At 66.4% G+C, this 56,845-nt stretch carries 48 protein-coding genes and 3 pseudogenes (1 of these 51 cut by a window edge); 31 read left to right on the top strand and 20 right to left on the bottom strand.

Annotated features, from left to right (window positions below):
* Window positions 1-313 precede the first annotated feature (313 nt).
* Window positions 314-811 carry a hypothetical protein gene (locus tag ACTXPP_RS03610; RefSeq protein ID WP_301526017.1) on the top strand — a complete coding sequence of 166 codons (498 nt, stop codon included), beginning with the start codon at window positions 314-316 and terminating at the stop codon, window positions 809-811.
* A gap of 283 nt (window positions 812-1,094) precedes the next feature.
* On the opposite strand, the gene ACTXPP_RS03615 is transcribed toward ACTXPP_RS03610, so the two are convergent.
* Window positions 1,095-1,604, bottom strand: a complete 510-nt coding sequence (locus ACTXPP_RS03615; protein ID WP_301520789.1) for a hypothetical protein — start codon at window positions 1,602-1,604, stop codon at window positions 1,095-1,097.
* Window positions 1,605-1,814: 210 nt separating this feature from the next.
* On the opposite strand from ACTXPP_RS03615, the pseudogene ACTXPP_RS03620 reads away from it, so the two are divergent.
* Window positions 1,815-2,880, top strand: a pseudogene (locus tag ACTXPP_RS03620) (ISL3 family transposase); the annotation flags it as partial.
* Here the strand turns inward: ACTXPP_RS03620 and ACTXPP_RS03625 are convergent.
* Both ACTXPP_RS03625 and ACTXPP_RS03635 read right to left on the bottom strand, forming a co-directional pair.
* Entirely contained in the window at window positions 2,808-3,638 is an 831-nt protein-coding gene (locus ACTXPP_RS03625) for a helix-turn-helix transcriptional regulator (RefSeq protein WP_301520787.1), read from the bottom strand. The pseudogene ACTXPP_RS03620 and the gene ACTXPP_RS03625 overlap by 73 nt on opposite strands.
* A gap of 97 nt (window positions 3,639-3,735) precedes the next feature.
* Window positions 3,736-4,263 carry a hypothetical protein gene (locus ACTXPP_RS03635; protein ID WP_301520786.1) on the bottom strand — a complete coding sequence of 176 codons (528 nt, stop codon included), beginning with the start codon at window positions 4,261-4,263 and terminating at the stop codon, window positions 3,736-3,738.
* Between the two features lie 69 nt (window positions 4,264-4,332).
* On the opposite strand from ACTXPP_RS03635, the gene ACTXPP_RS03640 reads away from it, so the two are divergent.
* The 3 genes from ACTXPP_RS03640 to ACTXPP_RS03650 all read left to right on the top strand — a co-directional run bounded on the left by ACTXPP_RS03640 (window position 4,333) and on the right by ACTXPP_RS03650 (window position 7,341).
* Window positions 4,333-4,923, top strand: coding sequence for a TetR family transcriptional regulator C-terminal domain-containing protein (locus tag ACTXPP_RS03640; protein WP_443340931.1), 591 nt, complete (start codon window positions 4,333-4,335; stop codon window positions 4,921-4,923).
* Window positions 4,924-5,218: 295 nt separating this feature from the next.
* A complete protein-coding gene (locus ACTXPP_RS03645) occupies window positions 5,219-5,953 on the top strand; it encodes an IS6 family transposase (protein WP_443340932.1) in 735 nt (244 codons plus the stop codon).
* A gap of 65 nt (window positions 5,954-6,018) precedes the next feature.
* Entirely contained in the window at window positions 6,019-7,341 is a 1,323-nt protein-coding gene (locus ACTXPP_RS03650) for a hypothetical protein (protein WP_443340934.1), read from the top strand.
* A gap of 54 nt (window positions 7,342-7,395) precedes the next feature.
* Here the strand turns inward: ACTXPP_RS03650 and ACTXPP_RS03655 are convergent, their stop codons facing one another.
* The 4 genes from ACTXPP_RS03655 to ACTXPP_RS03670 all read right to left on the bottom strand — a co-directional run bounded on the left by ACTXPP_RS03655 (window position 7,396) and on the right by ACTXPP_RS03670 (window position 9,707).
* Window positions 7,396-7,695, bottom strand: a complete 300-nt coding sequence (locus tag ACTXPP_RS03655; RefSeq protein WP_141331798.1) for a hypothetical protein — start codon at window positions 7,693-7,695, stop codon at window positions 7,396-7,398.
* 99 nt (window positions 7,696-7,794) lie between these two features.
* Window positions 7,795-8,613 (bottom strand): hypothetical protein, encoded by an 819-nt coding sequence (locus ACTXPP_RS03660; RefSeq protein ID WP_443340936.1) that lies wholly within the window; start codon window positions 8,611-8,613, stop codon window positions 7,795-7,797.
* A 117-nt stretch (window positions 8,614-8,730) separates the two neighbouring features.
* Window positions 8,731-9,297 carry a hypothetical protein gene (locus ACTXPP_RS03665; protein WP_443340938.1) on the bottom strand — a complete coding sequence of 189 codons (567 nt, stop codon included), beginning with the start codon at window positions 9,295-9,297 and terminating at the stop codon, window positions 8,731-8,733.
* Complete coding sequence (locus ACTXPP_RS03670) at window positions 9,297-9,707, bottom strand: hypothetical protein (protein ID WP_443340939.1); 411 nt, start codon at window positions 9,705-9,707, stop codon at window positions 9,297-9,299. Before ACTXPP_RS03670 ends, ACTXPP_RS03665 begins: the two co-directional genes overlap by 1 nt.
* A 173-nt stretch (window positions 9,708-9,880) precedes the next feature.
* Between ACTXPP_RS03670 and ACTXPP_RS03675 the strand changes: the two genes are divergently transcribed.
* The 3 genes from ACTXPP_RS03675 (at window position 9,881) to ACTXPP_RS03685 (ending at window position 12,437) form a co-directional block, all read left to right on the top strand.
* Window positions 9,881-10,615, top strand: coding sequence for an IS6 family transposase (locus ACTXPP_RS03675; protein ID WP_443340932.1), 735 nt, complete (start codon window positions 9,881-9,883; stop codon window positions 10,613-10,615).
* Window positions 10,616-10,897: 282 nt separating this feature from the next.
* Window positions 10,898-11,458 carry an NADPH-dependent FMN reductase gene (locus ACTXPP_RS03680; protein WP_301499089.1) on the top strand — a complete coding sequence of 187 codons (561 nt, stop codon included), beginning with the start codon at window positions 10,898-10,900 and terminating at the stop codon, window positions 11,456-11,458.
* A 61-nt stretch (window positions 11,459-11,519) separates the two neighbouring features.
* Complete coding sequence (locus tag ACTXPP_RS03685) at window positions 11,520-12,437, top strand: WKL family lipoprotein (protein WP_301525361.1); 918 nt, start codon at window positions 11,520-11,522, stop codon at window positions 12,435-12,437.
* 137 nt (window positions 12,438-12,574) lie between these two features.
* Here the strand turns inward: ACTXPP_RS03685 and ACTXPP_RS03690 are convergent.
* A pseudogene (locus tag ACTXPP_RS03690) lies at window positions 12,575-13,785 on the bottom strand (NupC/NupG family nucleoside CNT transporter).
* Window positions 13,785-14,300 carry a cytidine deaminase gene (locus ACTXPP_RS03695; protein ID WP_443340941.1) on the bottom strand — a complete coding sequence of 172 codons (516 nt, stop codon included), beginning with the start codon at window positions 14,298-14,300 and terminating at the stop codon, window positions 13,785-13,787. Before ACTXPP_RS03695 ends, ACTXPP_RS03690 begins: the two are co-directional and overlap by 1 nt.
* A gap of 173 nt (window positions 14,301-14,473) precedes the next feature.
* Between ACTXPP_RS03695 and ACTXPP_RS03700 the strand changes: the two genes are divergently transcribed.
* Both ACTXPP_RS03700 and deoC read left to right on the top strand, forming a co-directional pair.
* Complete coding sequence (locus ACTXPP_RS03700; protein ID WP_443340943.1) at window positions 14,474-15,790, top strand: thymidine phosphorylase; 1,317 nt, start codon at window positions 14,474-14,476, stop codon at window positions 15,788-15,790.
* A gap of 3 nt (window positions 15,791-15,793) precedes the next feature.
* Window positions 15,794-16,531, top strand: a complete 738-nt coding sequence (gene deoC, locus ACTXPP_RS03705) for a deoxyribose-phosphate aldolase (RefSeq protein WP_443340946.1) — start codon at window positions 15,794-15,796, stop codon at window positions 16,529-16,531.
* A 140-nt stretch (window positions 16,532-16,671) separates the two neighbouring features.
* Here the strand turns inward: deoC and ACTXPP_RS03710 are convergent, their stop codons facing one another.
* Window positions 16,672-17,574 carry a cutinase family protein gene (locus ACTXPP_RS03710; RefSeq protein ID WP_443340948.1) on the bottom strand — a complete coding sequence of 301 codons (903 nt, stop codon included), beginning with the start codon at window positions 17,572-17,574 and terminating at the stop codon, window positions 16,672-16,674.
* Window positions 17,575-17,848: 274 nt separating this feature from the next.
* Here ACTXPP_RS03710 and ACTXPP_RS03715 point away from each other — a divergent pair, with 274 nt between their 5' ends.
* The 4 genes from ACTXPP_RS03715 to ACTXPP_RS03730 are packed head-to-tail and all read left to right on the top strand — an operon-like array spanning window position 17,849 to window position 23,197.
* Window positions 17,849-19,654, top strand: coding sequence for an ABC transporter ATP-binding protein (locus ACTXPP_RS03715; RefSeq protein WP_443340950.1), 1,806 nt, complete (start codon window positions 17,849-17,851; stop codon window positions 19,652-19,654).
* Window positions 19,651-21,630, top strand: coding sequence for an ABC transporter ATP-binding protein (locus ACTXPP_RS03720; RefSeq protein ID WP_443340952.1), 1,980 nt, complete (start codon window positions 19,651-19,653; stop codon window positions 21,628-21,630). Before ACTXPP_RS03715 ends, ACTXPP_RS03720 begins: the two co-directional genes overlap by 4 nt.
* Before the next feature lie 40 nt (window positions 21,631-21,670).
* Window positions 21,671-22,687 carry an MsnO8 family LLM class oxidoreductase gene (locus ACTXPP_RS03725; RefSeq protein WP_443340953.1) on the top strand — a complete coding sequence of 339 codons (1,017 nt, stop codon included), beginning with the start codon at window positions 21,671-21,673 and terminating at the stop codon, window positions 22,685-22,687.
* A gap of 24 nt (window positions 22,688-22,711) precedes the next feature.
* Window positions 22,712-23,197 (top strand): SRPBCC family protein, encoded by a 486-nt coding sequence (locus tag ACTXPP_RS03730; RefSeq protein WP_301498261.1) that lies wholly within the window; start codon window positions 22,712-22,714, stop codon window positions 23,195-23,197.
* Between the two features lie 135 nt (window positions 23,198-23,332).
* Here ACTXPP_RS03730 and ACTXPP_RS03735 read toward each other — a convergent pair whose 3' ends face one another.
* The gene (locus ACTXPP_RS03735) at window positions 23,333-24,253 is read right to left on the bottom strand and encodes a condensation domain-containing protein (protein ID WP_443340955.1); all 921 of its coding nucleotides are present in this window, start codon (window positions 24,251-24,253) and stop codon (window positions 23,333-23,335) included.
* On the opposite strand from ACTXPP_RS03735, the gene ACTXPP_RS03740 reads away from it, so the two are divergent.
* The 3 genes from ACTXPP_RS03740 (at window position 24,252) to ACTXPP_RS03750 (ending at window position 30,304) form a co-directional block, all read left to right on the top strand.
* Window positions 24,252-24,869, top strand: coding sequence for an ATP-binding cassette domain-containing protein (locus ACTXPP_RS03740; RefSeq protein ID WP_443340956.1), 618 nt, complete (start codon window positions 24,252-24,254; stop codon window positions 24,867-24,869). The two genes, ACTXPP_RS03735 and ACTXPP_RS03740, sit on opposite strands and share 2 nt — an antisense overlap.
* Window positions 24,870-25,005: 136 nt before the next feature.
* Window positions 25,006-28,917, top strand: coding sequence for a Pls/PosA family non-ribosomal peptide synthetase (locus ACTXPP_RS03745; RefSeq protein WP_443340957.1), 3,912 nt, complete (start codon window positions 25,006-25,008; stop codon window positions 28,915-28,917).
* 10 nt (window positions 28,918-28,927) lie between these two features.
* Window positions 28,928-30,304, top strand: a complete 1,377-nt coding sequence (locus ACTXPP_RS03750) for a M1 family metallopeptidase (protein ID WP_301496528.1) — start codon at window positions 28,928-28,930, stop codon at window positions 30,302-30,304.
* A 36-nt stretch (window positions 30,305-30,340) separates the two neighbouring features.
* Here the strand turns inward: ACTXPP_RS03750 and ACTXPP_RS03755 are convergent, their stop codons facing one another.
* Window positions 30,341-31,630: an NAD(P)/FAD-dependent oxidoreductase gene (locus tag ACTXPP_RS03755; RefSeq protein ID WP_443340960.1), complete on the bottom strand. Its 1,290-nt coding sequence runs from the start codon at window positions 31,628-31,630 to the stop codon at window positions 30,341-30,343.
* 102 nt (window positions 31,631-31,732) lie between these two features.
* Complete coding sequence (locus tag ACTXPP_RS03760) at window positions 31,733-32,107, bottom strand: nuclear transport factor 2 family protein (protein ID WP_301496524.1); 375 nt, start codon at window positions 32,105-32,107, stop codon at window positions 31,733-31,735.
* Between the two features lie 711 nt (window positions 32,108-32,818).
* On the opposite strand from ACTXPP_RS03760, the gene ACTXPP_RS03765 reads away from it, so the two are divergent.
* The 8 genes and pseudogenes from ACTXPP_RS03765 to ACTXPP_RS03800 all read left to right on the top strand — a co-directional run bounded on the left by ACTXPP_RS03765 (window position 32,819) and on the right by ACTXPP_RS03800 (window position 40,081).
* Window positions 32,819-33,235: a hypothetical protein gene (locus tag ACTXPP_RS03765; protein WP_301496521.1), complete on the top strand. Its 417-nt coding sequence runs from the start codon at window positions 32,819-32,821 to the stop codon at window positions 33,233-33,235.
* Window positions 33,236-33,277: 42 nt separating this feature from the next.
* Window positions 33,278-33,853 (top strand): isochorismatase family protein, encoded by a 576-nt coding sequence (locus ACTXPP_RS03770; RefSeq protein ID WP_301496519.1) that lies wholly within the window; start codon window positions 33,278-33,280, stop codon window positions 33,851-33,853.
* Window positions 33,850-34,101, top strand: a complete 252-nt coding sequence (locus ACTXPP_RS03775; RefSeq protein WP_301496517.1) for a Smr/MutS family protein — start codon at window positions 33,850-33,852, stop codon at window positions 34,099-34,101. Before ACTXPP_RS03770 ends, ACTXPP_RS03775 begins: the two co-directional genes overlap by 4 nt.
* A gap of 48 nt (window positions 34,102-34,149) precedes the next feature.
* A complete protein-coding gene (locus ACTXPP_RS03780) occupies window positions 34,150-34,908 on the top strand; it encodes a class I SAM-dependent methyltransferase (protein WP_301496515.1) in 759 nt (252 codons plus the stop codon).
* A gap of 94 nt (window positions 34,909-35,002) precedes the next feature.
* A complete protein-coding gene (locus ACTXPP_RS03785) occupies window positions 35,003-35,470 on the top strand; it encodes a DoxX family protein (protein ID WP_441583504.1) in 468 nt (155 codons plus the stop codon).
* A 133-nt stretch (window positions 35,471-35,603) separates the two neighbouring features.
* Complete coding sequence (gene exaC, locus ACTXPP_RS03790; RefSeq protein ID WP_301520966.1) at window positions 35,604-37,145, top strand: acetaldehyde dehydrogenase ExaC; 1,542 nt, start codon at window positions 35,604-35,606, stop codon at window positions 37,143-37,145.
* Window positions 37,146-37,638: 493 nt separating this feature from the next.
* Window positions 37,639-39,410: pseudogene (locus ACTXPP_RS03795) on the top strand (gamma-glutamyltransferase family protein).
* A 104-nt stretch (window positions 39,411-39,514) separates the two neighbouring features.
* Window positions 39,515-40,081 carry a type 1 glutamine amidotransferase domain-containing protein gene (locus tag ACTXPP_RS03800; protein WP_301495287.1) on the top strand — a complete coding sequence of 189 codons (567 nt, stop codon included), beginning with the start codon at window positions 39,515-39,517 and terminating at the stop codon, window positions 40,079-40,081.
* 26 nt (window positions 40,082-40,107) lie between these two features.
* Here ACTXPP_RS03800 and ACTXPP_RS03805 read toward each other — a convergent pair whose 3' ends face one another.
* Window positions 40,108-41,193: an aldo/keto reductase gene (locus tag ACTXPP_RS03805; RefSeq protein ID WP_443340963.1), complete on the bottom strand. Its 1,086-nt coding sequence runs from the start codon at window positions 41,191-41,193 to the stop codon at window positions 40,108-40,110.
* Window positions 41,194-41,434: 241 nt separating this feature from the next.
* On the opposite strand from ACTXPP_RS03805, the gene ACTXPP_RS03810 reads away from it, so the two are divergent.
* Both ACTXPP_RS03810 and ACTXPP_RS03815 read left to right on the top strand, forming a co-directional pair.
* Window positions 41,435-42,814: a hemolysin family protein gene (locus ACTXPP_RS03810; protein ID WP_441583506.1), complete on the top strand. Its 1,380-nt coding sequence runs from the start codon at window positions 41,435-41,437 to the stop codon at window positions 42,812-42,814.
* A complete protein-coding gene (locus tag ACTXPP_RS03815) occupies window positions 42,807-43,850 on the top strand; it encodes a CNNM domain-containing protein (RefSeq protein ID WP_443340966.1) in 1,044 nt (347 codons plus the stop codon). Before ACTXPP_RS03810 ends, ACTXPP_RS03815 begins: the two co-directional genes overlap by 8 nt.
* A gap of 18 nt (window positions 43,851-43,868) precedes the next feature.
* Here ACTXPP_RS03815 and ACTXPP_RS03820 read toward each other — a convergent pair whose 3' ends face one another.
* Window positions 43,869-44,666 (bottom strand): PaaI family thioesterase, encoded by a 798-nt coding sequence (locus tag ACTXPP_RS03820; protein ID WP_443340968.1) that lies wholly within the window; start codon window positions 44,664-44,666, stop codon window positions 43,869-43,871.
* Between the two features lie 161 nt (window positions 44,667-44,827).
* On the opposite strand from ACTXPP_RS03820, the gene ACTXPP_RS03825 reads away from it, so the two are divergent.
* Window positions 44,828-45,331, top strand: coding sequence for a Dps family protein (locus tag ACTXPP_RS03825; RefSeq protein ID WP_301495279.1), 504 nt, complete (start codon window positions 44,828-44,830; stop codon window positions 45,329-45,331).
* Window positions 45,332-45,441: 110 nt separating this feature from the next.
* Here the strand turns inward: ACTXPP_RS03825 and ACTXPP_RS03830 are convergent, their stop codons facing one another.
* Together ACTXPP_RS03830 and ACTXPP_RS03835 are read right to left on the bottom strand one after the other, a co-directional pair.
* A complete protein-coding gene (locus tag ACTXPP_RS03830; RefSeq protein WP_443340971.1) occupies window positions 45,442-47,778 on the bottom strand; it encodes an acyltransferase family protein in 2,337 nt (778 codons plus the stop codon).
* Window positions 47,779-47,790: 12 nt separating this feature from the next.
* The gene (locus ACTXPP_RS03835; protein WP_443340973.1) at window positions 47,791-49,122 is read right to left on the bottom strand and encodes a glycosyltransferase family 87 protein; all 1,332 of its coding nucleotides are present in this window, start codon (window positions 49,120-49,122) and stop codon (window positions 47,791-47,793) included.
* Window positions 49,123-49,283: 161 nt separating this feature from the next.
* On the opposite strand from ACTXPP_RS03835, the gene ACTXPP_RS03840 reads away from it, so the two are divergent.
* The gene (locus ACTXPP_RS03840) at window positions 49,284-50,372 is read left to right on the top strand and encodes a GmrSD restriction endonuclease domain-containing protein (RefSeq protein ID WP_443340976.1); all 1,089 of its coding nucleotides are present in this window, start codon (window positions 49,284-49,286) and stop codon (window positions 50,370-50,372) included.
* 99 nt (window positions 50,373-50,471) lie between these two features.
* Here ACTXPP_RS03840 and ACTXPP_RS03845 read toward each other — a convergent pair whose 3' ends face one another.
* Both ACTXPP_RS03845 and ACTXPP_RS03850 read right to left on the bottom strand, forming a co-directional pair.
* Entirely contained in the window at window positions 50,472-51,236 is a 765-nt protein-coding gene (locus ACTXPP_RS03845) for a CPBP family intramembrane glutamic endopeptidase (RefSeq protein ID WP_443340978.1), read from the bottom strand.
* 104 nt (window positions 51,237-51,340) lie between these two features.
* Entirely contained in the window at window positions 51,341-52,759 is a 1,419-nt protein-coding gene (locus tag ACTXPP_RS03850) for an MFS transporter (protein WP_301495270.1), read from the bottom strand.
* Between the two features lie 139 nt (window positions 52,760-52,898).
* Here ACTXPP_RS03850 and ACTXPP_RS03855 point away from each other — a divergent pair, with 139 nt between their 5' ends.
* The gene (locus ACTXPP_RS03855) at window positions 52,899-54,308 is read left to right on the top strand and encodes a dicarboxylate/amino acid:cation symporter (protein WP_443340980.1); all 1,410 of its coding nucleotides are present in this window, start codon (window positions 52,899-52,901) and stop codon (window positions 54,306-54,308) included.
* Window positions 54,309-54,393: 85 nt separating this feature from the next.
* Here ACTXPP_RS03855 and ACTXPP_RS03860 read toward each other — a convergent pair whose 3' ends face one another.
* The gene (locus tag ACTXPP_RS03860) at window positions 54,394-55,959 is read right to left on the bottom strand and encodes a carboxylesterase family protein (protein WP_443340983.1); all 1,566 of its coding nucleotides are present in this window, start codon (window positions 55,957-55,959) and stop codon (window positions 54,394-54,396) included.
* Window positions 55,960-56,107: 148 nt separating this feature from the next.
* Here ACTXPP_RS03860 and ACTXPP_RS03865 point away from each other — a divergent pair, with 148 nt between their 5' ends.
* Window positions 56,108-56,845, top strand: partial view of a hypothetical protein gene (locus ACTXPP_RS03865; RefSeq protein ID WP_443340985.1) — the 5' portion only. 267 nt of this gene lie beyond the right edge of the window; 738 of the gene's 1,005 nt are visible here — the first part of the coding sequence; it begins with the start codon at window positions 56,108-56,110; the stop codon falls past the right edge of the window.

Here is a 56,845-nt window from a genome sequence, read left to right on the forward strand (position 1 = left end):
CTTTTACCTGCTGATTCGCTCATGCTGACAGCCTACGGCGGTGTCCCGTAGACAAGAGGAAACCACAAGCCCGCGTGGTGCGGGGTTGTGTCAGACCTAGTCCTCAGGGAACGGGGTGGTGGCACTTGCCACTCGTCGCCGCCCCCGAGGAGGCCGCGCAGTTGCTGCGATCCTGGCCGAGGGGGGGACGGGCTGCCGCCGAGACTGCGCAGTCAGTGACTGTGCCCCCTGTTAGGGGTGACCATTGACAGAGGAAAGACGTGCCAAGACACTTAGGGGTGAAACTTCAACCTCACTCAGGCAGGACTCTCCAGTGTCGAAAAAGTCAATGTGCAGATTTGCCGCCCTGGCGCTAACCCTGGCTCTGCCCCTCGCAGCTGCCCCTGTGGCAGCTGCAGAAACCCCGGCGTCCACGTCCGCTGCTGCCGAAGTCTTTGATGAAGCAGCCGCAGCGCGCTACTTCGAGGCCGTGGACAATGCCACTAGCGACGACGAAGCACGCGCTGCTCTCAACGACTTCCTGGGCGCTGACGTAGCAGCCCAGGCTATCCAGGAAAACTCCGCGCGGCCCGGCCAGATCACTCCACGTGGGGCGGGGACCTTCCTGAGCTGCATTAAGGGTAAGGCCTCTGATGACGTGAAGTCGGTTTTTGACATCAATGTCGTCGCCGCAGCAATTGGCCAGAAGAACTACGCCAAGGCGGCTAAGGAAGCCGTTAAGTACCTGGCAAAACAGGGCATCAAAAGAAACGCCGCGGTGCTAGCTGCTATGTTCGCTTACTGGGGCTTCCAATGCCGAGGCAGCTGGTAGAAAGACCATAAATGACAGAACACTCGTTCGGTAGATGGGGCCAAATATTTAAGAGATTCGTCCTCCGGTGGGTGGTTATGGTCCTTATTCTGGGGGCGTACTCATTCCTCCGGGTTGCGTTTGGATGGGACGCCGAATTTGATCGGTCTAGGTTCGCCGACTTCGTCGCTCTTGGGACGCTCGGGCTGGCGCTGCTGGCGATTTACACGGAAAAGCCGTCATAGCTCATTCCCGGCGCCGACAACGATCCCCGCACCGTGGGTGCGGGGATCGTTTCGTTGTATCAGTGCAGCCTGAACGGCCTGACCGGCTCACCGGTCAGGTTGTACCCAGGCCGGGGATAGGCCCAGCCGCTCTTCTTCTCCCCCGGCAGCGGGTCGCTGAACACGATCACCGAAATCAGCTCAGGGACGCTGGATTCGCTCCATTTATCGTGCGAGATGTCCACTCTGAACTGGTAAAACTCGCCGTCGGCGGCCTGTAGCCACGTCGCCCAGCTACCCGGTGATCGGTCCGCTTCGGCGTCGCCCGGGCGGATCAGCTGATCATCGCCGCCGACCGCGGTGTAGGCGTCCAGGCAGAGCCGGGAGAGCGCCACACCGTCGATGGGCAGCTCCGCACCGAGCATCTCCCAGGCGGCGGCGAGGAGGCCGTCCAGGTCCTCGGTGCGGTCCACGGAGCAGGACTTGATGAACGCCGCGGTCCGCTTCGATGGGGAGCTGCTGAACAGGGCGACGACGTGGTCCGGCCCGCCCTCGTGATGGTTCAGGCGGGCGTAGGGGTAGAGCTTCATTGAGCTGGCCTTTCATTCGTTGCGGGCGTAGTGCCCAGTGTCCCAGAGGGACGGGGAAACAGTCAGGGTGAGAGGATAAGTGGCTCTTCGCGATACGGAGTGTGTAGCTGACGGTGGGGCAGCTGCGGTGTGTCACAACATGAAGAGGCCCTGGCCGGTACAAGATGAGAGTTGCGAAGCCATCATCTGAACCGAACCAGGACCCTAGAAGTGCACACTACTGGCAACCTCGTCGCTGACACCATCTGCCGCACCGCTGAAATCGGATTGACCATCACCGACGCCGCCGATGCCGGCCTGTTCACCGCCATCGACGCCGCCCCGGTGGCCGTCGACGATCAGTGCCCTGGCTGTAAACATCCGGGTGTGCTGCGAGATCACGTCACCCGGCAGCTGGTGGACCTGCCTGTAGTCGGCTTCCCGACGAGGCTTCACGTCCGTGTCCCGCGGTTCACCTGCGCCAACGATGCCTGCGGTCGGAAGATCTTCCAGGCCTCGCTGGCGTGTGCTGACGACGGGGCGAAACTGACCCGGCGGGTGACTCGCTGGATTCTGCTACGCCTGGCCGTCGATCGCATGAGTGTCTCGGCGACAGCGAAAGCCCTAGGTGTCGGGTGGCAGCTGGTCAACAAGATCGCGGTTCAGGCATGCCGCAACCTTGTCTACGACTCCGGCGATCACCTCGCTGACGTGTGGATACTAGGGGTCGACGAGCACGTGTGGAAACACACCCGCCGTCCCGGCGATCCCTCCTCGATGGTCACGGTGCTGGTGGATCTGACCCCACTGGTCGATGGGCGCGGGCCAGCGCGGTTGATCGACATGCGGCCTTCGGCGCAGCGCCGAGGTTCTACGAAGCTGGTTGCAGCAACGCAGCGAAGCGTTCCGCGAGTCGGTTCAGGTGGTGACGATGGACGGCTTCGCCGGCTACGCCACCGCCGTGGCCCACGCCCTGCCCGCGGCGACGAAGGTGATGGACCCATTTCATGTGGTGCACCTGGCCGCCGAGAAGCTCACCGGGTGTCGGCAACGCCTGCAACGAGAAACGACCGGGCGGCGTGGACGCAAGGATGACCCGCTGTACAAGCACCGTCGTAGCCTGATTACCAGGACGAACTTCCTCACCGACCGGCAGAAACAACGGCTGAATCTGCTGTGGGCCACTGACGACGATCACGTCGCTTTGCAGGTCACCTGGGCGTTCTACCAGGACGTCATCGCCGCGTACGGCCACCCGGACAAGTCACGGGGCAAGAAGTTGATGTCCAGGGTGATCGACATTCGTGTCGCGTAACTGGGATCAGGCCAGCCCACTGCTTCCGCGCACCGTTGCACGCTCCAGTCGGTCATCTGGAGCAGTTCAGCGAACCTCTCTGCCCGGAGCCGCGCGAGCACTCTCATCGGCGAGACGGCGAAAGCGGAGTTGAACAACCGGGTGAGTTGAGAAGTTGAGAGATTAACCTGACGCGCGAGATCAGTGGCCGTCCACCGCCGCGCGAGATCTCTACGGAATGCGGTGATGATCGCACGCACCTCCTGTCTCGGAATCGTGACCGGGTACGGGTCCACTGGCTGGTCGAGCGTGGCCAAGAAGCGCAGCGACGCGCCCAGCAGCCCAAAACTGACGGGTTCGGTGGGAACATCACACTCCGCCAACCGGCGTGCCCGCTGGACGAACGTCGTGCGTTCGCCCGCGGAAGGTCGGAGTGTGAGAATCTGGCCGTACCCTTGGGCCGCAGCATAGAGCGTAGTAGCGATCGGCATCGACATGCTCGCCCACGAAAGCTGTTGTGTCAGGAACTCAGGGTCGAGGTAGAGCGTGACGGTCTCCACTGCCGAGAGTGGGCGGCCACCGACTCGTGCTCGTGCAGGCAGAACCGCAACATCACCTTCTCCGAGCGAGACAACACGGTCATGATGATGCAGGTTCGTCCACCCCGCCGTGGCGACCACGATATTCGCCTCCGGATACGCAACCGGATCGACCTCTCGGTCATGAAGAACCCGGCGCACACGCAGCGGACGACCGCGCATCACCGCTCCTTCACGATCACGAACGTCCCAGCTTCTACATGATGGTCATCGCACGATCACCAAATCAGGGTGGATCGAAGTTCACGATTCTCGTCACTCACGGCGACCGTTTCGTGCGCCTCGCACGGTAGTGGTCGCGGATCGGTCCGATGAAGCCCCACATGAGTGCGGTGAACGCGGCCACGATGATCCAGTAGATCAGCCAGAACGAGTGGGACAGCCCCGCGATCGCGATGCCGATCACCAGCAGCAGGATCGTGATCGTTGAGGCGGTCAGGCAGCGCAGCCGGTACTGCATGCTCGTGCGCTCCGGTACTGTCGGGAGCTGATTATCGGGTAGGTCGGTGTATTTTCGGGCGAAACGTCGGTCGAGCCGGCGGATGATCTCCGGCCCAAAGACCACGGAGAAGCCGACGTAGAACGCAGCAAGGCCATGGGTGAAGTCGGAGGACGCTCCGTTAGCCAGATCGACGAACGTCAGTGCAATGATCGCAAGGTCCACGACCGGAGTGAGGATCAGTAGCACATTGGAAACGGCGCGCCACTTGAGCAGATAACGTACCGCGAGCCCTCCCAGTAGTAAGCACCAGAAGAGAACTTCTCCTGCGACGATATAGGGCAGCATCCGTGTTCTTCTCCTGGCAACGACTCAGCGGTTTATTTTCGCTCAACTGTACCATGATAGTCTGGTTGCATGCCGAAGATCGTTGATCACGGCGCTCGGCGGGATGAGATCAGATGGGCTGTGGCGCAGCTGATCGCAGAGCAGGGCGTGCACGCAGTCACTGTTCGAGCCGTCGCTGCTGTCGCCGGTTACCAGCCGTCGACACTGCGTCACTACTTCCCGAACAGTGACCAGATGCTCGCCCACGCGCTCATCGTTGTACGCGAACGACAGAAACAGCGGCTTGCCACGATCGTCTGGCCGAGCGACATGCGGACAGCATTCCGAGAAGGCTGGCTACAGGCGCTTCCGGTCGATGCCGACCGGCTCACCGAAACGCACGTCTGGCTCGCAGTGAGCCTGACCGCCCGATCCGACGTAGCACGCCGCATCCTCGCCGAGATCAACGAGGGACTCGACCAACTCTGCAACGCGACGGTCGAGGCGCTGACTTCCCCCGACAAGCAAGCGGCCACGGCTCTCGCCCTACGCGCGTTCACCGACGGACTCGCCCTCGGAGCAATCGCACAGCCGGAACGATTCACCCCACAACGAATCACAGAGAGCCTGGACTTCTACCTCACCTCCATCCACAACAACGGGACCCGGCTCGGGACGTAGTCACGGCTTCCCCTAGTGGTATCAAACACGACATGTGGTATTGCCGGTACCTGCCGGACCCACCCCCACCGCCAGTGCCGCCGACGAGCACAGCAGGTGGTTGACGAACTCGCGCTTATCAGGCTCTTCGCGATACGGAGTGTGTAGCTGACGGTGGGGCAGCTGCGGTGTGTCACAACATGAAGAGGCCCTGGCCGGTACAAGATGAGAGTTGCGAAGCCATCATCTGAACCGAACCAGGACCCTAGAAGGGTGCTGTTGCAAAGCTGGTATCAGTCGGTCAGGATCGGTGCTCATGGGCATCTTCTCCGGTAGGCACTACCCCAAAGACGTGATTCTCTGGGCTGTGCGTTGGTACTGCCGATACGGAGTGTCCTACCGCGATCTCGAGGAGATGCTCACCGAGCGCGGTGTGCCGGTGGATCACACCACCATCTACCGTTGGGTTCAAAAGTACGGCCCCGAACTGGATAAACGCACCCGGTGGTACCGTCAAACCTCCCCTTGGTTCTCCGATTCCTGGCGGGTTGATGAGACCTACATACGGGTCGGTGGGAGATGGTGCTACCTCTACCGGGCAGTCACCGCAGACGGTCGAACCTTGGATTTCTACATGTCCACTAAGCGCAACACGACAGCAGCGACACGGTTCCTGGGTAAAGCACTGCGTTGTGCTGGTCACCGCAGCCGAAACGGTGAGTGCCCCGGTGGGCCTAGGGTGATCTGCACCGACAAAGCACCCACCTACGCAGCGGCGATCGCAGCGCTGATCGACGAGCATAAGCTGTCGACGACAGTGGAGCATCGGCAGGTGAAGTACCTCAACAACGTGATCGAGGGGGATCACGGCCGGCTCAAACGGATCCTGGGGCCCAAGGGTGGCGGGTTCAAGACCCCGGTGTCTGCCTACCGGACGCTACAAGGAATGGAGGCGATGCACGCGCTGCGCAAAGGCCAGGGCAGGATGTTCGCCTTCGGGTGTGCGAACCCGGATGTGGTGATCGTGGCGAAAGCCTTCGCAGACGCCTGAGAGACCAGGGCTACGGGGGGGTGGACCGCCTTCTCGATCGGCGACCGGGCACCGCCAGCTCAACTTTGCAACAGCACCAGGGTGACTCCGGTACACGGGTGCTCAACGGTCAACTTCTCACCGTCCGGCAGATCACCTCCGACGGGGCGTTGCACTGCTTCGACCCCCAGTCGCAGAGCCAGGTCACACTGCCTGCGGACTACGTAGCCTCCCACACCCAGCTCGGCTACGCCTCCACCGTCCACCGGGCCCAGGGCGCGACCGTGGACACGACCCACAGTCTCGTCGACGCGAAACTCGACCGCAACGGCCTCTACGTCGCTGTGACCCGAGGCAAGACAGAGAACCGACTCTACGTTGATGTGTCCGCCCCCCTGGACACCGACGCTGAGGACGGTCACGTCCACCACTCCGGTGACGAGGACGCCCCCAGTGCCGAACACATCCTGCACGGCATTGTCCACCACGATCACACCCAGTTGTCGGCGATCGACGAACTGCGCGCACAGCAGAACGCGGCGACTGACCCTGAGCGGATCACCGCCCTGTACCGGGAGGGAGTCGCCCGGGCCACCGCCGTGTACACCGACACGGTGACACCGTCCCTGATCGACTCTTTGCCCGTGGCCGTTGCAGCGGGGATCGAGGCTGACCCCGACGGTCGGGAAGCGATCGAACACGCGGTCAGTTACGCCGCGTCCCACGGAATAGACGCGAGGGAACTGTGGGCACAGGCCAGTGAGGACCTGGACGGGGCGGACAGTGCCGGCCGACTGATTGCCTGGCGACTGCGCAGTGCCGTCGACAGAGCCACCACCACCGACGTCGCCGCCGTCGAGGTTGCCGATGACGGCCCGGTCCTGTCCTGTCCCCCTCCCCGGATACCGGGAACGGACATGGAACTGGCCGGGTGGCTGGACACCACCTACAAGACCCTGACCGCACCCACAGACAGTGAGACGGTGCAGGAGGAGACCACCTACCGGCCGCAGGCTGTCGAGTGGGTTGACCGAGTCCGTGCCCAGTCATCGGGGTTCGACGGGCTCAGTGCCACGGAACTGGACGAAGTCGTCGACCAGGTCGCCGCAGCGATGCAACAGGGCGTGGACCTGGACGGCCAGGTACCGGCAGCGGCAATCAGGGTCGACGGGCTCGTCGACCCTGAGGGCACACCGGTCAGCAGACTCACCGAGTTCATCGACGAAGAGCTCTCCGCGGCCGAGGCTGACGACACTGATTACACCGGCGGTGGCAGCTCTGCGACCGACTATGGCCACGCGATGACCGACAACGGCTACGACTACGGGGCCGGGGGTCTTGGCTTCGGTGGTGATCAGCAGTGGGGCACGAACGTCGACTACCCCGACACGGGCCTTGACCTCGACTAGACCGTCAGACTTTCACTGTCGGACGGACGCGCTGCTTCTGTCCGCTCTGTCAACTCAGTGTTCCTGAAACCCGAGTTTTTTGTTCATTGATGACTGCATACTAAAAGCTCCGAAAACTAATCCTGTCATAATTGCAGACAGTGCCGGAGTTATATCGCCAAGGATAAGGTAAGCAATACCCACAATTGCCCCAAATGAAAAGAACACGGTCGGAAGAAAACGTGAGGGCTTTTTCTGGTTATTTCTTGTAGACCAGAACCCTAGAATGGCAATGAAAACAAACATTGTCATTCCTGCGAAGAATCTCCAACCGCTCACGCCTGCCACAAGAGGGACTACGACGATCGCCGCCACTAGGCATGTTGCTCCTGATATTATCAGATTCCAACGCCTGTAATCTCGTTGCTTGTCGACCATCCTCGTAGTACTCCTTTCTCGACCTCGACAAAACTTCTATCTGCAGTATCCGCCAGTGTAGTGCTCTGGGGAAACGCCGATACGCGGGGGGATAAGACCGCCCGTGGCTCCCAGCTTGAGTTGGAGGCATTTGTTCTGCGCTACTGCCGCTGTGGCCCAGATGCCGATGTTGATAACATTGGCTCCAATAACGGCGCTGAACGGCGGTGGAACGAGAGCGAGCCAGGGGAGAGCTGCCAGTCCGCCACCCGCTGCCGCAGCGGCGGCTTTCCTTGTCTCTTCCTTGTTAAGATACACATGTCCGGAAACGATACCCCAGTTGAACTTTGGATCGGCCACTACTGGGAAGGCTGTGTTGGAGTCGAAGTCAACTACCTGAACGAGTCTGCTGCCCTGAATCTCAAAATGGGTTGGAACATCAGCGCCGTTGGCATCTTTAGCCCATGGTTTCTCGAATGCTCCCTGAGGGAACCTGTCAGAGTTGAGTGATACTGTACCGTCCTCCATCAATTCCAGACGGTCATCGGGGCCGAGTTCAACAGGAAACGCATACTGACGTGGTGCGTTCTCATTGTTGATGTGAATCAAAGTCTGGGCTCCGTCATCGAGCTCTTTTGATTCAAAACTGTAGGATTCAGGTCCTACACTATCGGGGGTGTTCAGAGCTCTAGCTCGGATTTGGGTGTCGGCGAGCTCGCTGGATGGAGTTGACCAGGTAACCGTCGTGTCGTTGTACGGCGACGCGGTGGAAACGTCATCATTGCCTGCTACGACTGCTTGGGCTGGGCTTGCAGCGATGGCGCAGCACGCCGCGAGGGCTGCCGCTGCTATGCTCTGCGAGATTTTACGATACATAGGAGAGTTCCTCTTAGAACGTATGGATAACCCGATAAGTAAGGGTTGACTGAACCATACGTGATATGGGCTATCTCTGCAATAGGTAAACCTATGTCCACGTCGCAGCTATCTTCTCTACCCCACCCGGGCGGCGTCGACCCTCCGAGGCGCGGCGTAGGCGGTGATCCCGATGCACACGATCGTCGCCACAGTCGACACCTGCGACCAGTCCCCCGACAGCAATCCCCCACCCAGAACGCACACGGCCACCCCGGCGACGGTCAGAGCGATCACCGCGATACCGAACAGGGCGTCATTGCCGGTGTCCACCACCAGCATGTACGACAGGCCCACACCCACCCCGACGATGCCGGTGGCCACCCCTGTCACCACATAGGCCGGCACCGTTGCCGGCGGGAAGACAGTCAGCGTGGCAACCACCCGGTCGACAATGAGCACCACCGCGAACGTCACCACCGCAGCCAAGATCCCGAGCACTGTCAGGTTCACCGTCAGTCGTTGCGGGTCGAACTTCCCGGCAAGCAGTTTCCTGCCCTCGTCCCGGTGGACCGGAGGCGGATAGGCGGTCTCCTGATAGTGCTGATCCGGTGGTGTCACCGGCTGGCCGATCGGCAGGATACGGGTCTGACGGCCGGCGGGATCATCCCAGGGATCACCCGGGTAGGAACCTCCGGTGCCCATCACAGCTCCGCCCCGGCCGACTGGTCGGCCTGTGTGGTCTGCGCCTGTTCATCGGTGGCGCTGACTGACAGGTCAGCAAACCCTGGGGTCGACTCATCGGCCAGGGCCTGACCCAGATCCCCGGTGAACGCCGCTGCCCCGAACCCGGCAGCCGCGACAGCGCCCACCTCAGCTCCGACGTCGGCCAGATCATCCTGCGAGGTGTCCGGACTGTCGGCGATCTCCGGTGCCGGTTGGGCAAGTCCGAGCTGTTCGGTCCGGGCATTCACGGCATCTTCGAGGGCGTCGGCCGCGGCGACCGTCCCGGCGACAACCAGAGCACTCGACGCGGCGGCCACCCCCGGGGACATGACGTGGTGGGAACTGGTCTGCCCAGTGGTCTGCTCGGTGGTCTGCACCGTTGTCGCCACGCTCGTCTGGCCGGGTCTGACGACCTGCTCCCCAGCGGCCGCGGCAACCGGTTCGCGGGGGATGCGGGTCCTGTCGGGCCGGCCGGGACGCTGGTCGGCCAGACTGTCCCACTGCTGCCTGGTCTCGGGGGTGCTGTTGCAAAGCTGGTATCAGTCGGTCAGGATCGGTGCTCATGGGCATCTTCTCCGGTAGGCACTACCCCAAAGACGTGATTCTCTGGGCTGTGCGTTGGTACTGCCGATACGGAGTGTCCTACCGCGATCTCGAGGAGATGCTCACCGAGCGCGGTGTGCCGGTGGATCACACCACCATCTACCGTTGGGTTCAAAAGTACGGCCCCGAACTGGATAAACGCACCCGGTGGTACCGTCAAACCTCCCCTTGGTTCTCCGATTCCTGGCGGGTTGATGAGACCTACATACGGGTCGGTGGGAGATGGTGCTACCTCTACCGGGCAGTCACCGCAGACGGTCGAACCTTGGATTTCTACATGTCCACTAAGCGCAACACGACAGCAGCGACACGGTTCCTGGGTAAAGCACTGCGTTGTGCTGGTCACCGCAGCCGAAACGGTGAGTGCCCCGGTGGGCCTAGGGTGATCTGCACCGACAAAGCACCCACCTACGCAGCGGCGATCGCAGCGCTGATCGACGAGCATAAGCTGTCGACGACAGTGGAGCATCGGCAGGTGAAGTACCTCAACAACGTGATCGAGGGGGATCACGGCCGGCTCAAACGGATCCTGGGGCCCAAGGGTGGCGGGTTCAAGACCCCGGTGTCTGCCTACCGGACGCTACAAGGAATGGAGGCGATGCACGCGCTGCGCAAAGGCCAGGGCAGGATGTTCGCCTTCGGGTGTGCGAACCCGGATGTGGTGATCGTGGCGAAAGCCTTCGCAGACGCCTGAGAGACCAGGGCTACGGGGGGGGTGGACCGCCTTCTCGATCGGCGACCGGGCACCGCCAGCTCAACTTTGCAACAGCACCTCCCCCGTTGCCTTGATCGTGTCCCCGATGTTACGGGGACACGATCAAGGAAACGGGTAGGTCAAGCCTGAATGCGCGAATGAGATCGGCGCCCAACCTGAAGTCGGTGACGTGTCACCTATGGTAGGATAGTGCACGTCCGCGGACGTCGCAGAACCACGGGTCCGCAGAGCCACCAACACTCACCAAGGAGTCCCCTCACCATGACCAGCATCGGAATCATCGCCGGATCCACCCGCCCCGGAGCGCTGAACCCCCAGGTCGTCACCTGGGTCAAGGCCCAGCTGGACGAGGCCGGCGTGGAGAACACCGTCGTCAACTTCGGCGACTACGACCTGCCCGTCCTCGACGAGCCTATCCCCGGCGGCGCTCACCAGTACGCCAACGAGCACACCAAGGCCTGGGGCGCGGCCCTGGAGCCCTTCGACGGTTACATCGTGGTCACCCCGGAGTACAACCACTCCGTGCCCGGCCCGCTGAAGAATGCCGTCGACTTCGTCGGCTCTGAGTTCCGCAACAAGCCCATCGCCTTCGCCAGTTACGGCGCGGACAAGGGAGTGCGCGCCGTGGAGAACTGGCGTGTGGCCTTCGCCAATTTCGGGGCTGCGACGGTGCGTGACACGGTGGCGTTCTCCATCTTCACGGACTTCACCGACGGGAAGTTCACCCCGCAGGACGTCTCCACCGGTCCTTTCCCCTCCCTGCTGCGTACCCTGCTCGCCTGGGCTGACGCCTTCCAGGAGGTCCGCAAGAAGCTGGGGTAGATGGTCTAGACTCGTCGGGAACGTTTTCGACCACCGAACCCGATGACTAAGGATTGTCCCTGTGAGCCACACCCGGCCCGCCCTGTACCGCTCCCGAGCCCTCGCTGTCGCCGTGGCGGTGTCCACCGGGCTGGCGCTGGCGTCCTGCTCCTCCGATGAGGGGGACGCCGCGGCCACCTCGTCCGCCACCACCACAGCGGAGGAGACCACCGAGGCGCAGGACGTCCTGCCGGACTCCGCGGCCCTCGCCGAGATCCTCGACCGCGCGGTCGATCCCGAGGTGCCGACCGAGCAGAAGGCTGACACCGTCGAGGACGGCCACGAGGCCGCCGAGCTGTTCGAGGTGATGACCCGGGCGAAGCAGGAGTCCGGTGCCGAGATCGAGGTCATCGACCCGGTACTGCCCGGCGAGACCCCCGAGATCGCGACGGCCTCGGTACGGATGACACTGCCGGATCAGGAACAGGACTTTCAGGATTCCGTCGAGTTCGTCAAGCAGGACGAGCAGTGGAAGCTGTCCCGTGCAGCGGCCTGTGGTCTGGTGGAGAAGGTCGCCGCCGACCAGGTGCCGCCGGTGTGCGGTGGAGACGCCGAGGGGCAGGACCCGAACGCCGACGACCCGAACGCTGAGCAGGACCCGAACAACCCGAACGATCCGAACGCAGAGGGTCAGGAACAGCAGGATCCGGCACCGGAGCCCGAGCCGCAGCCGGAACCCCAGCCCGAGCCGGATCCCGCCCCGGCCCCGGCCGGTGACCCGGCGATCCGTGACGCACTGCTGGGCGCCGGTGTGGACCCCGCGACAGCCGACCAGCTCGCCGCCAACCCGGACGCCACCATCGCCGCAGCCGAGAGTATGGGTATCGACCGTGGCACCGCCGAGCAGTTCCGCACCAACCCCCAGGGTGCCGTCGACGCCCTGAGGGCCGCCGGCATCGACCCGGTGACCGCCGCCCCGATGCTCGCCGCGCAGCTGTAGAAATAACTGACCCGACCTGCTGATTGTTAGATTAGGTACCCCCTTAATCTAACAAGGATTCGCCGATCCGTGGATTCTTGACAGATTAGCGCCGCCCCGATGCTCACCGCGCAGCTGTAGGGGCCTGGCGCGGCGTTCTAGAACGCGACGATGCCGACGATCGCCGCGTTGAGCATATTGGTGAAGAAGCCACCGAGCAGGGCGAACGGCCCCATCTTGGCCACGTCCGCCCGACGCTCCGGTGCGAGACCACCGATTGCGCCGATCTGGATGGCGATGGAACTCAGGTTCGCGAAGCCGGCCAGCGCGAACGTCGCCAGCATCACGGACTTCGGATCCAGGTCGTCCACCACCTCGCTGAAGGAGGTGAAACCGACGGACTCGTTGATGATCGTCTTCTCCGCGATGAAGCTGCCGACCTGCATGGCGTCCTGCCACGGCACGCCGATCGCCCAGGCCAGCGGGCCGAACACGATCCCGAAGGTACCCTCCAGCGACCAGTTGTCCTGGCCGAACCAGCCGCCGATGCCGCCGATCATCGCCGAGAGCATCGCGATGATGGCGATGAGCAGGCAGCCGATGGTCACCGCGATCTTGCCGCCTGACATCGCACCCTTGCCGACGGCGTCGATGATGTTCTTCGACTCGGTGTCGCGGACGTCCTTCACCGTGGCGTCCACCTCGGACTTCTTGGTCTCCGGCATCAGTCCCTTTCGCGACCAGCAGGGAGCCTGGGGCGTTCATGATGGACGCTGCCAGCAGGAACTCCAACGGTGCACCCAGCAGTGCATAGCCCAGCAGGGTGGAGCCGGCGACCGAGGCGAAACGACCGGTCATACAGGTGAAAAAGCTCCGATTTCGTGAGCTTCGGCAGGTAGGGGGCGATGACCAGCGGGGCCTCGGCCTGGCCCAGGAAGATCACCGTGGAGGCTTACACGCCCTCGACCTTCGAGGTGCCCATCAGGTAGTTGATGGCGGTGCCGACGTAGTGGACGATGTACTGGATCACCCGCAGGTAGTACAGGGCGGCGATGATCGCGCCGAGCACGATGATCACCGGCAGCACGTTGAGGGCGAAGATGAAGCTGTCCTCCTCCATGCCGAACAGCTCACCGAAGACGAAGGAGGTGCCGTGATTGGTGAAGTCGGAGAGTTTCTGGACACCCTCCGAGACCTTGATCAACGCCTGCAAGCCGACGTCCCACTTGAGCACCAACAGTGCGAAGGCGACCTGGAGGGCGAGGCCCACGCCGAGGGTGCGCCAGCGGATGTGCTTGCGCGCCCGGGAGAAGGCGTAGATCAGCGCGAAGATGGCGAGGATGCCGATGATCCCCTGGAATCTCTCCATCACAGGTCTCCTGGGCCGAAGGCGAAGGGCAGGATGTCGGTGAACGGGTGCGACTCCGGTCCGGTGTCACCCTCGACGATCACGCGCTGGCACCCGAACTCGTGGAGTACCTGCCGGCAGGCGCCGCAGGGGAAACAGGGGGAGGCCTTGAGCCCGGTGACGGCGACGGCGAGGATCGTCGGTGCCGTCGGTGCCGTCGGTGCCGCGGCTGAGGCGTCCGGTGTGTCCTCCGGTGCGTCCTGCCTGGAACCCTCGGCGATCATGCGGGTCACCGCGGTGCGTTCGGCGCAGATCCCGAGTCCGTAGGACGCATTCTCGACATTGCAGCCGGTCACCACCCGCCCGTCGTCCAGCAGGAGCGCCGCGCCGACCGGGAAGCCGGAGTACGGTGCGTAGGCCTTGTGTGCGGCCTCGTGGGAGAACGCGAGGAGCTCAGCGTCGGAAGGCGGGGAGGGAGCGGAGGGAGACCGTGGAGAGGAGGGAGAGGATGGAGCTGGATCAGGCGGATACTGCATGGCAGGACATCCTTAGCCGTTGACGGGGCATGTGCAGGCGATGATAATGAATGTCATAATCTCCGGCAATATATATGGACGCATAACCGGCCTTCCACACGCCACGCGAACACTGCGTAGTACCGCACAAACACCGCACCAACACCACGCGAACACCGAAGGGGTTGCACCTCATGGCACACACCGAGAAGTTCGACGTCGTCGACGTCATCCGCAACAAACGCGACGGGGGAGAGTTCACCGACCCGCAGATCGACTGGGTCATCGACGCCTACACCCGTGGCATCGTCGCCGAGGAACAGATGACCGCCCTGGCCATGGCCATCTTCCTGCGCGGTATGAACCGTGCCGAGATCGCGCGCTGGACCCAGGCGATGATCGACTCCGGCGACCGGATGGACTTCTCCCACCTGTCTAAGATCACCACCGACAAGCACTCCACCGGCGGCGTCGGCGACAAGATCACCCTGCCGCTCGCCCCGCTCGTGGCGTCCTACGGGGTCGCGGTACCGCAACTGTCCGGACGCGGCCTCGGGCACACCGGCGGCACCCTCGACAAGCTCGAGGCGATCCCCGGCTGGCAGGCGAACCTGACCAATGAGCGGCTCACCGAGATCCTCGAGGGCCCCGGCTGCGTGATCTGCGCCGCCGGCTCCGGCCTCGCCCCGGCGGACAAGAAGCTCTACGCGCTGCGCGACATCACCGCCACCGTCGACTGCATCCCGCTGATCGCCAGCTCGATCATGTCGAAGAAGATCGCCGAGGGCACCGCCTCCCTGGTGCTGGACGTCAAGGTCGGTTCCGGTGCGTTCATGACTTCGCAGGACGACGCCCGGGAGCTCGCCGAGACCATGGTCGCGTTGGGTCAGGACGCAGGGGTCGCCACCACCGCGCTGCTCACCGACATGTCGGTGCCGTTGGGACGCGCCATCGGCAATGCGCTGGAGGTCCGCGAGTCCGTCGAGGTGCTCGCCGGTGGTGGGCCGTCCGATGTCGTCGAGCTGACGTGTGCGCTGGCCCGGGAGATGCTCGGTGCGTCCGGCATCGGCGGGCCGAACGGGCAGGACGCCGACGTGGAGGACGCTCTGGCCGACGGCCGCGCGATGGACGCGTGGCGCGAGATGATCCGCGCCCAGGATGGTGATCCGGACGCTGAGCTGCCGGCCGCCGTGCACACCCACGACGTGGTCGCGTCGTCGGACGGGGTGCTCGCCGAGACCGACGCCCTGGCCTTCGGTGTGGCGTCCTGGCGGCTCGGTGCCGGACGTGCCCGCAAGGAGGATCCGGTGCAGGCTGGTGCCGGTGTCGAACTGCACGCGGTGAAGGGGGAGAAGGTTTCGGCAGGTCAGAAGCTGTTCACGTTGCACACGGACACGCCGGAGCGCTTCGAGCGTGCACTCGAGGTGCTGGAGACGGGATACTCGGTGGAGGCCGGTGGCACCGGCGCCGACACCGCACAACGCTCCGTGATTCTGGACAGGATTGGATAGTAGATGACCAACGACCACAGCAGCGACCCACGTAGTGATCTGAGTAGCGACCGCGATGGTCAGCGTGCCCGCGACACCACCCGTGACGAGCTCGCGCAACTGATCGACCACACCCTCCTCAAGCCCGAGTCCACCGCCGCGGATGTCGCAGCGATGGCCGCCGAGGCCGGGGAGCTGGGAACCTACTCGATCTGTGTCTCTCCCTCGCAGCTGCCGGTCGAGGTCCCGGGCGGGTTGCACGTTGCCACCGTGGTCGGCTTCCCGTCGGGTGCGGTGAAGCCGGAGATCAAGGCCGCCGAGGCTGCCCGCGCGGTGGCGGACGGTGCGGGGGAGGTCGATATGGTCATCAACATCGCGCTGGCGAAGGAGGGGCGTTTCGACGAGCTGACCAGCGAGATCGCTGCGGTGCGTGCCGCCGTTCCCGCGCCAGGGGTGTTGAAGGTGATCATCGAGTCTGCCGCGCTGACCGACGAGGAGATCGTGGCCGCGTGCAAGGCTTCCGAGGAGGCCGGGGCGGACTTCGTGAAGACCTCCACCGGCTTCCACCCGGCGGGCGGGGCGAGCGTGCGTGCGGTGTCGCTGATGAACGAGACGGTCGGGGGACGGCTCGGCATCAAGGCGTCCGGCGGGATCCGCTCGCTGGCAGCGGCGCAGGAGATGATCGCCGCCGGTGCCACCCGCCTGGGCCTGTCATCCTCCGCCGCGATCCTCGCCGAGCTCGAGGCTGAAGCAGGGGAGTAGGCCCCGCCCCACCTTCCGGCCCCGCCCACACCACCTGTCAGATACGTGGGACGAATCGATGGTCTTCCGGCCGGATCACGACGATCCGTCCCACCTATCCGACAGGGGAGGGTCTGGCCATCTGACCGGGGCGGTTCTGGTCAGCTGGCGCCTGCGACCGCGTCCGCCAGGAACTCCCGCCAGTCCTCCGCGTCGTAGTTGGTGTGCGCGGAGATGTCGTCGGTGATGCTGCCGACGTCGAAAGACTCCAGCGCGCAGACCACGTCGCCGCCACGGCAGGCGGACAGGATCCGCGACTCCCAGTCGGACGGCAGCGGCTCCTCCGAGGCACCGGAGTCGAAATCCCACTGGTCCCGGGCCAGCTGGGCGATGCCCTCGTAGTCGTCGGTGTCGTAGTCGTCGATGGTCGTGACCTTGTCATCGGGCAGCTTGTCCCCGTCGCCGATGAGGACTCCGGCGACGATGCTGTCGACCGACCCGAGTTCAAGCAGGGCGCGTCGCAGAGCCATCGCACCCTGGGAGCACCCGGCGACGACGATCTTTGATTCCGGGCACTCGTCGACGGTGTCGTTGATTGTGTCCTTTGTTGCTGAGACACCCTCGGCGACGGACTCGAAGTAGTCCTCCCACGTCTCCTGCTTCAGGCTCACCGGCACGGCCATCGCGGGGTACTCCACCGCCCGCAGGTTGATCGACGTGTCCTCGGGGAGGTCGGCTTCGAGGTTGGCGTAGGTGACCGCGACGATGTCACCGACCTCGGCGACGACGTCGACATCCGGGGTCTCGGAGTCCCCGTAGTCCTCGTCTTCGATGTCTTCCTCATCCATCTGGTCCTCGGCGCTGTGCCCGCCGTCACGCTGACCCGACCCGGCCACGCCGATGAACTCGACGTCGCTGCAGGACGCTGCGTTGGTCGGGCCGTCGTCCCCGGTCTGGGTGACGATCACTCCGACGGTCACGCCGACCGCGACGACAACTGCCACCCCTCCGGCGGTGAGAAGGATCGTCCGTCGTCGTGAGGAGCCCTTCTTGGAGGAGAACATCCGTGCTGTCCTGTCGTGGTCGGTGTTGGCTCGGGAGCGGGGAAGTGAGACACCCGTAGTCTACGGCGGACCCGGGGTGCGCAACATAGACGGAGAGGTCACTTTCTGGCGCCTAACGTGACCTCTCCGTCTATGTTGCGCCGGTTGCCCGCATGTCCCCCGCCCGCCGCCCGCCGGTCCCCGCAGTCACCCCTGCTCCCAGGACAACTTGAACACAGTATTGTAAAGGACGGCTTCCTGGCAGGTCAACGTATGTTCACGTACCGTACGAAGAGTGCAACTTCTACGCCTTTTGGCCGCGTACGCACGCCCGTACCCCGGGTATCTCGTCGCGGTCATCCTCCTCCAGGTAGTCGCCACCCTCGCGACGCTGTACCTGCCCAGACTCAACGCCGACATCATCGACAAGGGTGTCTCCACCGGGGACATCGGATACATCTGGTCCACCGGCGGCATCATGCTCGGTGTGGCCTTCGTCCAGGTCATCGCCGCCATCGCCGCCACCTGGTGCGCCGCCCGACTGGCCATGGCCGTCGGGCGCGACATCCGCCGTGACGTCTACCGCCGCGTCGACCGCTTCAGCGCCCAGGACATGGGCACCTTCGGCGTACCCACCCTGATCACCCGTGGCACCAATGACGTCCAGCAGGTGCAGATGGTGTTCGTCATGGCATTGAGCTTCCTGGTGATGACCCCGATCATGTGCATCGGCGGCATCGTCATGGCCCTGCGCGAGGACGCCGGACTGTCCTGGCTGGTCTGGGTGTCCGTGCTGGTCCTCGCCGTGGTCGTGAGCTTCATGGTGTCCCGGCTGGTCCCGCTGTTCGCGTCGATGCAGGACCGGATCGACCGGATCAACCTGGTGATGCGCGAGCAGATCACCGGCATCCGGGTGATCCGCGCCTTCGTCCGCGAGAAGTTCGAGACGAAGCGCTTCGACGACGCCAACAAGGCCGTCGCCTGGGTGTCTGAACGCGTCGGCCGGGTGTTCGTCCTGGTCGGTCCGGTGATCATGGTCATCCTGCACACCGCGACCGCGGCCGTGCTGTGGTTCGGTGGGCACCGGGTGGAGGACGGCGCCATCGAGGTCGGTTCGCTGACCGCGTTCATGCAGTACCTGCTGCAGATCCTGGTGGCGGTGATGATGGTGTCGTTCGTGGTGATGATGCTGCCGCGCGCCATGGTCTGTGCGGCGCGCATCAGCAAGGTCCTCGACCACGACCCGTCGATCGTTGAGCCGGAGAAGGACCCGGAGGTCCAGGTCAAGCGACTGGGTGTCCCCGGCAGTGCCGCCGACACAGCCGCCGCCGACACAGCCGCCGCCGACACCACCGCCGAGCTCGAGTTCCGCAATGTCTCCTTCACCTACCCCGGCGCCGAGGAACCCGTCCTGCACGACATCAATTTCACCGTGCGCCCGGGCCAGACCACGGCGATCATCGGGGCCACCGGCTCCGGAAAGTCGACCCTGGTCAACCTGATTCCGCGCCTCTTCGCCCCGACGTCCGGCAAGGTCGTGATCGGCGGGGTGGATGTCGCGTCGATGCCGCGCGTCGACCTGGCCCGCCACGTCGGCCTGGTTCCGCAGAAGGCGTACCTGTTCTCCGGGACCGTGGCGTCCAACCTGCGTTTCGGCAACCAGGAGGCCGCGGACGAGGAGCTGTGGGACGCGCTGCGCGTCGCCCAGGGTGAGGACTTCGTCCGGCACCGTGGCACCGGGGAGAAGGCCGGCCTGGCGTCCCCGATCACCCAGGGCGGCACGGACGTCTCCGGTGGTCAACGCCAGCGCCTGTGCATCGCCCGCGCGCTGGTCGCCAAGCCCAGCGTCTACGTCTTCGACGACTCCTTCTCCGCCCTCGACGTGCGTACCGACGCCGCGCTGCGCACGGCGTTGCGTCCCACCGTGCAGGACGCAGCGGTCGTCACCGTCGCGCAGCGGGTGTCCACCATCCGCGACGCCGACCAGATCCTGGTGCTGGACAAGGGCACCATCATCGCCCGCGGATCCCACGATGAGCTGCTGGACTCCAGCAGCACCTACCGGGAGATCGTCGAGTCCCAGATGGAGGCGCAGCGATGAGTGACGCAACTGATACTCCCGAGGTCCTCGAGGTCGCCGACCGCGAGGGCGAGTCGGCACCGCGCTCGGCGAAGGCCTTCTGGCCGTCGATGCTGCGTCTGATCGGATTGATGGGCTCCCGCAAGGTCGGGATGTTCTGGGTCTTCGGCCTGCTGGTCATCTGTGTCGGGTTGTCGGTCTACGCCCCGAAGGTGCTGGGTGACGCCGTCGACGTGATCTACGACGGGGTTCTCGCCCGCTGGTCCGGGGACGTCGCCCCCGGCGAGACGGCCATCGACTTCGGTCACCTGGGCACCCTGATCGGTGTGGTGCTTGGCATGTACCTCATCGCCTCGGTCTTCGACTGGGCGCAGGGGTTCATCCTGAACCGCATCGTGGTCAAGGTCGTCCTGGATCTGCGGTCGGATGTGGAGCGCAAGGTCCACCACCTGCCGTTGCGCTACTACGACGCCCAGAAGAAGGGCGACATCCTGTCGCGCACCACCAACGACATCGACAATGTGCAGGCTGCATTGCAGCAGGCGTTGGCGAGTTTCGTCTACTCGATCCTGATGATGCTCGGTGTCACGGTGATGATGTTCACCGTGTCCTGGCAGATGGCCCTGCTGGCGTTGACGGTGCTGCCGGTCACCGCGGTGCTGGTCGGCATCGTCGGTACGAAGGCGCAGAAGCAGTATGCGGCGCAGTGGGCGAACACCGGCAAGGTCAACGGGCATGTCGAGGAGTCCTTCACCGGGCACGACCTGGTCGTTGCCTACGGTCGTCAGGACGATATGGCCAAGGCCTACGACGAGCACAACGAGGAACTGTTCCAGGCCAGTGCGAAGGCGCAGTTCCTGTCCGGCATGATGATGCCGCTGATGCAGTTCATGAACTACCTCAGCTACGTGATCATCGCCGTGGTCGGCGCGCTGCGGGTGGCAAACGGCAGTATGAGCCTGGGCGCGGTCACCGCGTTCATCCAGTACTCCCGTGAGTTCAACCAGCCACTCGGCGAGCTCGCCGGCATGATGACGATGGTGCAGTCCGGTGTCGCCTCCGCCGAGCGCGTCTTCGAGCTGCTCGACGCCGGGGAGGAGGTGCCGGACGTTTCCACCGTGGACGCCGCAGCGTCCGACACGAAGGGTGCGCAGGACGCACCGGCGGTGCCGGGTGCGCAGGACGCACCGGCGGTGCCGGGTGCGCAGGACGCACCGGCGGTGCCGGGTGCGCCGGTCTCGCCGCGCACGTCCCGCGGTCGCGTGGAGTTCCGCGACGTCGACTTCGGCTACTCCGAGGACGTCCCGCTGATCAACGACCTGAACCTGGTCGTGGAGCCAGGCCAGACCGTGGCCATCGTCGGGCCGACCGGCGCGGGCAAGACCACCATGGTCAACCTGGTGCTGCGGTTCTACGACGTCACCGGAGGAGCGATTCTCGTCGACGGCGTGGACACCCGCAGGATGACCCGGGCGGACCTGCGCTCGCGCACCGGCATGGTGCTGCAGGACGCCGTCCTGTTCGAGGGCACCATCCTGGAGAACATCCGCTACGGCAGGTTGGACGCCACGGACGAGGAGGTCATCACCGCGGCGAAGGCCGCCTACGTCGACCGCTTCGTCCACTCCCTGCCGGAAGGCTACGACACCGTCATCGACCAGGACGGCGGCTCGGTGTCCGCCGGCGAGCGCCAGCTGATCACCATCGCGCGCGCGTTCCTGGCCGAACCGGAGATCCTCATCCTGGACGAGGCGACGTCCTCGGTGGACACCCGGACCGAGGTGCTGGTGCAGCAGGCGATGAATGCGATCCGTGCGCAGCGAACGTCCTTCGTCATCGCGCACCGGCTGTCCACGATCCGCGATGCCGACCGCATCCTGGTGATAGTGGACGGTTCCATCGTGGAGCAGGGGTCCCACGAGGAGCTGTTGGAGGCCGACGGATCCTACGCTGAGCTGTACCGCAGCCAGTTCGCCGCCGGTGGCGCGGTGGAGTAAACCGGGTGGACGCCCGCCGTGAGATGAGGACAATGGGCTCATGAGGTACTCCCTGGTCGAACTCGCTCCCGTCACTCCCGGACACTCCAAGTCGGAGGCGCTGCACCGGGCGCTCGATGCCGCGGTGGAGGCCGAACAGCTCGGCTACCACCGGATCTGGTTCGCCGAGCACCACAATGCCCTCGGTTACGCCGCGCAGGACCCGGTGTCACTGATCGCCCTGGCCGCCGCCCGGACCGAACGCATCCGCGTCGGCTCCGGGGCGGTGCTGCTGAACCACTACAGCCCGTACTCCGTGGCGGAGAGGTTCCTGCAGCTCGAGGCCCTGTCGCCGGGGCGGGTCGATCTCGGCCTCGGCCGTGCCACCGGGGGGCCGGTGGCGGATGCCGCGCTGAAGCGCGACCGCAGTGCCCCGATGCAGGACGACTACGCCACACAGATCCAGGAGATCCTCGCCTACTACCACCACGCTTTCGACGAGAATCACCCGTTCGCCACGCTGGATCCCACCCACGGGATCGACGGGGTTCCGGAGGTGTTCACCCTTGGATCGTCCGGCAGCAGTGCCGGTCTCGCCGGCCAGCTCGGCATCGGCTACTCCTTCGCCGGATTCATCAACCCCGGCTCGGCGCATGCGGCGTTGAGCGCCTACCGGGACAACTTCGAGGCCACGCCCTTCGGGCCGGGGTCACCGCAGAGCATCCTCGCGCTGAACATCGTCGCCGCGCCCACCCAGGAGGAGGCACTGCGGCTGACCTGGCCCAACCGTGCGATGTGGGCGGATCTGCGCGCCGGGAAGCAGGGGCCGGTGCGGTTGCTGGCGGATGCGGACGCCCACCTCACCGAGGAGCAGAAGAACGCCCCGGCCCAGGTCGACGGGCTGGCCCTGCCGCAGTGCCTGGCCGGCACCCCGGAGTCCTTGCGTGAGCAGCTCCAGCCGGTGGTGACGGAGTTCGGTGTCACCGAGATCATGGTGCAGGACGCGCTGAACGATCCCGAGCTACGCAGCCGGTCCCGCGCGCTCATCGCCGAGGCGCTCGCAGACATCGAGGTGTGAGTGTCGGCGACTATCCTCGAGCCCATGGCCTATGAACTCAGCGATTCCATCACCGTCGCCGCCTCCCCGGCGGACGTCCACGCCCTGGTCAGCGACATCACCCGGACCGGGGAGTGGAGTGCCCAGTGCTACAAGGCGCAGTGGGACGACGCCGTCACCGCTGAGGTTCCCGCGGGTTCCCGCGTCGGCGCGACCTTCACTGGCCACAACCGCACCGACGAGCGGGAGTGGAGCACCGTCTCCGAGGTGATCGTCGACGAGCCGGGCGTGGAGTTCGCCTGGCGGGTGACCTCGTCCGGTACCGAGTGGGGCTTCCGGATGGAGGCGGTGAACCGCCGGGATGACGCGACCGTCCTCACCGAGTTCACCCGTTTCACCGAGCAGGGTGAGGCCTACTTCGTGGAGAAGTTCGGGGAGGACGCCGCCGCCCAGGAGGCCCAGCGCGAGGAGACCGCGACCTACGGCATCACCGAGACGCTGCACACCGTCCGCGGCATCATCGAGGGCTAGCGTCCTGATCGCTAAGTGTCCCCAATTCGGTCATTCCATGTGTGGTGGAGTTACCGAATTGGGGACGCTTAGCTTCGCGCCGCGTGTGGAGAGCCAGGTGTCCCTACGCGACCCGGTTCGCGCCCACAGTCCCGCCTACGTCTGCTGCGCCTTCTTGCTGACCTTGCCGACGCCGGTCAGCGGGAACTCGTCGACGATCTCGATGATGTCCGGGATCGCATAGGACGCCAGCACCTTCACCAACGTGCGGTGAGCCAGGTCGATGAACTTACGGTCGACCAGGTCAGGGCGGTAGGCGAGCACGATGCGGAAGGTGTCACCCGGCGGTGAGACCACGGAGACGGGGAAGTCCGTCCGGCCGTCGGTGTGGATCTCGCCGACGCTGATCGTGTCGGGGTCGGCGTCAGCGCCGGAGTCGCCGGACCCGGCAGCGGGGAAGTTGTCGTGCACCACCAGCGAGTCGAACAACGCGCCGCAGCCGGCGAGCTGCTCGATGCGCACCAGCGGGGTGGCGTCGTGCGCGCTCATCCGGGCCTGGGTGCGGCCGATGGTGCCTAGTAGGCCGTTCAGATCCTGCTCCGGGTCGACGGTGGCCCGGGCGGGCACGGTGTTGATGAACAGGCCGACGGTGTTTCCGATGCCCGGCAGCTCGGTGGGACGCCCCGACACCGTGGTGCCGAAGAGGACGTCGGAGTCACCGGTCAGCGACGCCAGGCTCAGCGACCACGCGGCCTGGAGCATCGTGTTCGGGGTGACCCCGTCCTCGGCGGCGCGGTCCAGGAGGGCGGACGGTGACACCGCACTGTTATCGCTCATCTCACCGGTGACCTCGCGGAGGCACTCGCCGCGTCCGGGGCCATCTGTGCCGCTTGTCTTGTCTGTGTCGACTGTATCAACGCTGTCAGCGGTATCGGCGGCGACCGGCGGTGCGATCTTGCCCACCAGGGTGCCGTGCTCCAGGCCGTCCAGGCGCTCAGACCAGGCGTCCTCGTCGACTCGGGCGTCGCGGCGTCCCAACCAGTCGAGGTAGTCGGAGTAGGGGGCGGCGTCCGGCATGGCGACAGGAACGTCCGGAGCAGGACGCTCCGGCGATCCCGTCGAAGGACCGGTCCTCGTCGCCTCGTCCGTGGCGGTCGACGGCCGCCTGCCGGCGACCTCGGTGAGCATCAACGGCTCGGAGAAGTTGCTGGTCACCGGCCCGAACGGGTCGGGGAAGTCGACGCTGCTGGCGGTGCTGGCGGGCACGCTTGTGCCGGACGGCGGTTCGGTCAATGCTGCGTCGGTGTCCGTCGGGCATCTCACGCAGGACGTCTGGCTGCCCGATCCCTACGACCGCGGCGAGGACCGTACCGTGGAGCGCACCTACCGTGACCTGGTCGGGGAGCCTCTTGCAGACCAGGTGCCGTTGTCCACCTTCGGACTGGTGCATCCGCGCGACGAGTCCCGGCCGTTGGCTGAGTTGAGCCTGGGCCAGCAGCGCAGGGTGGAATTGGCAGTGCTGCTGGCGGACCCGCCGGACGTGCTGCTGCTCGACGAGCCGGACAACCACCTGTCGTTGTCCCTGGTCACCGCGCTGGAGCAGGCGATACCGTCCTACCCGGGCGCGGTGGTCGTGGCGTCCCACGACCGGTGGCTGCGCAAGCGCTGGCGCGGCGAGCGCCTGGAACTGTGATCGAAGGTCTCGTCACCTGGAGTTCACCTGAGCGTGGTTGACTGACGGGGTGCAACACCATGACGATTCCCAATCCCCCCTGAATCGCGGGGACATCGCGGCACCGCCGCGGACACTGATCGATATTCTCCGGGCGATGGCTCAGTCCCATCCCGAAGCCTCCGCCATTGATGACGGGTCGGGGGCGCTGAGCTACGCCGAACTGCTCGACGCCGTCGAGGACCAGGCGGCGGTGCTCCGCTCGGCAGGGGTGCGACCCGGGGACCGCGTGGGGATCCGCGTCGCCTCCGGTTCGCGGGAGCTCTACATTTCGATTCTGGCGGTGATGCGCGCCCGTGCGGCATATGTTCCGGTCGATGTCGACGACACCGATGAGCGCGCCCGACTGGTCTTCGGTGAGGCCCGTGCCGTCGGCGTCGTCGGCAACGGCGGCTATGCGCCGCGTGAGCAGGGGGACGGGCTGGCCGGAGAGGACCGGGGGGACAGGGATAACGCAGCGGCTGTCCACGACCCGACCCCGGACGACGATGCCTGGATCATCTTCACCTCGGGTTCCACCGGCGTGCCGAAGGGGGTTGCGGTGACGCATCGCTCGGCCGCGGCATTCGTCGACGCGGAGGCGAACCTCTTCCTGCAGGACGACCCGCTCGGGCCCGGCGACCGTGTGCTCGCGGGGCTCTCGGTCGCCTTCGACGCGTCCTGCGAGGAGATGTGGCTCGCATGGCGGCACGGCGCGTGCCTGGTGCCGGCACCCCGCGCGCTGGTGCGCAGCGGTGAGGATCTCGCCGGCTGGCTCGTCCGCCAGAACATCACTGTCGTCTCGACTGTGCCGACTCTCGCCGCGATGTGGCCGGCCGAGGCGATCGAGAATGTGCGGCTGCTCATCTTCGGTGGCGAGGCCTGCCCGCCCGAACTCGTCGCACGCCTGGCGGAGGACGGACGCGAGGTGTGGAACACCTACGGCCCGACGGAGGCGACCGTCGTGGCATGCGGCTGTCAGCTCGACGGAAACGGGCCGGTCAGCATCGGCCTACCCCTCGACGGCTGGGACCTTGCGGTGGTCGACGCTGAGGGACACCGGGTCGCGCCGGGAGAACAGGGGGAGCTCATCATCGGCGGGGTGGGCCTCGCCCGCTACCTCGATCCCGCGAAGGACGCGGAGAAGTATGCACCGATGCCCACCCTCGGGTGGGATCGTGCCTACCGCTCGGGCGACCTCGTGCGGTACGAGGAGGACGGCCTCATCTTCGTCGGACGCGCCGACGACCAGGTGAAGGTCGGTGGGCGCCGCGTCGAACTCGGGGAGGTGGAGAATGCGCTGCAGGATCTGCCCGGTGTGACCGCGGCGGCCGCCGCGGTCCGGAAGAGTGAGGCGGATGTGCCGTTGCTGGTCGGCTACCTCGTCGTTGAGGGGGGCGAGGGCGGCGAGGGCGGCGGCGAACTCGACCGCGGCAGGGCCCGCGAACATCTCGCCTCGCGTCTCGCGGCGGGGGTGATGCCAGTGCTCGCCGTCGTCGACGAACTGCCCACCAGAACGTCCGGCAAGGTGGACCGTGCGGCACTGCCATGGCCGCTTCCGCCGTCGGCGACCGGAGGCGGGGCGGCACAGCACGGCTCGGGAGAGGGCGAGGCGCCCCGCACGGAGGCCGAGCAGTGGCTGGCGGAGCAGTGGGAGGCAGTCCTCGGAATGCCTGTCCCGGGTACCGACACCGACTTCTTCGACCTCGGCGGTGGGTCTCTTGCTGCGGCCCAGCTCGTCAGCCGGATCCGCGCCAGGGTGCCCGAGTTCTCGGTAGCCGACGTCTATGATGTGCCGCGGTTGGCGGCGATGGCGAAAGCGGTTGCCGCGACCGACGAGCAGTCCACCTCCGACACCTTCCGCCGTCCCGTCCCGACGCCGCGTCGCACACAGTGGCTGCAGACTCTCGCCGGGATCCCGCTGTTCATCGCGAGCGGGGTGCGGTGGCTCGTCTATCTCCTCACCGCGGGCACGATCCTCACCGCGATCGACGCCGACGCCTTCAGCGTCATGCCGAGTGTGCCCTGGTGGGTGCTCATCGTCACGATCCTCGTCGTGGCCACGCCGTTCGGCCGCATGGGAATCGCCGCACTCGCGGCCCGCCTGCTGCTGAGGGGACTCGCCCCCGGTGACTACCCGCGCGGCGGTGCCACCCACATGCGCCTCTGGCTCGCCGAACAGTTCGCGGCCCAGATCGATGCCGTCGGTCTTGCCGGTGCGCCGTGGATCACGATGTACGCACGACTTCTCGGCGCGACGGTGGAGCGCGACGTGTCACTGCACGCGTTGCCGCCGATCACCGGGATGCTCGAGATCGGCCGGAACTCGGCGATCGAACCCGAGACCGACCTCACCGGGTACTGGATCGACGGTGACCTGCTGCGCGTCGGCCCGGTGCGCATCGGCCGCAACGTCACCGTCGGAGCACGGTCGACGCTGGCCCCCGGCACCCGCATCGACGACGGGGCGGAGATCGCCCCCGGCTCCGCCGTCTTCGGCCGAGTGAAGTCGGGCCAGCGCTGGGGCGGATCGCCCGCCGTGCGCACCGGTGGCGCCCGGGGAACGTCGCGGAGTGGCTCAGGCAAATGGCCGGAGAAGAAAGCGACGCAGTCGCGGGCGTGGAAGGTCGCCTACGGCGTCTCGTCGGTAGGCCTGGCCCTGCAGCCCTTCGTGGCGTTCTCGGCGGGAGCCGCGATCCTCGCGATCGGGATCGCGGGCGCCGACACGCCCTGGCAGGCACTGTCCGGCTCGCTCGTCTGGCTCGTGCCGGCGGTGCTCGCCGTCGGCCTCGTGTACGCAGGCTCGGTCCTCGTGCTCGTACGCCTGTGCTCGATCGGTGTGGAGGAGGGGACGTACCCGGTGCACAGCCGCATCGGGTGGCAGGTGTGGACCACGGAGCGACTGCTGGATGCTGCCCGTAGCTTCCTCTTCCCGATGTACTCGAGCCTGTTCACCCCTGTGTGGCTGCGAATGCTGGGCGCCCGTGTCGGACCGAACGTCGAGGCGTCAACCGTCCTGCTGCTGCCGACGATGACACGTATCGACGAGGGCGCGTTCCTCGCCGACGACACGATGGTCGCGTCCTATGAACTGCACCGGGGCTGGCTGAGGATCGCACCAGTGCGCATCGGGAAGCGTGCCTTCCTCGGCAACTCGGGGATGGCCGGTCCCGGGCACAAGGTCGCGAAACGCTCGCTGGTCGCGGTCCTGTCGGTGGCCCCCGGTAAATCGAAGTCGGGTTCGTCGTGGCTCGGGTCGCCGCCGACCCGACTGCGCCGTGCGACGCAGTCCGGCGACGACGAGCGCACCTACAATCCCGGGATGGCGCTGAGGGTCGCGCGCACCCTGTGGGAACTGTGCCGGTTCGTGCCGGTGCTCGTCTCGAGCCTGCTCGGCGTCGCGGTGCTCTGCGTCTTCGCGTGGCTCTGGTCTTCGCTGGGTCCGTGGTGGACCCTCCTGCTGTCGGGCATCGTGATGCTCACCGCCGGTGCTGTCGCGGCAGCGATCTCCACCGTCGCGAAGTGGCTGATCGTGGGACCGATCCGGGACGGGGAGCGGCCGCTGTGGTCGAGCTTCGTGTGGCGCACCGAGGTGAGCGACACCTTCACCGAGATGCTTGCGGCGCCCTGGTTCGCCCGGGCCGCCGTCGGGACCCCTGCGATGGCCGTCTGGCTGCGCTCCCTCGGCGCCAACATCGGCAAGGGCGTGTGGTGTGACTCGTACTGGCTGCCCGAACCTGACCTGGTGACCCTCGGCGACGGTTCCACGGTCAACCGGGGCTGCGTCGTACAGACGCACCTGTTCCACGACCGCATCATGAGCATGGACCGCGTCGAACTCGAGGACGGGGCGACTCTCGGCCCGCACAGTGTGATCCTGCCCGCCGCGTCGATCGGTGCACACGCCACCGTCGGCCCGGCCTCGCTCGTGATGCGCGGGGAGAGCGTGCCCGTCGGCTCCCGGTGGAGCGGAAACCCGATCGGACCCTGGAAAGCCGTCAAGGTGCGCGCTTACCAGTCAACGACATAGGATCAGTCCAATGCCCATGACCCCCGCCCCGCACCCGTACCTCCCGGACTCCGGTGACTCGCGTTTCTCGGTCGCGCACACAACGCTCGCACTCGACTACACCCCGCGCACCAACCGGCTCGAGGGGCGTGCCGAATTCGATGTGCGCGTGCTCGAGGAGACCCGGGACCTGCGCTTCGACCTCGTCGGGCTCAGCGCAGGCAAGGTGCGCGTCGACGGGAAAGTGCACAAGCAGCTGAAGCGGGAGAAGCATGCGCTGCGCGTGCGCTTCGGATCCGCCCTGCAGCCCGGGACCTCGCTGTCCGTCGCCATCGACTACGCCGGCAAGCCTGCGCCGCGACCGTCGCACTGGGGCGAGGTCGGCTGGGAGGAACTCACGAACGGTGCGCTCGTCGCCTCTCAGCCGTGCGGTGCACCCACGTGGTTCCCCTGCAACGACCGTGTCGACGACCGTGGCACCTACGACATCGATGTCACGTGCGACCCGGAGTTCTTCGTTGCGGTGACAGGTGTTCCAGGGCGGGTGACGTCCGCGGGACGGAAGCTGAACTGGCGGTTCGAGAGCCATGTGCCGACCGCGACCTACCTGCTCGCCGTGCACGTGGGGGAGTACAAGGAGTACGCGTTCCGTCTGACCACGCTGGGGGACGTCGTCGTCGGCGCGGTGCGCGGCGGGGCACGGTCCGTCACCGGACGTGCTCCACGAGGTGCCGAATCCGCCAGACTCGTTGCCCCGCCGGCCCACTCCGGCCTCGTGCGGGAGGCGTTCTCGCCGGTGCCCGACATGGTGGCGGTCTACGAGGACTGGTTCGGCGACTATCCGCAGGAGGATCTGACGATCGTCGTCGTCGATGAAGACCTGGAGATCCCCCTCGAAGCGCAGGGACTGGCATCCTTCGGACTGAACCACTGTGAGGAGTCGGAGCAACGACTCATCGCGCACGAACTCGCCCACCAGTGGTTCGGCAACAGTGTCGGCCTCTCCCGGTGGGAGGACATCTGGCTCAACGAGGGGTTCGCCTGTTTCGCCGAGTGGGTGTGGTCGCAGGAGTCGGACGGACCGACGATCGCCGAGTGCGCCGAGCAGCACCATGCGCGGCTCGCGGACCTGCCGCAGGATCTGCGGCTCCTCGACCCGGGTGCTGTCGACATGTTCGACGACCGCGTCTACAAGCGTGGCGCGCTGCTGCTCGAGACGCTCCGGCGCACCCTCGGTGACGAGGTGTTCCGGGATCTTCTGCGCACCTGGACCGACAGCAGGAAGCACCGACTGGCGACCACCGACGAGTTCACCGCACTGGCCGACTCGGTGAGCCCCGAACCGCTTGACGAGATCTGGCAGGCATGGTTGCACGACACCGCGCTGCCTGACCTGCCGGCGGTCTAGTCGTAGCCCCGGTTCCTCCTACTCCCCGTGTTCCTCCTACTCCCCGTCGCCGACCGGGATGGAGCCGGGGAGGTCATCCACGCTGAGCGTCCCGGCCTTCGACGCGGACAGGATCTTGCGCGCCGCCGGGACACTGTCCCAGGTGTTCCACAGCAGGACGCCCTGCACCACCTGATCGCGCAGGTAGTAGACCACGGCGGCGGTGCGGTCATCGTTCCAGTCCTCGACGACATCCAGCTCGGTGCTCAGCGTGCCGACCGCCTCGTAGCCGTCGTCGAAGATGTCGGAGAAGAACAGTGGGGTGTACTCGTAGGATTCCGCCCCACCGGCCATGTTCGTGCCCGCGACCGTGCCGGACTGCTCGGCGTTGTCGACATGCTCGACGTGCCTGCGACCGAGCAGCGGATCGGTGAACACGGCGATGTCACCGGCGGCGTAGACGTCGGGGGCGCTGGTGCTCAGGGAGATGTCGACGGCGACCCCGCCGTCCTCCAGGGCGAGGCCGGCGTCCTGCGCGAGCCCGGTCTCCAGGACCGCACCGAAGCCGATGACCGCCACATCGGCGGACACTGCATCCCCGTCGGTCGGCACCAGGGTCAGCGCGGTGCTGCTGGTGCCGCTGGTGTCGCCGGTGTCGAGGTGGTCGAGCTGGAAACCGTGGTGCACGGTCACGCCCTTGGCGGCGTAGACCTCTTCGAGGTGGTCGGTGATGGAGGCGGGGAACATGTGCCCCAGCACCCGCTCGTCGGGCGTGTAGAGGTCCACGGTGGCGCCGACGGCATTGAGTGCCACCGCGGCCTCGGACCCGATGTAGCCGCCACCGACCACCGCGACGCGGGTGCCGGCGGTGACCTTCTCACGCAGCGTCCGGTAGTCGGAGAGGCTGCGGATATAGGCGACGCGGTCATCGCCGGTGCCGCCGGTGCCGTCGGTGCCGTCGGTGCCGCCAGTGCCGTCCAGCGTCTTCGGGGACGCCCCGGTCGCCAGCAGCAGGGTGCCGTAGGCGACGGTGTCTACTGAGTCTCCGCTGTCCGTGGTGACGGTGTGGGAGGACGGGTCGATCGAGGTCACGGTGGTGCCGGTGGCCAGCTGGGCGCCGGTGTCGTCCGCGGTGCCCAAGGCGATGTCCTCGACGGTGGTGGAGTCGTCGAGCCAGAGGCCCTTGGTCAGGTCCGGTCGGAACACCGGCCCTTCCGCATCGCGCGTGATGATGAGGACGCTGGCGTCGGGCGTACGCTCGTTGATGGCGCGTACTGCCTTGTCAGCGGCCACGCCGCCGCCGACGATGACGTGATCGTAGGATTCCTGCAACTTGTGGTGTGACATACCTCCGAGGCTACGCCTCTCCACACGGCAGCCCCCGGCTCTCACGGAGTCGGTAATGGGTCGGTAGGGGACCGTCAGGGAATAAGCAGGGAGCCCGCCGCGTCAGACTGAAGTGCTGGTCTGTTGGTACAGACTCAACCGAGCCTGGCCCTCGACGCGTCGGTAGACACTAGACATCAGGGCGGTGAAAGGCTCGGCAAGGTCGGCCCGCGATGAGGTTGCCCGGTACGTGAGTGCCGCTGCATCGGAGCCGAGCGGGAGCAGTGTGGCATCGGAGATGTCGTAGGAGTCCCAACCAGGCATGCCGTCCAGTGAGTCGGTGATCTCGTCTCGGGTCATCGTTGACCCGTCCACCAGGATGAAGAGGGCTTCCGGCATCATCAGTGGACCGTAGTAGGAGCCGCCACGCGACTCGCAGAGTGACTGCCAGCCTGCATGCTCAAGTGCGAGGAGTTCGCCCAGAGTAAAGGCATCCATGATCGCGATCCTACGGACTCATCGGTCCCGTCCACCAGGGGTACGTGGGTGCCTCGGCTACGCTCACGGATCGTCCGAACAGGTCATCGGCGGGGCACCGTTCAGGCGGGACGCCGCTGCACTGCTCCTCACCGCCGACCCGCGAGCGTGCCGCTGCGTGACGGATTGGCCCTTCCGTCGGCAGCGGAACCAGGTTTTCGTCACGGAGCGGTACGCACGGCCCGCGGCACCTGCCCGTAGGGCCAACCGCGGCCCCGGCCCCGACCCTCGGATCATGGCACTAAGACGATGCCACCGCTACGCGGGCATTGATCACTCCGTCGACGATGTTCTCGACCGTCTTGGCGATGCGTCCTGCAACGCCGTCAGGTTCGCCGGAGCTTGAGGAGTTGCGCCAGGATGCGGACCGGGCCTTCAGTGACCGCTGTCGCCGTGCGTTGCTGCCGTACTCCGCCGAGGGTGGAGTCTCCGATGCTGCGATGCAGGCGATCCTTGGTGCAGCAGACGGCTTTGCCCGGGCCTATGTGCTCGGCGCCATCACTCTGGACGACGGGCGCGCTGCACTGGCGCGGGTGGTTGCAGCGTCCGTATGGTGCGGACCGCGACCGGTGATGGTGGAGGAGGCAGCCGCACGCGTGCAGGCGCGTGACGGATTGACCACTCCACGCGGCTGTGACCATGGGGCCGTGGGGCCGTGGGACAATGGGCCTTGTGAACACCCCGCCAGCGTCCCAGCCCAACCTGTTCCTGCGCGGAGCGCTCATCGTACTCGCCGTCGTCCAGGCGGTCTCCGCGATCGGCGGCGCACTGGCGATGGTGTTCGGCGACGGCGCCGGGTTCGACGGGTCCTGGCTGGACCCCACCCCGTTCACCTCCTACCTGTGGCCCGGGGTGATCCTCGCGGTGGTCGTCGGCGGGACGCAGGTGCTGGCGGTCATCGCACAGCTACGCCGACGTCACCTGGCGTGGGAGCTGCACGCCGCCGCCGGCCTTGTGATGCTGATCTGGATCTTCGTGGAGCTGGCGATGATGATGGAGTGGTTCGTCCTGCAGGGGGTCATGTTCGCCACCGGGACGCTGCAGGTCGTGCTTGCCGTCCTGGCGCTGGGGGCCTGGCCGCGGCGGTGATCTCGTGCGGATGGGCCAGTCCGGCGCACGTACCGTGGGGCCATGACTATGCTCCCGGATCGTCCGAACACCGCGCTGCTGATGATCGACGTGCAGAACCTTGTCGTCGACGGTGCGCACCGTCGTGATGAGGTGGTGGGGAACATCGCCGGGCTGGTGCAGCGGGCGCGGGACGCCGGGACGCCGGTGGTGTGGGTACGGCATCACGTACCGCAACTTCCTGCCGGGGCACCGGAGGCCGAGTTCGTTACCGAGCTTGAGGAACTCCGCAGTCAGGCCCAGGAACCTGTCGTGGTCAAGCAGTACCGTGATGCTTTCGAGGACACGGACCTGGAGGATGTCCTCGCTGGTCTCGGGGTTGGCCGCCTCCTCGTTGCCGGAGCCGAGACCGATGCCTGCATTCGCAGCACCATCCACGGCGGATTCGTCCGTGGTTATGACGTGACCCTGGTGTCCGATGCGCACACTGCCGGCGACAAGACGAAGTACGGTGCGCCGCCGGTGGAGCAGGTCATTACCCACACGAACCTCTACTGGGGTACCCAGACGGCACCGGGGCGCACGGCCGCGGCGGTGACTGCGGCCGAGGTCGAAGTCTCCACAGAAGGACACCCATGAAACTCAAGCTTGACCTGCACGACATCTACAACAGGAGCAAGGACATCGACCGCGCCCTGGACGACGTCATGGATGAGGCGGAGCGGACCAAGGCCAAGTCCGTGGAGATCATCCCGGGGAAGGGGAGCGGGCAGCTGAAGAAGCGGGTCCTGCGCTACCTGGACCGGAAGGACGTCAAGGCCCGCTACCACCGGGTGGAGAAGGACAGCAAGAACCATGGACGGGTGTTCGTCCACTTCAAGCACTGACGGTTGAGCACAGCCGGGACGCACCGCCGACGCAGGTACGCTGGCACCATGACCGATCAGAGCAGCGTCCCCAGCAACTGGTTCACCGGCGGTGCGGAGTACGCCACCTACCGGCCCAGCTACCCGACCCAGGTGTCGTCCTTCCTGGCCGACCTGGTGCCGTCGACGGGTCTGGCGGTGGACGTGGGCTGCGGTACCGGCCAGCTGTCGTCGCAGCTCGCGAACCATTTTGACCGGGTCATCGGCGTCGATCCGAGCGAGTCGCAGGTCGCCGCGGCGGTCGAGCACCCGAACATCACCTACCAGGTCGCGCGGGCGGAGGACCTGCCCTTGGAGGACAGCTCGGTGGACCTGGTCACCGCCGCGCAGTCGGCGCACTGGTTCTCGCTGCCGGACTTCTACGCCGAGGCGCGCCGGGTCGGACGCGACGGCGCGCTGATCGCGCTGGTCAGCTACGGGATCCTGCGGATCGCCGACCAGGATGTCCAGGAGAGGTTCGGACGCTTCTACTACGACGAGATCGGCCAGTACTGGGACCCGGAGCGCAAGTTCGTCGAGGAGGGGTACCGGACGATGCCCTTCCCCTTCGAGGAGGTCGGGGCCCCGGAGCTGAGCATCGACGCCGACCTCGACCGTGAGGCGTTCCTGGGGTACATCGGGACGTGGTCGGCGGTGCGCAAGGCGGAGCAGGAGGGACGCTCCGATCTCTTCCAGTCGTTCTCCGAGGACATCGTGCGGATCTGGGGCGACAACGGTCGGCCGCGGCTGGTGTCCTGGCCGGTAGCGGTGAGGGTGGGGCGTCTCTAGCAGATACTTGACATGTCACCTATCTGCGCTAGGGTGGGTCTGTCATTGGCGCAGGCGTGACCTGTCTGCGCGTCCCCTTATGAAAGGTCCCGTCATGGGCAGCGCAACCTCTGCTTCCGGCACGTCCTCCTTCTCTGGTGTCGTCAGCGACATCGTCATCCTCGTCTCCCGCGTCGCCGTGGGAGTGATCCTCTTCGCCCACGGTTGGCAGAAATTCTTCACCAACGGCATCGACGCCACCGCCCGGGGCTTCGAGGGCATGGGCGTCCCGGCTGCAACCGCTGCCGCGATCTTCGCCGCCACCGTCGAGCTCGTCGGCGGCGCGCTGCTCATCGTCGGTCTGTTCACTCCGGTCGTCGCCCTGCTGGTGGTGGCTGACATGGCCGGCGCATTCTGGTACGCACACCGGGAGGCGGGCACCATCTTCGTCGGTGACGGGGGGTACGAGCTTGTTCTGGCACTCGCCGCGGGGGCGGCACTGGCGGGGGCACTTGCCGGAGGACGGTTCAGCCTGGATCGCCTGGTGTTCGGCCGAAAGCGGTCCCTCTCACCTGCGGCGTAAGAGCATTTCTGTGATGTGATTAACGGTATATAAAAATAGTGGTGGACATCACATCGGGCGTCCTCTAGGTTTGGGGTTGGTAACCGCTGACCCCGACGGCCGGACAGTACCCGGCCCAGATGGAGTAACTAACATGACCGCTACCGCCACCACCAGCAATGCCTACGCTGCCCCCGGTACCGAAGGTTCCCTGATCACGTTCAAGCCCCGCTACGAGAACTTCATCGGCGGACAGTGGGTCCCGCCCGTGGACGGCCAGTACTTCGAGAACATCAGCCCGGTCGACGGCAAGGTGTTCACCGAGGTGGCCCGGTCCAAGGCGGCAGACATCGAGAAGGCTGTCGACGCAGCACACGCCGCCGCACCCGCCTGGGGCAAGACCTCCGTCCAGGAGCGCTCCCGTGTCCTGCTGAAGATCGCCGACCGTCTCGAGGAGAACCTCGAGATGCTGGCCGTCGCCGAGACCTGGGACAACGGCAAGTCCGTGCGTGAGACACTCGCCGCCGACGTCCCGCTGGCCATCGATCACTTCCGCTACTACGCCGGCGCACTCCGTGCCCAGCAGGGCACCCTGTCGCAGATCGACGAGAACACGGTCGCCTACCACTTCCACGAGCCCCTCGGCGTGGTCGGCCAGATCATCCCCTGGAACTTCCCGATCCTCATGGCGGCGTGGAAGATCTGCCCGGCCCTCGCGGCCGGCAACGCGATCGTCCTGAAGCCCGCCGAGCAGACCCCGGCCTCGCTCCTGGTCGTCGCCGAACTCATCGCCGACATCCTGCCCGAGGGTGTGCTCAACATCGTCAACGGCCTCGGCGAGGAGGCCGGTGCTGCTCTCACCGCGTCCGACCGCATCGACAAGATCGCCTTCACCGGTTCCACCGAGGTCGGCAAGATCATCAACAAGTCCGTGGCGGACAAGCTCATCCCGGTCACCCTGGAGCTTGGCGGCAAGTCCCCGAACGTCTTCTTCAACGACATCATGGATGAGGACGACGCCTTCCGGGAGAAGACCCTCGAGGGCTTCGCCATGTTCGCCCTGAACCAGGGTGAGGTGTGCACCTGCCCGTCGCGTGCCCTGATTCAGGAGGACATCGCCGACGAGTTCCTCGACCTCGCCGTGAAGCGCGTCGCCTCGATCAATGCCGGCAACCCGCTGGACCCGGCCACCATGATCGGTGCGCAGGCGTCCCTGGAGCAGATGGACAAGATTACCGGCTACCTCAAGTCCGGCCCCGAGGAGGGCGCAGAGGTGCTCATCGGTGGCGGCGTGCGTCAGGTGCCCGGCCTGGAGAACGGCCTGTACGTGGAGCCGACCGTCCTGAAGGGCAACAACTCCATGCGCTGCTTCCAGGAGGAGATCTTCGGCCCCGTGCTGGCGGTCACCACCTTCAAGGACTTCGACGAGGCCATGGAGATCGCCAACGACACCGAGTACGGTCTCGGCGCCGGCGTCTGGTCCCGCGACAACCAGAAGGCCTACCGTGCTGGTCGCACCATCCAGTCCGGTCGTGTGTGGGTGAACAACTACCACTCCTACCCGGCACACGCTGCCTTCGGTGGCTACAAGAAGTCCGGTATCGGTCGCGAGACCCACCTGATGATGCTGGACCACTACCAGCAGACCAAGAACCTGCTGTGGTCCTACGACCAGAACCCCAACGGCCTGTTCTAAAGGCCAGTTCCCGGGACTGATGCAGGCCCACGTAACCAGCCGGCATCGTCCGGTCCACTCCGCCGGCATCGGGCGTCCACGCCCGGTGCCGGTTTCGGCTATGCCGGGCCGACCACCGCCGACACGAGTACTTTCGAGAAAGACATCATTACTTTCGAGGAATGAGTTCAATGCTGAACGCACCACGTCGGCGCTCCGTCGCCGCGATCATCGCCATCGGAGCCTCGGCAGCACCCTTTCTGGGTGCATGCCAGAGCCCTGACTCCGTCGACAGCGCGGACGACACCACCTCAGGGGTGCAGCCACAGGTGCTCCACAGGATGGTGGGGAGGTCCTCTCCGCAGAATCCTGTGAATCGGTGGACGGTCCCTCCGGGGCCGAGGGGGCGACTGCAGGAGAGTCATCGTCGGACGAGGACAAGGAGAGTGCGGCAGAAGCGGAAGAGGATCTTGCGGCGAACCCCGAGACCGCAACCACCGGCTTCCGCGACGGTATGAACCCGGTAAAGACCACGAACTTCTCGGTGTCCACCGCGAACCCGCTGTCGACCAAGGCGGCCTGTGACGTCCTCGCCGACGGCGGAACCGCCGCCGACGCGCTGGTGACGGCCCAGCTGGTGCTCGGGCTGGTGGAGCCGCAGGCCTCCGGTATCGGCGGTGGCGGCTACATCCTCTACCACGATGCGGACACCGGCGAGCTCACCAGTATCGACGGCCGGGAGACCGCGCCAATCGCCGCCACCGGCACGTACCTGACCCAGGTCTCCGACGAGGACGTCTCTTCCCCGCAGCCGGACGCGCGAAGGTCCGGCCGGTCGATCGGGGTGCCCGGCATCGTCGCCGCACTCGGCGAACTCCATGACCAGCAGGGCGCACCGAATGGAGCGACCTGGTGGGACCGGCGGAAACGATGGCCTCCGACGGCTTCGACATCAGTCCGCGGCTGTCGGCGTCCATCGAGGAAGCGGCGGAGGACCTCGCCCGGGACCCGGACGCGGCGGCCTACTTCCTGGATGAGGACGGAGAGGCGAAGCAGTCCGGCGAGACGCTGCAGAACCCCGACTACGCGGCGACGTTGAACAGCCTCGCAGAGGGTGGGGCGGATGCGCTGTACACCGGTGACCCGGCACGGAGCATCGTCGAACGGGCGAACAGCCGTGAAGGCGGCACCACGCCTGGTCAGCTCTCCACCGCGGACCTCGCGGCCTACACCCCGGAGACCCACGACGCGGTGTGCACCCCCTACCGCGACAAGACCGTGTGCGGCATGGGGCCGTCCAGCTCCGGCGGGATCACCGTGGCCAGCGCACTGGGCATTCTCGGGAACACCGACCTGGAGCAGTACGCACCCGAGGATGCAGGTGCCGACGGCTTCGTCCCCGATCCTGAGGCCGTCCACGTCATCAGTGAAGCGGAACGACTCGCCTACGCCGACCGTGACGCCTATGTCGCTGACACGGCGTTCGCGCCACTGCCGGGTCCGGACGGTGAGAGCGCGGCCGCGATGCTCGACCCCGGCTACCTGGAAGGACGCTACGACGAGATCGACCCCGACACGTCCATGGGCGAGGCTGAACCCGGCGAGCTGTCCCCCGTTGTCGCCCAAGGCGCAGATCAGCCCGAGAACGGCACCAGCCACATCAGTGTGGTCGACGGTGACGGTAACGCGGCATCGATGACCACCAGCGTGGAAGCCGCGTTCGGTTCCTTCCACATGGTGGGCGGGTTCATGCTCAACAACCAGCTCACCGACTTCTCCGAGGATCCGGAGGACGAGGCCGGTAACCCGGTGGCCAACAGTGTGGAGGGCGGGAAGCGTCCCCGGTCCTCGACGGCACCGACGATGGTGTTCAACGGAGCCGACAACGGTGCCGACAACGGTGACGCGACGACGCCCGGCGATCTGTACATGGTCGCCGGCTCCCCGGGCGGCGCGGTCATCCCGCAGTACGTGCTGGAGACCCTGATCGGTGTCATCGACTGGGGGCTCGCCCCGCAGCAGGCCGTCTCGATGCCGAACTTCGGTGCGCGCAACGAGGAGGAGACCGGTATCGGTGGTGAGCACCCGCTCATCGGCGACGACGGGGAAGGGTCCGGGGGGTCCTCGGAGGATGTGGAGAACCTGGTGTCGTCCCTGGAGGACAAGGGGCACGAGGTCTCCACCGAGGGGCAGGTCAGTGGGCTCTCCGCCATCGTGCGGCAGGACGACGGAACACTCATCGGTGGAGCAGACCCACGGCGTGAGGGCGTGGTCCTCGGCGGGTGACGTCTGCCTCTCGCCCCGTGCATGGCCAGACCTGGACGCGTACTCTCGGAAAGGTACGGGACGCCACCAGACTTCCACCCGATCGCAGGAGGTACGTCGCACACATGTCGAACACATCAGACCTCACCGGCCGGACCGTGGCCATCATCGCCACCAACGGATTCGAGGACTCCGAGCTCACCAGTCCCCGTGACGCCATCCGCGATGCCGGTGGCACCGCTGTGCTGGTGACCCCTGGCGGTGAGACGGTCACCGGGAAGAACGGCACCGAGCTCGCTGCCGACACGGCCACCGCGAATGCCGCTTCCGCCGGATACGATGCCCTGGTGCTGCCCGGTGGCACCTCGAACGCGGACGCGCTCCGTCTGGACCAGGACGCAGTCGCCCTGGTCAAGGACATCGCCACCAGTGGGAAGCCGGTCGCCGTGATCTGCCACGGCGCCTGGATCCTCACCGACGCCGATGTGCTGGCAGGACGGACCCTCACCTCCTTCCCGTCCCTGCGCACCGACCTGGTGAACGCCGGGGCATCCTGGGTGGACGAGGAGGTCCACATCGACGGTGGGGACGGAGCGAAGGTCGGCACCCTGGTGTCCTCCCGGACCCCCGATGACCTCCCAGCCTTCAACGGTGCGCTGGTCGCCGCATTCGCCGTGGCAGACGAGAAGTAGGGCACACCGGTGCCGGGTTCCTCCGGCTACTCGGTGGACTCGGTGGCGCCGGCCCACTGGTTGATGCCGCGGTCCACGGCCCACCGGTCGATCTCGACGAGTTCGGCATCGCTGAAGTCGAGGTTCTTCAGTGCGTCCAGTGAATCACCCAGCTGCTCCACCGAGGACGCACCGATCAGCGCACTGGTGACCTCCGGTCGGCGCAGCACCCAGGCGATCGCCATCTGCGCCAGCGTCTGACCGCGACCGGCGGCGATGTCGTTGAGCGCACGGATGGCGGACAGGGTCTCGTCCGAGAGGAAACCGGAGTTCATCTTGTGCGTCCCCAGCCGGGAACCCTCCGGCACACCGTCGAGGTAGTGGTCGGTGAGCAGACCCTGCGCCAGGGCGGAGAAGGCGATCACGCCCATGCCCTGCTCAGCGCAGGTGTCCAGCAGGTCGTCCTCGATCCACCGGTTGAACATCGAGTAGCTCGGCTGGTGGATGAGCAGCGGCGTCCCCAGATCCTTCGCGATCGACTGGGCCTGTCGGGTGAGCTCGGGGGAGTAGGAGCTGATGCCGACATAGAGGGCCCGGCCGGAACGCACGATGTGGTCGAGGGCGGCGACGGTCTCCTCGACCGGGCACTCCGGGTCGGGCCGGTGGTGGTAGAAGATGTCGACGTAGTCCAGCCCCATCCGCCTCAGTGAGGCATCGCAGCTGGCCACGAGGTACTTCCGCGATCCGCCGAAGCCGTAGGGGCCGTCCTGCATGTACCAGCCGGCCTTCGAGCTGATCAGCATCTCATCGCGGTACGGGCGGAAGTCGGACGCCATGATCCGGCCGAAGTTCTCCTCCGCCGCCCCCGGCACCGGGCCGTAGTTATTGGCCAGGTCGAAGTGGGTGACGCCACGGTCGAAGGCGTGCCGCAGGATCTCCCGCTGGTTCTGCAGCGGACGGTCCGAACCGAAGTTGTGCCACAGGCCGAGCGTGATCGCGGGCAACGTCAATCCGGAGACACCGCTTCGCCGGTACGGCATGGGAGGAACCGCAGGCACACCGGGGTGCTCGTCGGACCCGGTGTAGCGGGTGTCGGCGGCGCGGTAGATGTCGGGGTACACGGGATTGTTCATGGCAACCTAGGCTACGCGGCTACGCGAGACGACAACGTGTCCGGGTTCTCATGTATCCTACGAATCACTTATCCAGTTTCACTACCTCAAGGAGTTGAGCGTCCACCATGGACGATGGGCCTAGTCGGAGTATCAGGGGCGGCGCCGTCCGCCCGCATCAACTGATGCACGAACATTCGATGCACGAGCATTCGATGCACGACCGCACGCAGTCAGGAACGCCGGACCCGGGGGGTGACCGGTGAGCCCGCTCGTGACGTTGCTGCTGGGCATCGTCCTCATCCTCGCGCTCATCGTGGCGAACGCCTACTTCGTCGCCCAGGAATTCGCCTATATGTCGGTGGACCGGTCGCGCCTGCGCGCGCTGGCCGCCGACGGGGACGAAGCAGCTGGCCGCGCCCTGGCAGTCACCCGTCGCACCAGCTTCATGCTCTCCGGTGCGCAGCTCGGCATCACCGTGACCGGCCTGCTCATCGGTGAACTCGCCGAGCCGATGATCGGTGGTTCCCTCGCCGAGATGATCGGGGCGGCCGGTGCCACTGCCGCCATCGCGGCGGGGACCCTGCTGGTCGCCACGGTGATCCAGATGATCTTCGCCGAGCTCTACCCGAAGAACCTCGCCATTGCCGCCCCGGAGCCGCTGGCCCGCGCGCTGGCCCGGTCGACCCAGGTCTACCTCTTCCTCTTCGGTTGGCTGATCGCCTTCTTCGACTGGTCCAGCAATGCCCTGCTTCGCCTGGTGGGCGTCACTCCGGTGGAGGACGTCGACTCCACCGCCGACAGCAAGGACCTGGGACGTATCGTCGCGGACTCCAGAGCGTCCGGCGATCTTCCTCCGGACCTGTCGATGCTCATCGACCGCATCCTCGACTTCCCGGAGCACACCGTGGAGCACGCCATGGTGCCGCGGGCGAAGCTCGGCGAAATGGACCCGACCACCACGGTGGCTGAGGCCCGTGAACGCATGGCCGGTGGTCACACCCGCTATCCGGTGATGGGCCATGTCGAGGACGAGACGACCCACGAGGAGGAGGAACGGCTCTACGGGGTGCTGCACCTGGACGACATCCTCGACCCGGACCTGCCGCCGGAAACGCCGGTGGGTCAGCTGGTCCGTGAACCGGTCGTGCTCCCCGAGGTGATGCCCCTGCCGGATGCCGTGGTCGAACTCAGTGAGTCCGACAACCGGTTGGCCTGTGTCGTGGACGAGTACGGCGGTGTCTCCGGTGTCCTCACCGTCGAGGACCTTGCCGAGGAACTCGTCGGCGAACTCACTGACGAGCACGATGCCGAAGAACACCACATCAGCCATGAGGCCGGTGTCGGTCCTGATAACGACCAGTGGCGCATCGCAGGCGATGAGCACCTCGACGAGGTGGCCCGCGTCCTGGACGTCCGGCTGCCGGTCGGAGAGTACGAGACCCTCGCCGGTCTCCTCATCGAGGAGCTCGGCGCGCTGCCGGACGTGGGGCAGATTGTCCGGGTCGAGTTGCCGGACGATCCCCGCGAGGTCGTCGAGCATCGTCACCGGCGGCGGGTGCTCGTCGCCGAGGTGGTCGAACTCGGCAACCATGTGCCAACTGAACTGCTGGTCCGTCTGGAGGTGACCGACGATGAATGACCTGACCGTTATTGTGGTCACGCTGCTGCTCCTGGTGGCCAGCGCCTTCTTCGTGATGATCGAGTTCGCCCTGTTGGGTGCCCGCCGTCACCGGTTGGAGGAGATCGCCCCGGAGAAGGCGTCCGCCCGTGCCGCATTACGTGGCATCCACGAGCTGACGGTGATGTTGGCGGCCGCCCAGCTGGGTATCACCGCCTGTACCTTCGCCCTCGGTGCGGTGACGAAACCGGCGGTGTCGGCATGGCTGAAGCCGGTGTTCGAGGCGATGGGCATCCCGGGAGGCGCGGCCTACACCGTGTCCTTCATCGTCGCGCTGCTGATCGTGACGTTCCTGCACCTGGTCGTCGGTGAGATGGCCCCGAAATCCTGGGCGATCGCCTTCCCCGAGCGGGCGGCACGTCTGGTCGCGCTTCCGGCGCGCGGGATGGTGTGGCTGCTGCGTCCGATCCTGTTGTGGATGAACCGGGTGGCCAACCGCCTGGTCAGTGCGTCCGGTGTGGAGCCGGTCGACCGTGCCGCCGCCGGTGGCCACGACACCGACACCCTGCGTCACCTGGTCGAACATTCGACGGAGGAGGGCGCACTGGAGGAGGAGTTCCAGGCCCAGATCGCCGGTGCCCTGGACCTGCAGCGACGTCATCTCGGGGAGTTGCCGGGAACGGAGGTCCCGCATCTGTCGTTGTCGGCGACGGTGGCCGAGGTGCAGGACGCTGCCCGTGCCACCGGGCAGTTGCGCATCCTGCTCTCCGAGGGCGCCGGTGCTGCCGTCGACTCGGTGCGCGTCCTGCATGTGCGCGACACCTTGATGGAGTCCCGTTCGGCGGCCGCACTGCCGCTGAGCAGGCCCTTGCTGTCACTGCCGCACACCATGGCCGTCCATGAGGCATTCCGCAGGATGCGTGAGGACAGTGAGCAGCTGGTCGGCGTCAGTGGCGAGGACAGTCTGCTGCCGCGCGTGGTGACGCTGCCGGAGATCCTGGACTTCGTCCTGCCCCGCACGCGGGTCGACAGCACCACAGGTACGGCCGCCGGATAGCGTCCGGGCCGGCGTCGGCTACCCCAGCAGCCGTCGGGGGATCGCCAGCTCCAGCAGTTCGCCGGTGGTCAGGGCCTCACGGGACAGGATCTCGCCGCAGACGTAGCGTGCCTGATCCTCCGGATCGGGTATGCGCCGTGCCGCGGAGAGCACAGAGGTCAGCAGGCCGTGCTCGCCGCTGCCGGTCGGCCCCCACGCCCGCCATGCCGCTGCGGTGATGAGGTGCTCCAGCGTCATCCCCTTCGGCTCCCGGGGTGCCATGGACTCGTCCGGCTCCCGCGCCGCGCCCGGCGTCCGCGACGCCTCGCGGCCCGTGCGGGGACGCACGTGCAGGTCCTGCTGGCCGACCCCGGCCACCGACCCGTCCGGGTTGGTGATCACACAGGTGAAGGCCACGTTGTAGTAGCCGTCGGCCTCGATGCCGGCGAGGATCTCCTCGCAGAGTTCATCGGTGACCTTCACCGGCATCCGCGCCCCGTTGCGTCCCGGCGAGAGGAACTGGAATTGGCCGGTACGGGTCCAGGCCTCGTAGTTCCGGCCGAGACGCTTCATGACCAGCGTCCCGAAAAGGAAGTCGGTCATGGCGAACAGGGTCCCGCCGAACGCCGCGCCGTGCATGTTCTGCGTCAACGGGCCCGAGTGCAGCACAACCTCGCCGTAGGACCAGTCATCGACGATGTTGTGGACGCGCACGCCGTCACCGGCCAGTGGGGGCCAGATCGCGAGGCCCCGCTCGAAAGCCCGGGGTGAGCCGAAGACCCGTTTCAGGACGGTCTTCTCGATCTTCTTCAGGGGCGTCCGGAGAGGCTTCTTCATCGCAGTCAACATAGTTCTCGTCACATTACCTTTTATCGGCCCACCCGGGGGTGAAACCCGCGGCGCGTCCCCACCGAACGGGAATACTCTGGGCTGTGATCCGTTGAGAACAATGGACATGGCAACACACCACATGTCATCACGAAGGAGCGATATACACCATGAGTAACTTCACTGTTCCGGGCCTGTCAGAGGGCGACGCCAAGCAGGTCGTCGACATTCTGCAGGAACGCCTCACCGCCTACAACGACCTCCACCTCATCCTCAAGCACGCGCACTGGAACGTCGTCGGACCGAACTTCATCGGCGTCCACGAGATGCTCGACCCCGAGGTCGAGGCCATCCGTGCCAACGCGGACGCCGTCGCCGAGCGCATCGCCGCCCTCGGTGGCGAGCCGGTCGGTACCCCGGACTCCCACGCGCCGGGTCGTGACCCGCTGCAGTACCCGATCAACAAGGGCACCACGGCCCAGCACCTTGCGGCACTGAACGAGGTCTACGACAAGGTGATCATCGACTCCCGCGAGGCTGACTCCGCCCTCGACCAGCTCGACCCGGTCAGTGAGGACATGTTCATCAGCCAGATCGGTGCGATGGAGCAGTTCCAGTGGTTCCTCCGTGCCCACCTGGAGGATGGCAACGGCAACATCGCCGGCGGTCAGTAGTATCTGACGTCCGTATCTGACGTCCGTATCGGACGTCCTGAAGCGACGGGGCAGGAGGAGCAGGCGCTCCGCTGCCCCGTTCGTCATGCCGCGTTTCTATGTCGCGGTACTCATGCCGCGAACATCTGGCGACGGACCTCGGGGGCGAGCATCTCGGCGTAGGTGTTCGTCAGGTGGGAACTGTCCCGGTACACCAGGACGTTGCCGACCACACCGGGACAGCGGTCCTCGGAACACATCGCATCGGTGACGTCGAGCATCGTGATGTCCAGCCCGTCGTATTCGCCGAGCGCCGGGTTCGTCTCGGCGCGCACCGTACTGCGCGGCTTACCGCAGTCCTGCACGGTGTCGTCACTGTCATCGCGGGCGTACTTCTCGTCCAGGACGCACAACCGGGCGTCAACGCCGCCCTCATCGTCCCGCAGCCAGGGGGTGTCGCGCATGCCCCAGGTGTGGATTCCTTCGTCGGTGAACCGGGCGACCAGGTCCACGAGTTCCTGCGGTGCATAATCAACCCCACTGCCATTGGGGTTCACCGGCCGGGTGGTGTTGATGAAGACCCCGTCGGTCGGCGGATTGTCGATGATGTGCTGCTGCGCCAGCTCGTTCCACTCCTCGCACTCCGGGTACTCCGAACCATCGGGCTTGGGCAGCGGCATGCCGATCACACAGCCCATCTTCAACAGCGGGATCACCCGGATACCCTCGTCCTTCCCGATGACGTCGAGGGTCGGGACGAAGTGCTCGGCATGGGAACTGCCGGCGATGTACATGGTGCGCTCTGCATCGACATCGCCGTAGGCGCAGGGGATGTCGGAGTTGTTGAACTCCTGGGTGAGCACCGGTGCCGCCTGGCCGAACAGGCCGGCACAACCATCGGGGCCGGTCGGCGGGTAGTAGTCCGGGGCGTCCTCGGACAGCGGGGCGACCGGGACGGTGTCGTCGACGGGGGCACCGTCCAACAACGCCCGGGGCCCCGGGTACAGCTCCGGGTCCAGGTCCGCGGCGCTGAAGCCCACCTCATCGGAGTCCGCGGTGTGCCGGATCGCCGGCCCGGAGACGAGCACTCCTACCGTGGCGACCGATATCGCGGTGACCACGGTAATTCCCCGACGGTTGCGCAGCGCGAGCCGCAGGGACGCGCGGTCCGGCAACCAGGCGCGCGCTGGCTTGCGGGTCTGCCGCAGCGGGGTCTCGATGAAGCGCTGGGTCGCCCACGCCAGACCGAGGGACAGCAGAATCACCCCGCTTCCCACCGCCAGGCCGAGGGGCACCCCCAGCGAGTTGGTGATGCCCTGCAGCGCTGTCTGACCCTCCTCGTCACTGCCGGACGCCGCCCCGTCGGAGAAGTGGAAGGTGGCCAGCACCAGCAGCGGCCAGTGCCACAGGTAGAGGGCGTAGGAGATCCGGCCGAGCGTCTGGAACGGCCTGGTCCCCAGCATCCGGGTCACACCGGTGGGGTGGCGTCCGTCATCGACCCGGTTACCGGAGAGGATGACCAGTGCAGCCCCGACCAGTGGGACCAGGGTCCACGGGCCCGGGAACTGCTCGGCACCGTCGAGGAAGACTCCGGTGCCGATGATCAGCACGATGCCGACGACTCCAGCCACCCACCGCCATCCGGCGAGGGCGACGGGAATCGTACGACGCAGCAGGAACATCCCGAGCAGGCCGCCCAGCCCGATCTCCCAGAAACGACTCAACGGGGAGTAGTAGTTCCACCCCTGGTCGGTGGAGTGCAGGTAGACCGCGTAGAAGAAGCTGGTCACGGTCGCCACGACCAGCAGCCAGCTCAAGGCGACCGCTCCCGTACCCGTGCGGGCGCTGCTGCGGGCGCTGTTGCGGGCACTGTTTTCTGGGCTGCTCTCGCCCCGGCGGCCCCGCACGCCGAACAGCAGCGTGGCCAGCAGGATGACCACCAGCGAACCGAGGTAGATCTGGAGCTGAGCCGACATCGACCAGATGTGCTGGAAGACGCTCACTTCCAGGCCGATGGCGGCGTAGTCCTGGCTCTGCTCCGCCAGGTGCAGGTTCTGGACGTACAGCAGGGACGCCGTGGCGTCCTCCCCGAGCTGTGCCCACCGGGACCGCGGGTACACCAGAAGCCCGATGAGCAATGATGCGGCGATCACCGTCAACAGTGCCGGGTAGAGCCGTCGGAGCAGGCGGACGACCGCTTGGAACAGGGTCTGACCGGTCGGGTTCAGCGCATTGCGAATCTGCGGGGCGAAGAAGAAGATTCCGCCGATGAGCAGGAACACGTCCACACCCGAGGACACCCGTCCGATGAAGACGTGGAAGAAGACGACCAGGGCGATCGCGAGTCCCCGGAGACCGTCGATGTCGCGTCGGTAGTTCCCGCCTGCCGGTGCCGCTGACCGTGCAGTCGCCCGCGCCGCTGACGGTGCAGCGGAGGGCGTCGAGTCAGGGTTCTCGGAAGTGGGCATCGTCCGATGACTTTAACAGTCGGCGGTGTCGCGACGCCTCTCGGCGACCGCCCACCAGACCGTCGCGAAAGGAACTGCGAGCCAGGCCACCGTCTGCAGGTTGCCGAAGACCTCCGGCAGTACCGGAATCTCACCCACCGGCCAGTGGGTGGACGTCATGAAGATGAAGAACGCCAGCCACATCACCGGATTGTGCATGGGGGAGCGCCGGCACAGCACCGTCACCGCCATCGGCAGCAGCCACATGCAGTAGTACGCCTGGTGCAGGCCGCTGGACATGATGATCGCGACGAACAGGACGCCGAGAGTGGAGAAAGCCCACATCACCGGGTCAGAGAAGCGCCAGCGCCACAGCAGGACCACGGCGGCGACGGTGACGGCCAGGAGGGCGGCGAGGCAGAGGTACTCGACGGTGGAGTTCCAGCCCAGGTTGAGAGCGATCCCGGAAATCGACCCGTTGTTGTAGGAGCGGGGTTCGCCCAGGTAGGGCAGGAGATTGTCGACGTAGTCCATGGGGGTGTTCATCGTCAGCCACCCGATGGCGAAGAGGCCGATGACGACCAGTCCGGCGATGACGAGGAGGACCAGTTGCCCGGAGACCAGGGGGATGAAGGCGAGGACACCGAACTGTGGCTTGATCGTCACCGCGAGGCCCAGGACGAGACCGCCGATGAGTGTGCGGCGGCGCAGCAGCAGGTGGCGGAGCCGGTGGCCCCCGCTGTGTTCCCCGCTGGATTCCCCGCTGCGCTCCCCGCCCTGGCTCCAGGCGTGCCGGTCGGAGACGTCGGACAGGGACATCAGGACGAGCAGCACCATGAGCAGGAGCAGGAAGCCGTTGATGTTGGTCAGGACCAGGGTGCTGACGACGGGCTCGGCCGGGGCGAAGGTGGCGATGACCGCGACTGCCATGAGCTGGCTGGTCAGGTGGGCGGTGATCATCCGGATGCAGAGGTACAGGGAGGCCAGGATGCAGGCGGCGCCGAGCAGCAGCAGGACCCGCCGGGCGAGATCGAAGTCCCCCAGCAGGGCGATCGGGCTGAGTAGCGCGGTGGCACCAGGTGACCAGAGGTAGTGGGGGGCCTCGGTGGAGTAGTCCTCGTTGTAGACCGCTTCGCCGGAGGTGTAGCGCTGGACGGCGTCCCAGATCGGGATGAAGTCACTGCCGTCGTTGATGGTGGGCATCTGGAACACTGCCCGGATGAGGAAGACCGCGGCGAACAGGTACAGCGTGTTCGACACCACGCGGAACCAGCGGGCGTCCTCCACCGACTGCGGGACCAGACGCTGTGCCGGGTCGGGCCAGTGCCAACGGCGGGAACCGGAGTCCGGGTCGTTGTCGGTCATTCGACGCAGCAGCGTGCGCACATGGACTCCGTTCGGTGCAGGGGTCGCTGTCGAGGCAGTGGTCAGGATCGTGTGTCAGATTAACAGAGGTGGGGTCGCTGATCTGCGCTGCCGTGCGTGCCGACTAACCGGGTGGGGTGTCGCGGATCTAGTATGTCCGAATGACGTTGTTCCGGAGGGCAAGTACCCTCGCCGCGGTTCTCGCCGCCACCCTGTTCACCACCAGCCTCACTGCCTGTACCTCTGAAGAGTCCGGGGCGTCCGGCACCACCACGGTGACCACGCAGGACGCTGCGTCCGAGGCGGCGTCCGACACCGTCACCACCGAGCGTGACGACGCCGACGGTACCGACGACGCCGACGGTACCGACGACGCCGACGGCGCTGACGGTGCTGACGGCGACAGTGGGGCGTCCGACCCGCTTCCGACCTCGGCCGACGCCGAGGCGCAGTCCGCCCTGGACACCCTGGCCACCCTCGACGTCAAGGGGCGCGCGCCGAAGACAGGCTACGCCCGCGACGAGTTCGGTCAGCGTTGGAAAGACATCGACCGCAATGGCTGTGACCAGCGCAATGATGTGCTCGCCCGGGACATGACCGGTGTGGATCGGCAGGGACCGTGCAAGGTGATGAGCGGCACGCTGGCCGATCCGTTCACCGGTCAGACCATCAACTTCGTGCGTGGGCAGGACACCAGCACCGCGGTGCACATCGACCACGTCGTCGCGCTCTCCGACGCCTGGCAGAAGGGTGCCCAGCAGCTCAGCCCGGACACCCGGGAGCGTTTCGCCAACGACCACCTGAACCTGCTGGCCGTCGACGGCCCGGCGAATATGCAGAAGGGTGACGGGGACGCCGCGACCTGGCTGCCGGCGAACCGTGGGTTCCGCTGCACCTATGTGGCGCGTCAGGTGGAGGTCAAGGCGAAGTACGACCTGTGGGTCACTGCTGCCGAGCGTGATGCCATCGCCCGGATCCTGGGTGGGTGCGGTGCCGGTGAGCTGGCCCCGGTCGGGGAGGCTCCGGCGCCTGCTGCGGATCCTGCGCCGGCACCGGACCCTGCGCCGGCTGCCCCGGCACCTGCCCCTGCGCCGAACCCGGCCCAGCAGCCTGCGGCTCCGGCGGGTGCCGAGCCGTACTACGCCAACTGCACCGCCGCCCGTGAGGCCGGCGCCGCCCCGCTGTACGTCGGTTCCCCCGGCTACCGTGCGGCGATGGACCGCGGCGGGGACGGCGTGGCCTGCGAGTAAGCGCCTGCGGCACTCTCACTCCCGCTCCCGGGTGGTTCTGACCCCCTCAGACCACCCGGGAGCGGGAGTGACAGTGCATGGGCGTGAGAGCGGAGCGTCCTACAGGAACGTCCAGGCGGCGGCCGCGGCGAGCGCGCCGGTGGCGTTGAGCGCCCAGTGCAGCCCGATCGGGGCAATCACGCTGCCGGTGTGGTGGCGCAGCCAGGTCAGGCCTGCGCCCGCCCCGGCGGTGGCGACGACAGCCAGTCCGACGCCGGCCCACTGCGCGGCGGTGCCGGAGCCGAGGAAGGCGGTGAGCCCGGCGTTGCTGGCGGTGAGGTTCAGCGAGCTGGCGACGTGCCACAGGCCGAACAGCAGCGAGCTGGCGAAGAAGACAAGCTTCGTGCCGCCCATCCGGGCCAGGCTGCCGTGCAGCACACCGCGGAAGGCGAGTTCCTCCGGCAGCACGGTCTGCAGCGGGATGATCACCAGTGCGGCGATCAGCGCGGTCCGCAGGGAGGCGTAGGACTCGTTGAAGAAGAATTCCCTGGTGAACGGTAGTGCCATGGCCACGGCGACACCGAGGACCACCACCACGCCCGCACCGAGTCCGTAGGCCAGGCCCTTGCCGTGGGTGTTGCGGGCCAGTCCGAGGTCACGCCAGCTCATGCCGTTGGCGCGGGCGAGGAACAGCAGGATCATCACCCCGATCGGCACGACCGCGGCGACCGCCGCCAGCTGCGAGAAGTGGGCGGTGACGTTGATCGCCACGAGGGCGGCGATGACGGCGAGGACGTTGAGCGCGTCGCGCAGGCGACGTGCCTTGGGGACGAGGCGGTGGCGCGGGGTGTGGTGGTGGACCCGACGTGTGGTGGTGAGAGTCATTAGGGCACAACGATAGACGCACCGGACCGCTGACCACGAACCAGAAGCCGGTCAGGAGGACGATTTTCACTCACCTCGGACCGTCCTGACAGGCGGGTCACAGATTAGCTGTGGTGTGGGACACCGGTGGCGTCGGGCTTCGTGTCCGACACCGCGCTGGACGCACCACGCATCGTGCCGAGGTACGGGCGGATGCCGATCATCGCCAGGGCGGCCAGTGCCACGACGACGGCCACCCCGGAGAACAGGGCCGTCGGTGACCAGCCTGCGTCGAGCAGGGCGCCGACGATGATCGGGGCGAAGATGCCGCCGAAGCGTCCCATCCCGATACCCCAGCCCACGCCCGAGGTGCGCAGTGCCGAGGGGTAGGCCTCCGGGGTGACGGTGTACATGCCGGCCACGCAACCGTTGAGCAGCATGCCGACCAGCACACCACTGAGGAAGGCGATCGCTGGGATCGAGGTGGTGGTGATGAACACGACCAGGGTGATCGCGCCGAGCACGGAGAACACCATGAGCACGTGGCGGGAGGTGAACCGCACGGTGATCAGCCCGAACAGCAGGGAACCGAAGGTGCCGCCCAGGGTCAGTGCCAGGCCGCCGAGGATGCCCTGGTTCTCGGTCATCCCGGACTCGACCAGCAGCTGCGGGGTCCAGGTGTTGGCGAAGTAGAAGCCGAACATGATGATGAAGAATGCTGCCCACAGCTTCAGCGTGGTCGCACGGAACTGGCTGGACAGCAGGTCGGTCAGCTTCGGCGGCTGTGCCCCGGTACCGGCAGGGGCCTCGGAGCTGATGGCGTCACCGGGCTGACCGGGCTGACCGGATGTAGCGAGCTCGATGGTGAGGCCGGAGTCGTCCTTGCCGAGCTTGCGGGCGACCGCCCGGATCTTCTCCTCGGCCCCGTCCGGACGGCGGAACTGCAGGTAGTCCACGGATTCCGGGATGCTGGTGATGACCAGCACCAGGGAGACGATGGTGGCGGCGGCACCGACAGCGAACATGGCGCGCCAGCCGAAGGTGGGGATCAGCCAGGTGGACAGGGAGCCGCCGACGGTCGCGCCGACCCCGTAGCCGGCGGCGTAGATGCTCACCGCCAGGCCGCGGTGGCGGTTGTTGGACACCTCACTGGTGATCACCGTGACCGTGGCGAGGATGCCGCCGATGCCGACACCGGTGACCACGCGCCACAGGCCGAGCTCGGTAGCGGAACCGGCGGTGGCGGACAGGGCGAGACCGGCGAAGTTGACCAGCAGTGAGGCGATGAGGATGCGGCGTCGTCCCATCCGGTCGGCCAGCGGGCCGAGGGTCAGCGAACCGACGGTCATGCCGATCAGGGCGGCGCTGAGCAGCAGGCCGGACTGGCTGCCGGTGAGGTCGAACTCCTCGCGGACCGCGGAGGAGGAGAAGGTCATCGCCAGGATGTCGTAGCCGTCCAGGGCGTTGAGGAAGGTGGCCAACCCGATGATGTACCACTGCATGCGCCCCATGGGAGTTGTGTCGATGGTCTGTCTGATGTTCACGGGTGGTGCCTTTCGCGCCCTGTGCTGGTCATAACCAGAGGGATACTACCTGGTGGATCTTGCTCCACTGCGATCGCGGGCGTAGAGTGACGGGCCTTAGTAGACAGATCTGTACAGAATGACTTTTCAGGAGACCCCCATGTCCACACCGGACACCCCCGATTCGGCGGCTGAGGCATCCACCCAGAGTGCCCCGTCCCGCCGTTTCCTGCCGTCCTGGCTCACCGGCTTCGGCGCGCAGGTCGTGATCGGCCTCATCGTCGGCCTCGCCCTCGGCTTCATCGCCCGCGCCCAGGGCACCGACCTGCCCGAGGGTGAGCAGAGCTGGCTCGGCACCCTGCTCGACGAGGTCGGCTCGACCTACGTCACCCTGCTCAAGCTGCTGATCCCGCCGCTGATCGTCACCGCGGTGATCACCTCTGTGGCCAACCTGCGCAAGGTCGCCAACGCCGCCCGCCTGGCGGTCAGCACCCTGATCTGGTTCGCCATCACCGCCTTCTTCTCCGTGCTCGTCGGCATCGCCGTCGGCCTGGTGATCCGCCCCGGCGAGGGGACCAGCGTGGACTCCGACTCCGCGGCCGAGCCGTCCGGCACCGGCTCCTGGTGGGGCTTCCTGGAGTCCATCGTCCCGCAGAACTTCCTGGGACTCTCCGGTTCCGCCGGTGACGACGGCTCGGTGGTCATGAACTTCAACGTGCTGCAGCTGCTGGTCCTGGCCATCGTCTTCGGCATCGCCGCGGTGAAGACCGGCAAGACCGCCGAACCCTTCCTCGGTTTCGTCGAGTCGCTGCTGACCGTGGTGCAGAAGGTGCTGTGGTGGATCATCCGCCTGGCGCCGATCGGCACCGGTGCGCTCATCGGCCACGCCGTCGCCGACTACGGGTGGGACGCCCTGGGCTCCCTCGGCAAGTTCGTCCTGGCGATCTACGTGGGCCTGGCGCTGATCATGCTGGTGGTCTACCCGGCGGTGATGGCCTACGCCCGCATCCCGATCATGGGCTTCTACCGTCGCGTGTGGCCGGTGACGTCGCTGGGCTTCATCACCCGCTCCTCGATGGGCGTCATGCCGGTCACCCAGCGTGTCACCGAACGCTCGATGGGTGTGCCCACGGAGTACGCCTCCTTCGCGATCCCGCTGGGTGCGACGACCAAGATGGACGGTTGTGCCGCGGTCTACCCGGCCATCGCCGCGATCTTCGTCGCCCAGTTCTACGGCATTGACCTGGGCGTCACCGACTACCTGCTGATCATCTTCGTCTCGGTGATCGGCTCGGCGGCGACCGCCGGCACCACCGGTGCGACGGTCATGCTGACCCTGACCCTGTCGACCCTGGGCCTGCCGCTGGCCGGCGTCGGTCTGCTGCTGGCCATCGAGCCGATCATCGACATGGGACGCACCGCGGTGAACGTCACCGGCCAGTCGCTGGCCGCCACGATCGTCGCCAAGCGCGCCGGGATCCTGGACCAGGAGATCTGGGACAACGCCGAGAAGGGCGGCTTCGAGGACGCCGCCGGTGAGGACTCCCACCGGGCCCACATCGCGTCCTGATGTGTCCCTGATGTCGATGCGATCGACATGTCTGGTGGGATATGTCGATTAAAGCGCCGAAAATCACCATGTTATAGGATGTGAACTATCCCGTGAGGCGCACCGAGGACCAGGCTTCGCGCAGTTCACGGGAGGGATCCGCGACAGTCTTCTCGCCACCGTCGAAGAGCTGGGTGGCATAGTCAGTGGGGTAGGTCTCCCACCCGGGATCACCATCGTGGATGAACCGGCGCCACCGGGCCTGCATCACCTGGGTCGTCGCCGCCATCCGCTGACGCCCACCCAACGCCAGCGCACCGGGGCCACGTCCGGAGTCGTAGCGTCCGAACAGGATTGGCAGGTCAAGAGCGTGGGTGGCGCCGATGCCGGAGATGTCCAACGAGGGGGTCGACATGTCCAGCCGGTACATCCACGCCCGGCCCGACGGGTGCTGCCCGGCCAGACGCATCGATGGGGCGGTGAACAGAGCATCGCCGACGAAGCGTCCGGCCTCCCCACGGCGCGCAGCATCGCCGTACAACGCGGAGAGCACCCGCGGGGCGTGCTCCTCGTCGATGCCGCGGGCGAAACCACGCGACTGCTCCTGCAACGCCCGACGTGACAGGGCATTCCACCGCATCAGGACGTACTCGTCGAGGCTCGTGCCGATCAGCAGCGGACGGTCCAGCGTGGCACCGGGCTCCAGCGGGTGGCGCGGCAGCAGGTCGTCGATGACGGGGGCGAAACCACCGGCGATCCCGGTCGTGCCCCAGCTCGCGGCGTTGAGCTTCTCGGTCAGCCAGGCCAACCCCTGCGGACTGGCGGTGAGCAGGTCGGTGCCGGTGCCCTCGGGGCGGGGACGCTTGCCGTCCTCACTGCCGCGCAGGATCTGCAGCGCGGTGTCGGCGAGGCGTCCTGCCGTCTGTGGGGTGTGCACCATCGCTGCCGCCGGCGACTGGGCGATGAACCCGGCGACCAGGTCGGCGACCCGCGGGGTGGCGCTGAGCGCGGTGACCATCGCCCCGCCGGACGACTCACCCATCACCGTGATGCGCGACGGATCCCCGCCGAAGCTCTCGGCGTTGGCGTGCACCCACTCGATGGCGGTGATGATGTCGGAGAGCCCGGTGTTGCTGTCGAAACGCTCGGCGTCGAGGTCGTCGGCGTTGCCGAGAGCGAGCTGGCCGAGGATGCCGACCCGGTAGTTCACCGCCACGTAGATGCTGTCGGTGGCGCCCGCGAAGTACTCGCCGGAGAGCAGCGGCTCACCGGCGGAGCCGTGGATGTTGCTGCCGCCGTGCAGGTAGACGACGACCGGACGCGGCGTGGTGGGGTCGAACACCTGGCGGGCCGGGGAGGCGGGCGGCCGGGGGACCACGACGTTGAGCCACAGGCAGTGCTCGGAGCCGATCCAGCCGACCTTAGGGTTGCGCCACTGGGGGCAGTAGTCACCGGAGCGTTCGGCGAGCAGCACACCCCGCCAGGGCTGCTTTTCTGTGGCACGACGGAAGCGCAGGTCACCGGTCGGTTGTTCGGCGTAGGGAATGCCGCGGAAGGCGATGGCCCGGTTCACCGGGTGTCCCTTCACCGGGCCGGTGGTGGTCCCGACCACCCAGTGGTTGCTGGTTCGCCCGGTCGTGGTGGCGACATGGTGCGGAGTATCGGAAGGCATGATTCGAGCCTAACCTGTGGACCAGTGGCCCTACCGTCGGACACGTCTTCGATAAGGTGCTGGTGGATGAACGCTGACCGAAACAACCACGGCAATCACGGCAATCACGGCAATCACGATAATCACGATAATCACGACAAGGAGCAACATGTCAGGCTATGACCTGTACCAGAGCCTGGGACTGTCCCGGGCTCATCCGCCGGAGCAGCTCGCCACTGAGCTGGACCGGCAGATTTCGGACCTGCGCGCCCAGGGTGTCCAGGATTCCGACCCGCGGTTGGACGAGGTGCTCATCGCCCGCAGCGTCCTCGGCGATGCCGGCCGGCGTACCGAGTACGACCGTGCGTTGGACGCCGCCCCCGGCACTGCCGCCGAGGCGGACGTGCCGTGGATCAAGGCGCTCGCGCAGCGAGGTGCTGGTTGGGACATGGCCGGCGGTAACAGTGCAGGTAACGGTGCAGGCTCCGGTGGCGCGAACGTGCTCGCCGCGATCGACCGCTTCCTCACCCCGCTGCCGCTGGCGGCGGTGTCCGGCCTGCTGACGGTGCTCGCCTTCATCACCTTCTTCTTCAACTGGGGCAAGGTGACCATGACGGACGGGCCGGCGACGCTCACGTTCACGATCACCGGCTTCGGCTCGGCATCGATGGACATGAGCGGCTTCGGGAACCTGTTCCTCAGTGACACCCGTCCGGGCTACACCTTGCTCTCCCTGGTCATCCTCATCCTGCTGGTCGTCGGCACGGTTCTGCTGGGCCTCACCCGCGACACCCGCTTCGGTGCACTGCTGGTCGCTGTGGCCGGTGGCCTGCTCACGCTGTACGGCGTGTGGGCACTGTTCACCAAGCTGGGGGCGGACGATCTCTTCGGCGGCGAGGAGGACTTC

Source organism: Candidatus Corynebacterium faecigallinarum, from assembly GCF_052264515.1.
GTDB classification, from domain to species: Bacteria; Actinomycetota; Actinomycetes; order Mycobacteriales; family Mycobacteriaceae; genus Corynebacterium; species Corynebacterium faecigallinarum.

What these genes read in the sequence shown, in the direction of transcription:
- ACTXPP_RS03615 (WP_301520789.1), bottom strand. Translation starts at nt 1,604, where the DNA reads ATGAAGCTCTACCCCTACGCCCGCCTGAACCATCACGAGGGCGGGCCG.
- ACTXPP_RS03625 (WP_301520787.1), bottom strand. Translation starts at nt 3,638, where the DNA reads ATGCGCGGTCGTCCGCTGCGTGTGCGCCGGGTTCTTCATGACCGAGAG.
- ACTXPP_RS03635 (WP_301520786.1), bottom strand. Translation starts at nt 4,263, where the DNA reads ATGCTGCCCTATATCGTCGCAGGAGAAGTTCTCTTCTGGTGCTTACTA.
- ACTXPP_RS03640 (WP_443340931.1), top strand. Translation starts at nt 4,333, where the DNA reads ATGCCGAAGATCGTTGATCACGGCGCTCGGCGGGATGAGATCAGATGG.
- ACTXPP_RS03645 (WP_443340932.1), top strand. Translation starts at nt 5,219, where the DNA reads ATGGGCATCTTCTCCGGTAGGCACTACCCCAAAGACGTGATTCTCTGG.
- ACTXPP_RS03660 (WP_443340936.1), bottom strand. Translation starts at nt 8,613, where the DNA reads ATGTATCGTAAAATCTCGCAGAGCATAGCAGCGGCAGCCCTCGCGGCG.
- ACTXPP_RS03665 (WP_443340938.1), bottom strand. Translation starts at nt 9,297, where the DNA reads ATGGGCACCGGAGGTTCCTACCCGGGTGATCCCTGGGATGATCCCGCC.
- ACTXPP_RS03675 (WP_443340932.1), top strand. Translation starts at nt 9,881, where the DNA reads ATGGGCATCTTCTCCGGTAGGCACTACCCCAAAGACGTGATTCTCTGG.
- ACTXPP_RS03680 (WP_301499089.1), top strand. Translation starts at nt 10,898, where the DNA reads ATGACCAGCATCGGAATCATCGCCGGATCCACCCGCCCCGGAGCGCTG.
- ACTXPP_RS03695 (WP_443340941.1), bottom strand. Translation starts at nt 14,300, where the DNA reads ATGCAGTATCCGCCTGATCCAGCTCCATCCTCTCCCTCCTCTCCACGG.
- ACTXPP_RS03700 (WP_443340943.1), top strand. Translation starts at nt 14,474, where the DNA reads ATGGCACACACCGAGAAGTTCGACGTCGTCGACGTCATCCGCAACAAA.
- deoC (WP_443340946.1), top strand. Translation starts at nt 15,794, where the DNA reads ATGACCAACGACCACAGCAGCGACCCACGTAGTGATCTGAGTAGCGAC.
- ACTXPP_RS03710 (WP_443340948.1), bottom strand. Translation starts at nt 17,574, where the DNA reads ATGTTCTCCTCCAAGAAGGGCTCCTCACGACGACGGACGATCCTTCTC.
- ACTXPP_RS03720 (WP_443340952.1), top strand. Translation starts at nt 19,651, where the DNA reads ATGAGTGACGCAACTGATACTCCCGAGGTCCTCGAGGTCGCCGACCGC.
- ACTXPP_RS03725 (WP_443340953.1), top strand. Translation starts at nt 21,671, where the DNA reads ATGAGGTACTCCCTGGTCGAACTCGCTCCCGTCACTCCCGGACACTCC.
- ACTXPP_RS03730 (WP_301498261.1), top strand. Translation starts at nt 22,712, where the DNA reads ATGGCCTATGAACTCAGCGATTCCATCACCGTCGCCGCCTCCCCGGCG.
- ACTXPP_RS03740 (WP_443340956.1), top strand. Translation starts at nt 24,252, where the DNA reads ATGGCGACAGGAACGTCCGGAGCAGGACGCTCCGGCGATCCCGTCGAA.
- ACTXPP_RS03735 (WP_443340955.1), bottom strand. Translation starts at nt 24,253, where the DNA reads ATGCCGGACGCCGCCCCCTACTCCGACTACCTCGACTGGTTGGGACGC.
- ACTXPP_RS03745 (WP_443340957.1), top strand. Translation starts at nt 25,006, where the DNA reads ATGGCTCAGTCCCATCCCGAAGCCTCCGCCATTGATGACGGGTCGGGG.
- ACTXPP_RS03750 (WP_301496528.1), top strand. Translation starts at nt 28,928, where the DNA reads ATGCCCATGACCCCCGCCCCGCACCCGTACCTCCCGGACTCCGGTGAC.
- ACTXPP_RS03755 (WP_443340960.1), bottom strand. Translation starts at nt 31,630, where the DNA reads ATGTCACACCACAAGTTGCAGGAATCCTACGATCACGTCATCGTCGGC.
- ACTXPP_RS03760 (WP_301496524.1), bottom strand. Translation starts at nt 32,107, where the DNA reads ATGGATGCCTTTACTCTGGGCGAACTCCTCGCACTTGAGCATGCAGGC.
- ACTXPP_RS03770 (WP_301496519.1), top strand. Translation starts at nt 33,278, where the DNA reads ATGACTATGCTCCCGGATCGTCCGAACACCGCGCTGCTGATGATCGAC.
- ACTXPP_RS03775 (WP_301496517.1), top strand. Translation starts at nt 33,850, where the DNA reads ATGAAACTCAAGCTTGACCTGCACGACATCTACAACAGGAGCAAGGAC.
- ACTXPP_RS03780 (WP_301496515.1), top strand. Translation starts at nt 34,150, where the DNA reads ATGACCGATCAGAGCAGCGTCCCCAGCAACTGGTTCACCGGCGGTGCG.
- ACTXPP_RS03785 (WP_441583504.1), top strand. Translation starts at nt 35,003, where the DNA reads ATGGGCAGCGCAACCTCTGCTTCCGGCACGTCCTCCTTCTCTGGTGTC.
- exaC (WP_301520966.1), top strand. Translation starts at nt 35,604, where the DNA reads ATGACCGCTACCGCCACCACCAGCAATGCCTACGCTGCCCCCGGTACC.
- ACTXPP_RS03800 (WP_301495287.1), top strand. Translation starts at nt 39,515, where the DNA reads ATGTCGAACACATCAGACCTCACCGGCCGGACCGTGGCCATCATCGCC.
- ACTXPP_RS03805 (WP_443340963.1), bottom strand. Translation starts at nt 41,193, where the DNA reads ATGAACAATCCCGTGTACCCCGACATCTACCGCGCCGCCGACACCCGC.
- ACTXPP_RS03815 (WP_443340966.1), top strand. Translation starts at nt 42,807, where the DNA reads ATGAATGACCTGACCGTTATTGTGGTCACGCTGCTGCTCCTGGTGGCC.
- ACTXPP_RS03820 (WP_443340968.1), bottom strand. Translation starts at nt 44,666, where the DNA reads ATGAAGAAGCCTCTCCGGACGCCCCTGAAGAAGATCGAGAAGACCGTC.
- ACTXPP_RS03825 (WP_301495279.1), top strand. Translation starts at nt 44,828, where the DNA reads ATGAGTAACTTCACTGTTCCGGGCCTGTCAGAGGGCGACGCCAAGCAG.
- ACTXPP_RS03830 (WP_443340971.1), bottom strand. Translation starts at nt 47,778, where the DNA reads ATGCCCACTTCCGAGAACCCTGACTCGACGCCCTCCGCTGCACCGTCA.
- ACTXPP_RS03835 (WP_443340973.1), bottom strand. Translation starts at nt 49,122, where the DNA reads ATGACCGACAACGACCCGGACTCCGGTTCCCGCCGTTGGCACTGGCCC.
- ACTXPP_RS03840 (WP_443340976.1), top strand. Translation starts at nt 49,284, where the DNA reads ATGACGTTGTTCCGGAGGGCAAGTACCCTCGCCGCGGTTCTCGCCGCC.
- ACTXPP_RS03845 (WP_443340978.1), bottom strand. Translation starts at nt 51,236, where the DNA reads ATGACTCTCACCACCACACGTCGGGTCCACCACCACACCCCGCGCCAC.
- ACTXPP_RS03855 (WP_443340980.1), top strand. Translation starts at nt 52,899, where the DNA reads ATGTCCACACCGGACACCCCCGATTCGGCGGCTGAGGCATCCACCCAG.
- ACTXPP_RS03860 (WP_443340983.1), bottom strand. Translation starts at nt 55,959, where the DNA reads ATGCCTTCCGATACTCCGCACCATGTCGCCACCACGACCGGGCGAACC.